The sequence below is a fragment of the Halosegnis sp. genome (assembly GCF_042216475.1).
In the GTDB taxonomy this organism is placed as follows: Archaea; Halobacteriota; Halobacteria; order Halobacteriales; family Haloarculaceae; genus Halosegnis.
On sequence record NZ_JBDGTV010000012.1, the window covers coordinates 1 to 54,338 of the forward strand.

At 66.6% G+C, this 54,338-nt stretch carries 59 protein-coding genes (1 of these 59 running past the window's edge); 31 read left to right on the forward strand and 28 right to left on the reverse strand.

Annotated elements, in window-relative coordinates; genetic code table 11:
• Positions 1-653 (forward strand): RNA-guided endonuclease InsQ/TnpB family protein (locus ABEJ63_RS07820; RefSeq protein ID WP_375795799.1); only part of this gene is annotated, 653 nt, incomplete at its 5' end.
• A gap of 19 nt (positions 654-672) precedes the next feature.
• Here the strand turns inward: ABEJ63_RS07820 and ABEJ63_RS07825 are convergent.
• The 5 genes from ABEJ63_RS07825 to ABEJ63_RS07845 all read right to left on the reverse strand — a co-directional run bounded on the left by ABEJ63_RS07825 (position 673) and on the right by ABEJ63_RS07845 (position 4,994).
• Complete coding sequence (locus ABEJ63_RS07825; protein WP_375795800.1) at positions 673-1,827, reverse strand: acyl-CoA dehydrogenase family protein; 1,155 nt, start codon at positions 1,825-1,827, stop codon at positions 673-675.
• Positions 1,828-1,888: 61 nt separating this feature from the next.
• On the reverse strand, positions 1,889-3,544 hold the full coding sequence (locus ABEJ63_RS07830) for a long-chain fatty acid--CoA ligase (protein ID WP_375795801.1): 1,656 nt from the start codon (positions 3,542-3,544) through the stop codon (positions 1,889-1,891).
• 71 nt (positions 3,545-3,615) lie between these two features.
• Positions 3,616-4,275, reverse strand: a complete 660-nt coding sequence (locus ABEJ63_RS07835; protein WP_375795802.1) for an O-methyltransferase — start codon at positions 4,273-4,275, stop codon at positions 3,616-3,618.
• Positions 4,276-4,464: 189 nt separating this feature from the next.
• Positions 4,465-4,743 carry a UPF0058 family protein gene (locus ABEJ63_RS07840; protein WP_375795803.1) on the reverse strand — a complete coding sequence of 93 codons (279 nt, stop codon included), beginning with the start codon at positions 4,741-4,743 and terminating at the stop codon, positions 4,465-4,467.
• A gap of 38 nt (positions 4,744-4,781) precedes the next feature.
• Entirely contained in the window at positions 4,782-4,994 is a 213-nt protein-coding gene (locus ABEJ63_RS07845; RefSeq protein ID WP_375795804.1) for a cell surface protein, read from the reverse strand.
• A 168-nt stretch (positions 4,995-5,162) separates the two neighbouring features.
• Here ABEJ63_RS07845 and ABEJ63_RS07850 point away from each other — a divergent pair, with 168 nt between their 5' ends.
• The 3 genes from ABEJ63_RS07850 to menD are packed head-to-tail and all read left to right on the forward strand — an operon-like array spanning position 5,163 to position 8,905.
• On the forward strand, positions 5,163-5,753 hold the full coding sequence (locus ABEJ63_RS07850) for a sulfite oxidase-like oxidoreductase (protein WP_375795805.1): 591 nt from the start codon (positions 5,163-5,165) through the stop codon (positions 5,751-5,753).
• Positions 5,754-5,807: 54 nt separating this feature from the next.
• Positions 5,808-7,133, forward strand: a complete 1,326-nt coding sequence (locus ABEJ63_RS07855; protein ID WP_375795806.1) for an isochorismate synthase MenF — start codon at positions 5,808-5,810, stop codon at positions 7,131-7,133.
• Positions 7,130-8,905, forward strand: a complete 1,776-nt coding sequence (gene menD, locus ABEJ63_RS07860) for a 2-succinyl-5-enolpyruvyl-6-hydroxy-3-cyclohexene-1-carboxylic-acid synthase (protein ID WP_375795807.1) — start codon at positions 7,130-7,132, stop codon at positions 8,903-8,905. Before ABEJ63_RS07855 ends, menD begins: the two co-directional genes overlap by 4 nt.
• Here menD and ABEJ63_RS07865 read toward each other — a convergent pair.
• Positions 8,895-9,698 (reverse strand): J domain-containing protein, encoded by an 804-nt coding sequence (locus ABEJ63_RS07865; protein WP_375795808.1) that lies wholly within the window; start codon positions 9,696-9,698, stop codon positions 8,895-8,897. The genes menD and ABEJ63_RS07865 overlap by 11 nt on opposite strands.
• A gap of 80 nt (positions 9,699-9,778) precedes the next feature.
• Between ABEJ63_RS07865 and ABEJ63_RS07870 the strand changes: the two genes are divergently transcribed.
• From ABEJ63_RS07870 to ABEJ63_RS07880, 3 genes are all read left to right on the forward strand, one after another.
• Entirely contained in the window at positions 9,779-10,684 is a 906-nt protein-coding gene (locus tag ABEJ63_RS07870) for a 1,4-dihydroxy-2-naphthoyl-CoA synthase (protein WP_375795809.1), read from the forward strand.
• A gap of 239 nt (positions 10,685-10,923) precedes the next feature.
• A complete protein-coding gene (locus ABEJ63_RS07875) occupies positions 10,924-11,865 on the forward strand; it encodes a permease (RefSeq protein WP_375795810.1) in 942 nt (313 codons plus the stop codon).
• A gap of 50 nt (positions 11,866-11,915) precedes the next feature.
• Positions 11,916-12,929, forward strand: a complete 1,014-nt coding sequence (locus tag ABEJ63_RS07880) for a hypothetical protein (RefSeq protein WP_375795811.1) — start codon at positions 11,916-11,918, stop codon at positions 12,927-12,929.
• 1 nt (position 12,930) lies between these two features.
• Here the strand turns inward: ABEJ63_RS07880 and ABEJ63_RS07885 are convergent, their stop codons facing one another.
• Positions 12,931-13,152 (reverse strand): hypothetical protein, encoded by a 222-nt coding sequence (locus tag ABEJ63_RS07885; RefSeq protein ID WP_375795812.1) that lies wholly within the window; start codon positions 13,150-13,152, stop codon positions 12,931-12,933.
• 90 nt (positions 13,153-13,242) lie between these two features.
• Between ABEJ63_RS07885 and ABEJ63_RS07890 the strand changes: the two genes are divergently transcribed.
• Positions 13,243-13,908 carry an METTL5 family protein gene (locus ABEJ63_RS07890; protein WP_375795813.1) on the forward strand — a complete coding sequence of 222 codons (666 nt, stop codon included), beginning with the start codon at positions 13,243-13,245 and terminating at the stop codon, positions 13,906-13,908.
• Here the strand turns inward: ABEJ63_RS07890 and ABEJ63_RS07895 are convergent.
• From ABEJ63_RS07895 to ABEJ63_RS07905, 3 genes are all read right to left on the reverse strand, one after another.
• Positions 13,905-15,527, reverse strand: coding sequence for a rhomboid family intramembrane serine protease (locus ABEJ63_RS07895; RefSeq protein ID WP_375795814.1), 1,623 nt, complete (start codon positions 15,525-15,527; stop codon positions 13,905-13,907). The two genes, ABEJ63_RS07890 and ABEJ63_RS07895, sit on opposite strands and share 4 nt — an antisense overlap.
• A 31-nt stretch (positions 15,528-15,558) precedes the next feature.
• Positions 15,559-16,566, reverse strand: coding sequence for an alcohol dehydrogenase catalytic domain-containing protein (locus tag ABEJ63_RS07900; protein ID WP_375795815.1), 1,008 nt, complete (start codon positions 16,564-16,566; stop codon positions 15,559-15,561).
• A gap of 217 nt (positions 16,567-16,783) precedes the next feature.
• Positions 16,784-17,863 (reverse strand): phosphotransferase family protein, encoded by a 1,080-nt coding sequence (locus tag ABEJ63_RS07905; RefSeq protein ID WP_375795816.1) that lies wholly within the window; start codon positions 17,861-17,863, stop codon positions 16,784-16,786.
• Positions 17,864-17,987: 124 nt separating this feature from the next.
• Here ABEJ63_RS07905 and ABEJ63_RS07910 point away from each other — a divergent pair, with 124 nt between their 5' ends.
• From ABEJ63_RS07910 to ABEJ63_RS07935, 6 genes are all read left to right on the forward strand, one after another.
• Positions 17,988-19,199: an acyl-CoA dehydrogenase family protein gene (locus ABEJ63_RS07910; protein ID WP_375795817.1), complete on the forward strand. Its 1,212-nt coding sequence runs from the start codon at positions 17,988-17,990 to the stop codon at positions 19,197-19,199.
• Between the two features lie 209 nt (positions 19,200-19,408).
• Positions 19,409-20,347 (forward strand): 1,4-dihydroxy-2-naphthoate polyprenyltransferase, encoded by a 939-nt coding sequence (locus ABEJ63_RS07915; RefSeq protein ID WP_375795818.1) that lies wholly within the window; start codon positions 19,409-19,411, stop codon positions 20,345-20,347.
• Positions 20,344-21,354: a mandelate racemase/muconate lactonizing enzyme family protein gene (locus ABEJ63_RS07920; RefSeq protein WP_375795819.1), complete on the forward strand. Its 1,011-nt coding sequence runs from the start codon at positions 20,344-20,346 to the stop codon at positions 21,352-21,354. The genes ABEJ63_RS07915 and ABEJ63_RS07920 overlap by 4 nt, the downstream gene beginning before the upstream one ends.
• Positions 21,347-22,822 carry a class I adenylate-forming enzyme family protein gene (locus ABEJ63_RS07925; protein ID WP_375795820.1) on the forward strand — a complete coding sequence of 492 codons (1,476 nt, stop codon included), beginning with the start codon at positions 21,347-21,349 and terminating at the stop codon, positions 22,820-22,822. The genes ABEJ63_RS07920 and ABEJ63_RS07925 overlap by 8 nt, the downstream gene beginning before the upstream one ends.
• Before the next feature lie 35 nt (positions 22,823-22,857).
• Positions 22,858-23,634 (forward strand): NRDE family protein, encoded by a 777-nt coding sequence (locus ABEJ63_RS07930; RefSeq protein WP_375795821.1) that lies wholly within the window; start codon positions 22,858-22,860, stop codon positions 23,632-23,634.
• 38 nt (positions 23,635-23,672) lie between these two features.
• A complete protein-coding gene (locus ABEJ63_RS07935) occupies positions 23,673-24,011 on the forward strand; it encodes a helix-turn-helix transcriptional regulator (protein WP_375795822.1) in 339 nt (112 codons plus the stop codon).
• On the opposite strand, the gene ABEJ63_RS07940 is transcribed toward ABEJ63_RS07935, so the two are convergent.
• Genes ABEJ63_RS07940 through ABEJ63_RS07950 form a run of 3 tightly spaced genes read right to left on the reverse strand, consistent with a single transcriptional unit; the run spans position 24,012 to position 26,883 of the window.
• Positions 24,012-24,458: a MaoC/PaaZ C-terminal domain-containing protein gene (locus ABEJ63_RS07940; protein WP_375795823.1), complete on the reverse strand. Its 447-nt coding sequence runs from the start codon at positions 24,456-24,458 to the stop codon at positions 24,012-24,014.
• On the reverse strand, positions 24,455-24,934 hold the full coding sequence (locus ABEJ63_RS07945) for a PaaI family thioesterase (RefSeq protein WP_375795824.1): 480 nt from the start codon (positions 24,932-24,934) through the stop codon (positions 24,455-24,457). The genes ABEJ63_RS07940 and ABEJ63_RS07945 overlap by 4 nt, the downstream gene beginning before the upstream one ends.
• Entirely contained in the window at positions 24,931-26,883 is a 1,953-nt protein-coding gene (locus tag ABEJ63_RS07950; protein WP_375795825.1) for a 3-hydroxyacyl-CoA dehydrogenase/enoyl-CoA hydratase family protein, read from the reverse strand. Before ABEJ63_RS07950 ends, ABEJ63_RS07945 begins: the two co-directional genes overlap by 4 nt.
• A gap of 171 nt (positions 26,884-27,054) precedes the next feature.
• Here ABEJ63_RS07950 and ABEJ63_RS07955 point away from each other — a divergent pair, with 171 nt between their 5' ends.
• Positions 27,055-27,339 (forward strand): DNA-directed RNA polymerase subunit L, encoded by a 285-nt coding sequence (locus ABEJ63_RS07955; RefSeq protein WP_375795826.1) that lies wholly within the window; start codon positions 27,055-27,057, stop codon positions 27,337-27,339.
• Between the two features lie 56 nt (positions 27,340-27,395).
• Here ABEJ63_RS07955 and hisF read toward each other — a convergent pair whose 3' ends face one another.
• Positions 27,396-28,211, reverse strand: coding sequence for an imidazole glycerol phosphate synthase subunit HisF (gene hisF / locus ABEJ63_RS07960; protein WP_375795827.1), 816 nt, complete (start codon positions 28,209-28,211; stop codon positions 27,396-27,398).
• Positions 28,212-28,299: 88 nt separating this feature from the next.
• Between hisF and ABEJ63_RS07965 the strand changes: the two genes are divergently transcribed.
• A complete protein-coding gene (locus ABEJ63_RS07965; protein WP_375795828.1) occupies positions 28,300-28,464 on the forward strand; it encodes a hypothetical protein in 165 nt (54 codons plus the stop codon).
• An 82-nt stretch (positions 28,465-28,546) separates the two neighbouring features.
• Positions 28,547-29,506: an ornithine cyclodeaminase family protein gene (locus ABEJ63_RS07970; protein WP_375795829.1), complete on the forward strand. Its 960-nt coding sequence runs from the start codon at positions 28,547-28,549 to the stop codon at positions 29,504-29,506.
• On the opposite strand, the gene purL is transcribed toward ABEJ63_RS07970, so the two are convergent.
• Positions 29,507-31,633: a phosphoribosylformylglycinamidine synthase subunit PurL gene (purL, locus tag ABEJ63_RS07975; RefSeq protein ID WP_375795830.1), complete on the reverse strand. Its 2,127-nt coding sequence runs from the start codon at positions 31,631-31,633 to the stop codon at positions 29,507-29,509.
• A 122-nt stretch (positions 31,634-31,755) separates the two neighbouring features.
• Here purL and ABEJ63_RS07980 point away from each other — a divergent pair, with 122 nt between their 5' ends.
• The gene (locus ABEJ63_RS07980; protein WP_375795831.1) at positions 31,756-32,439 is read left to right on the forward strand and encodes a PHP domain-containing protein; all 684 of its coding nucleotides are present in this window, start codon (positions 31,756-31,758) and stop codon (positions 32,437-32,439) included.
• Here ABEJ63_RS07980 and ABEJ63_RS07985 read toward each other — a convergent pair.
• The 3 genes from ABEJ63_RS07985 to ABEJ63_RS07995 all read right to left on the reverse strand — a co-directional run bounded on the left by ABEJ63_RS07985 (position 32,436) and on the right by ABEJ63_RS07995 (position 34,339).
• Entirely contained in the window at positions 32,436-32,909 is a 474-nt protein-coding gene (locus tag ABEJ63_RS07985; protein ID WP_375795832.1) for an NUDIX hydrolase, read from the reverse strand. The two genes, ABEJ63_RS07980 and ABEJ63_RS07985, sit on opposite strands and share 4 nt — an antisense overlap.
• 164 nt (positions 32,910-33,073) lie before the next feature.
• Positions 33,074-33,325, reverse strand: coding sequence for a hypothetical protein (locus ABEJ63_RS07990; protein ID WP_375795833.1), 252 nt, complete (start codon positions 33,323-33,325; stop codon positions 33,074-33,076).
• A 39-nt stretch (positions 33,326-33,364) separates the two neighbouring features.
• Positions 33,365-34,339: a transcription initiation factor IIB family protein gene (locus ABEJ63_RS07995; protein WP_375795834.1), complete on the reverse strand. Its 975-nt coding sequence runs from the start codon at positions 34,337-34,339 to the stop codon at positions 33,365-33,367.
• Positions 34,340-34,489: 150 nt separating this feature from the next.
• Between ABEJ63_RS07995 and gatC the strand changes: the two genes are divergently transcribed.
• From gatC to ABEJ63_RS08010, 3 genes are all read left to right on the forward strand, one after another.
• Positions 34,490-34,756, forward strand: a complete 267-nt coding sequence (gene gatC, locus ABEJ63_RS08000; RefSeq protein ID WP_375795835.1) for an Asp-tRNA(Asn)/Glu-tRNA(Gln) amidotransferase subunit GatC — start codon at positions 34,490-34,492, stop codon at positions 34,754-34,756.
• The gene (gene gatA / locus ABEJ63_RS08005; RefSeq protein ID WP_375795836.1) at positions 34,756-36,030 is read left to right on the forward strand and encodes an Asp-tRNA(Asn)/Glu-tRNA(Gln) amidotransferase subunit GatA; all 1,275 of its coding nucleotides are present in this window, start codon (positions 34,756-34,758) and stop codon (positions 36,028-36,030) included. The genes gatC and gatA overlap by 1 nt, the downstream gene beginning before the upstream one ends.
• A gap of 86 nt (positions 36,031-36,116) precedes the next feature.
• Positions 36,117-37,598, forward strand: a complete 1,482-nt coding sequence (locus ABEJ63_RS08010; protein WP_375795837.1) for an FAD-binding domain-containing protein — start codon at positions 36,117-36,119, stop codon at positions 37,596-37,598.
• Here the strand turns inward: ABEJ63_RS08010 and ABEJ63_RS08015 are convergent, their stop codons facing one another.
• The 5 genes from ABEJ63_RS08015 to ABEJ63_RS08035 all read right to left on the reverse strand — a co-directional run bounded on the left by ABEJ63_RS08015 (position 37,599) and on the right by ABEJ63_RS08035 (position 41,843).
• Positions 37,599-38,114 carry a winged helix-turn-helix domain-containing protein gene (locus ABEJ63_RS08015; protein WP_375795838.1) on the reverse strand — a complete coding sequence of 172 codons (516 nt, stop codon included), beginning with the start codon at positions 38,112-38,114 and terminating at the stop codon, positions 37,599-37,601.
• A gap of 37 nt (positions 38,115-38,151) precedes the next feature.
• Positions 38,152-38,988, reverse strand: coding sequence for an alpha/beta fold hydrolase (locus ABEJ63_RS08020; protein ID WP_375795944.1), 837 nt, complete (start codon positions 38,986-38,988; stop codon positions 38,152-38,154).
• A gap of 5 nt (positions 38,989-38,993) precedes the next feature.
• Complete coding sequence (locus tag ABEJ63_RS08025) at positions 38,994-40,133, reverse strand: acyl-CoA dehydrogenase family protein (protein ID WP_375795839.1); 1,140 nt, start codon at positions 40,131-40,133, stop codon at positions 38,994-38,996.
• Between the two features lie 96 nt (positions 40,134-40,229).
• Entirely contained in the window at positions 40,230-41,021 is a 792-nt protein-coding gene (locus tag ABEJ63_RS08030) for an enoyl-CoA hydratase/isomerase family protein (protein WP_375795840.1), read from the reverse strand.
• A 60-nt stretch (positions 41,022-41,081) separates the two neighbouring features.
• Positions 41,082-41,843 (reverse strand): SDR family NAD(P)-dependent oxidoreductase, encoded by a 762-nt coding sequence (locus ABEJ63_RS08035; RefSeq protein ID WP_375795841.1) that lies wholly within the window; start codon positions 41,841-41,843, stop codon positions 41,082-41,084.
• Positions 41,844-41,931: 88 nt separating this feature from the next.
• Between ABEJ63_RS08035 and ABEJ63_RS08040 the strand changes: the two genes are divergently transcribed.
• The 4 genes from ABEJ63_RS08040 (at position 41,932) to ABEJ63_RS08055 (ending at position 45,208) form a co-directional block, all read left to right on the forward strand.
• Positions 41,932-43,329 (forward strand): cryptochrome/photolyase family protein, encoded by a 1,398-nt coding sequence (locus ABEJ63_RS08040; RefSeq protein WP_375795842.1) that lies wholly within the window; start codon positions 41,932-41,934, stop codon positions 43,327-43,329.
• A gap of 100 nt (positions 43,330-43,429) precedes the next feature.
• A complete protein-coding gene (gene sod, locus ABEJ63_RS08045; RefSeq protein ID WP_375795843.1) occupies positions 43,430-44,041 on the forward strand; it encodes a superoxide dismutase in 612 nt (203 codons plus the stop codon).
• Between the two features lie 82 nt (positions 44,042-44,123).
• A complete protein-coding gene (locus ABEJ63_RS08050) occupies positions 44,124-44,396 on the forward strand; it encodes a DUF5827 family protein (protein WP_375795844.1) in 273 nt (90 codons plus the stop codon).
• Positions 44,393-45,208, forward strand: coding sequence for an ATPase (locus ABEJ63_RS08055; protein ID WP_375795845.1), 816 nt, complete (start codon positions 44,393-44,395; stop codon positions 45,206-45,208). Before ABEJ63_RS08050 ends, ABEJ63_RS08055 begins: the two co-directional genes overlap by 4 nt.
• Here ABEJ63_RS08055 and ABEJ63_RS08060 read toward each other — a convergent pair.
• Positions 45,202-45,792, reverse strand: a complete 591-nt coding sequence (locus ABEJ63_RS08060; RefSeq protein WP_375795846.1) for an MBL fold metallo-hydrolase — start codon at positions 45,790-45,792, stop codon at positions 45,202-45,204. The genes ABEJ63_RS08055 and ABEJ63_RS08060 overlap by 7 nt on opposite strands.
• A gap of 90 nt (positions 45,793-45,882) precedes the next feature.
• Here ABEJ63_RS08060 and ABEJ63_RS08065 point away from each other — a divergent pair, with 90 nt between their 5' ends.
• Positions 45,883-46,887 (forward strand): presenilin family intramembrane aspartyl protease PSH, encoded by a 1,005-nt coding sequence (locus ABEJ63_RS08065; RefSeq protein ID WP_375795847.1) that lies wholly within the window; start codon positions 45,883-45,885, stop codon positions 46,885-46,887.
• Between the two features lie 138 nt (positions 46,888-47,025).
• Here the strand turns inward: ABEJ63_RS08065 and ABEJ63_RS08070 are convergent, their stop codons facing one another.
• Positions 47,026-48,018, reverse strand: a complete 993-nt coding sequence (locus ABEJ63_RS08070) for an ornithine cyclodeaminase family protein (protein ID WP_375795848.1) — start codon at positions 48,016-48,018, stop codon at positions 47,026-47,028.
• 123 nt (positions 48,019-48,141) lie between these two features.
• Here ABEJ63_RS08070 and ABEJ63_RS08075 point away from each other — a divergent pair, with 123 nt between their 5' ends.
• A complete protein-coding gene (locus ABEJ63_RS08075) occupies positions 48,142-49,353 on the forward strand; it encodes an MFS transporter (RefSeq protein ID WP_375795849.1) in 1,212 nt (403 codons plus the stop codon).
• Here ABEJ63_RS08075 and ABEJ63_RS08080 read toward each other — a convergent pair.
• Both ABEJ63_RS08080 and ABEJ63_RS08085 read right to left on the reverse strand, forming a co-directional pair.
• Entirely contained in the window at positions 49,343-49,747 is a 405-nt protein-coding gene (locus ABEJ63_RS08080) for a DUF3054 domain-containing protein (RefSeq protein WP_375795850.1), read from the reverse strand. The two genes, ABEJ63_RS08075 and ABEJ63_RS08080, sit on opposite strands and share 11 nt — an antisense overlap.
• Before the next feature lie 24 nt (positions 49,748-49,771).
• Positions 49,772-50,371, reverse strand: a complete 600-nt coding sequence (locus ABEJ63_RS08085; RefSeq protein WP_375795851.1) for a class I SAM-dependent methyltransferase — start codon at positions 50,369-50,371, stop codon at positions 49,772-49,774.
• A 56-nt stretch (positions 50,372-50,427) separates the two neighbouring features.
• Here ABEJ63_RS08085 and ABEJ63_RS08090 point away from each other — a divergent pair, with 56 nt between their 5' ends.
• The 4 genes from ABEJ63_RS08090 to ABEJ63_RS08105 all read left to right on the forward strand — a co-directional run bounded on the left by ABEJ63_RS08090 (position 50,428) and on the right by ABEJ63_RS08105 (position 53,283).
• Entirely contained in the window at positions 50,428-50,970 is a 543-nt protein-coding gene (locus tag ABEJ63_RS08090; protein WP_375795852.1) for a GNAT family N-acetyltransferase, read from the forward strand.
• Between the two features lie 118 nt (positions 50,971-51,088).
• On the forward strand, positions 51,089-51,979 hold the full coding sequence (locus ABEJ63_RS08095; RefSeq protein WP_375795853.1) for a hypothetical protein: 891 nt from the start codon (positions 51,089-51,091) through the stop codon (positions 51,977-51,979).
• A gap of 43 nt (positions 51,980-52,022) precedes the next feature.
• Positions 52,023-53,006: a flap endonuclease-1 gene (fen, locus tag ABEJ63_RS08100; RefSeq protein WP_375795854.1), complete on the forward strand. Its 984-nt coding sequence runs from the start codon at positions 52,023-52,025 to the stop codon at positions 53,004-53,006.
• Between the two features lie 46 nt (positions 53,007-53,052).
• Entirely contained in the window at positions 53,053-53,283 is a 231-nt protein-coding gene (locus ABEJ63_RS08105) for a BolA/IbaG family iron-sulfur metabolism protein (RefSeq protein WP_375795855.1), read from the forward strand.
• A gap of 1 nt (position 53,284) precedes the next feature.
• On the opposite strand, the gene ABEJ63_RS08110 is transcribed toward ABEJ63_RS08105, so the two are convergent.
• Positions 53,285-54,338: the 3' portion of an ABC transporter ATP-binding protein gene (locus ABEJ63_RS08110; protein ID WP_375795856.1), read on the reverse strand. The gene runs 95 nt beyond the window's last position; only the last 1,054 of its 1,149 coding nucleotides appear in the window; its start codon lies off the right edge, out of view; the stop codon is at positions 53,285-53,287.

Genomic DNA, 54,338 nt, shown 5'->3' on the forward strand with positions numbered 1-54,338 from the left:
GGATTCTCAAGTACGCCCACGACACCGACGGCACGGCGGTCGGGTCGCTCGACCTTTCAGACGAACGCGACCGCTTGGAGCGCGAGCAACGGAAGCTCTCGCGCAAACAGCACGGGTCGAACAACTACGAGAAGCAACGGCGTCGAGTCGCGGAGTGTCACGCCGACCTCCGACGGAAGCGCCGTGACTTCTTGCACAAGCTCTCGGCGTACTACGCTCGGGAGTACGACTTCGTGGCGGTCGAAGAGTTGAACGTGAAGAGAATGCTGGAGTCGCCGTCGAACAGCCGCAACACGGCGTCTGCTGCGTGGCGAACGTTCCGCTCGTTGCTCAAATACAACTGCGAGCGTGAGGGGACACACTTCGTGGCGGTCAACCCAAGAGGGACAACGAGAAAGTGCGCCTCTTGTGGTGTGGAGACGGACAAACCGCTGTGGGTCCGTGAGCACTCCTGTCCCGCCTGCGGGTTCGAGGCGGACAGAGACGCGAACGCGGCGTGGAACATCCGTTCTCGCGGTCTCGAAGATGTAGGAGTGGGACACTCCGAACAAACGCCTGTGGAGACTGCGCTCCCTGTGGATACACCCGTATCTGCAAAGCGCGTCGTAGAAGCAGGAAGCCCTCCCCTCACGGAGCGAACCGCGCAACGGTGAGCGAGTAGGGTAGGGTAGTTCACTTGGGAGCCTGTTTGTAGATGAGGTTGCGCTGTATCTCGTTTGCTCCCTCGTAGACAACGGGGATACGCACGTCCCGGTAGACCCGCGAGATGCGGTTTTCGACGAGGACGGATCGACCGCCGTGGAGTTGCATCCCGCGCTCGGCGCAGTTGTTGGCCACCTCCGTCGACTTCACCTTCGCCATCGACGCCCAGAAGCCGCCGTGGTCATCCGTCTGCACCTTTTCGGCGGCTCGCCAGTTGAGCGCCCGGGCTGCCTCAAACTCCATGCGCATGTCCGCGAGGATATGCTGGACCGCCTGGAACTCGTTTATTTGCCGGCCGAAGGCGTTGCGACCGTGAACGAACTCCCAGGCCTCCTCGATTGCGGCGGCCGCGAGCCCGAGCCCGTGCCCGCCGACCACGATTCGGCCGTTGTTGAAGAAGTCCGCCAGCATGTAGAAGCCAGCTCCCTCGTTGCCGACGAGATTCTTTTCGGGAATCCGAGCGTTATCGAGCACGATGTGGGCCTGTTTCGAGGCACGCATCCCCATCTTCTCAGGAATGTGTTCGGCCTCGTAGCCGTCTGTGTCCGTCGGGACGATGAACATCGAGAAGTTGCCATAGCGGTTGTTGGCGTCATCGCCCGTCTTGGCGTACAGCGTCACCCAGTCGGCCTCTACCCCGTTCCCGACCCAGTACTTCTCGCCGTTCAACACCCACTCGTCGCCGTCCTTCTCCGCGCGGGTCTCCATCCCCGCAAGGTCACTCCCCGTCTCCGGCTCCGACACCGCAAGCCCTGTGATCTGTTCGTTCTCTGCGACGGGCCGGAGATACTGCTCGGCCTGTTGCTCGGTCCCGTACTTCTCGATCATTTCGGCCCCAAAGCTCGCCAGCTGGAGCGTCAGCGCGATGCCGGCATCGGCGCGGTAGAATTCCTCTGCGACAGCCAGTACCTGCTGGAGGTCCAGCCCGCGACCGCCGTACTCCTCGCCGATGTCCTGTGCGATGAGCCCGGCGTCCATGCCAGCCTCGAGTACCTCCCACGGGTACTCACCCGAGCGATAGTACTCCTCGGCGTTCGGGGCGATGTGTTCCTCGGCGAACGCCCGTGCCTCGGCTTTCACCTCACGGGCATGCTCCGGGACGATAGACTCGTCGAGCAGTTCCATGTCTATCGTAGGGACCGCCCGGCCAAATACCCCGGGAAACGGCGGGTGGGTTGGCGGGCGTTTAGTCGTCGCTCTCTGGAGCGGCTTCCTCCGGTGCCGACCCCTCGTGGAGTTCCACGCTGCCGGTGTACTGCTCGCGGAGGTCCTTCTTCGAGAACTTCCCAGTCGCGGTCTTGGGCACCTCCTCGATGTACTCGACGGCATCCGGGAGCCACCATTTGGGGTACTCCTCGTCGAGCAGCTCAAGTATCTCGTCGTCGAGGCCCTCGCGGTCGGCCCCCTCCGTCGGCACGACAAACGCAACTGGCCGTTCCTGCCACTTCTCGTGGGGGACGCCGATGACGGTCGCCTCCGAGACGTCTTCGTGGGCCATGATCGCGTTCTCCAGCTCGACCGAGGAGATCCACTCCCCGCCGGACTTGATGACGTCCTTCGCGCGGTCGACGATCTTGATGTAGCCGTCCGGGTCGACGCTCACCACGTCACCCGTCTTGAGCCAGCCGTCCTCGAAGTCCTCTTCGTTGGCCTCTGGGCGCTTGAAGTACTCCTTCGTCACCGACGGCCCCCGGACGTACAGCTCGCCGAATTCCTCGCCGTCCCATGCGATGCGGTTACCGTCTTCGTCGATCACCTTGAATTCGAGGCCGGGCACCATGATGCCCTGCTTGCTCCGCTTGTCGAGCTGGGTCTGGTAGTCCTCGTCCTCGAGGTCGCTCTTGAGGTGGGCGACACTCCCGATGGGAGACATCTCCGTCATGCCCCACGCGTGGAGCACCTCGACGCCGCGGTCGTCGAACCAGCGGATCATTGACTCTGGCGCGGCGCTGCCGCCGACAATCACCTGGTCGAGCGTCGAAAGGTCGACCTCGTTGTCCTCACAGTACTCCATCAGCCCCAGCCAGACGGTGGGGACGCCCGCCGTGATGGTGACGCCCTCCTCCTCGATGAGTCTCGCGAGGTCGTCGGCGTCCGGCGACGGGCCGGGGAACACCTGCTTGGCGCCGCCCGCGGTCGCCGTGAACGGCATCCCCCACGCGTTGACGTGGAACATCGGAACGACGGGCATCACCACATCGTCGTCCTCCATCGGGATGCCCTGCGGCGACTGGGACATCATCGTGTGACTCCAGAGCATCGACTGGGTGTACTCGACACCCTTCGGCTTCCCCGTCGTCCCCGAGGTGTAACACATCCCCGCGGGCTGCTCACTCGGCAGCTCCGGCCAGTCATAGTCGGTATCGTGCCCGGCAACGAACTCCTCGTAGACGGGGCCGTCGATGGCCTCGACTGGCGAGTCGTCCATCACGATGAGGTCGACCCCCTCGAACTCCTCGGCCCCCTCTGCAGCGCCCGCGATTTTCTCGGCCAGCGACGGGTCGACGAAGATGACCTCGTCGTTGGCATCGTCAACGATGTAGCGGATGTGCTCGTCGGGCAACAGCGGGTTGATGGTGTGGAGTTGTGCGCCCATCGACGGCGCGGCGAAGTACACCTCGAAGTGGCGGTCGGTGTTCCAGCAGAACGTGCCGACGCGGTCGCCCTGCTCGATACCGTGCTCATCGAGCGCGTTCGCCAACTGGGCCGTGCGCTCCTCGTACTCCGCGTACGTCTGTCGTGACATCCCGTCATGGTTGCGCGAGACGACCTCGGTGTCCGGGTAGAGTTTGCTCGCGCGCCACAGGAATGGTCGGAGCGTCTGCGTATGTCCTCCAGGCATCTCGTCTTACATCTCTGCGCCGTCGCTAATGATTCTTGCTTTGGATTCCTCGGCCGCTCGCCTGGACCCGTCTACCGCCGCCGAGCGACTGCAACCCCCTCCCCAAGCGGCAAGAGCGCCGTCTCGAAGGCCGGGGCCTCCCGCAGCGTCACCAGCAGTTCGGCCACCCCTCGGCTGGCGGCGTCGGCGGCGTCGCCCGCGCCTTCGACATGTGCGAGGATAGCCTCGAAGTCGAGTGTGCCGGCGGTAACCGCGTTATCGACGAGCACGACCCCGCCCGGAGCGACCTTCTCACGGACGGCTGCAAACGCCTCCGGGTACCGCTCTTTTTCGTTGTCGATGAGTACGACATCGAACGGGCCGTCGTACTGTTCGACCGTCTCGAGGGCGTCGCCGTGCTCGAACCGGCAGCGGTCGGCGTAGCCACCCCGGCGCAGGTACTCACGTGCGTCCGCCAGTTCGTCAGCGTCCACCTCCGTCAGAACGAGTTCGCCGTCTGGCGGGAACGCGTCGGCCAGCCAGTAGGCGGAGTAGCCAAAGCCGGAGCCGAACTCGAAGCCACGCCGGGCGTCGACCCCTCGCGCGAGCAGCCGAAGCCAGCCGCCCACCGCCGGGCCAACCGTCGGGAACCCCGATGCCGCTGTGCGGGCGTCCATCTCCTCGATGATTGCGTCCGTCTCGGTTAGCGCGCGTGCCAGCCGACCCACCTCTTCGGGGTCGATGTCGTGCATGCGAGAACCTCCGCCGGGACCCTAATCAGTGCTGTCGTGTCCGCGGCCCGAACGCAGAATCACGGGGCGACCCACCCGCACCGAGGGAGCGTTTAGGCCTCCGTACAACCCCCCTCGGCAGGAGTACATACATCCGTCCCGCCGGGTCTCGCCAGCGACCTACAGGCTCGCCGAGGAAAAGTTGGGCCGCTACAGCTTGTTTTCGGCGTCCTCGGCAAGCTCCTGCATCCGCTTGCCGATGCGGCCGGCGTCGGAGAACTCGTCGTCGGACATCACTTCCGCGAGCGCATTGCCGAGGACGAAGACGGCATGTTTGTGCTCGCTTTTCGACATGTGGACATCATCGGGGGTGACCTCGAGTTCGTCATAAGGGTCGAAGACGCTGCCGTCGACGTCCTCCATCCCACGGAACGTGTTCATAATCTCCACCATGTAGCCGTGGAGCTCCAAGAGTTCGTCCTTGTGCATGTCCGTGGTACCGTTGAGACGCGAATAAGCCTTGCGCGCTAGAACACGTACTCGTCGTCGTGGCCCATCATCCCGTCTTCCTCGAACTCCGGTTCCTCGTCGTCCATCGGGCCGGATGTCTTGTACGCCCGGATTCCGGCCGACAACACGTCTTCGAGCGCCTCCTCGCGGTCGTCGAATTCCCCGCGCTCTACGAGCTGGGCGATCTGCATCTCCAGGTGCTCGGGCACGGTGATGTTGACCCTGGCCATCTCGCGTGAAGATTCGACGGTGGGGTATTTAAGACTAGTGGGGAATTTTGGCCACGGCAAACTGTCGCTTTCGAACAGCGTAGTTTTGTTTCCGTACGGCTGGTTTACGTTGTTAGGACGGCAACTGCGGAACGGTACGCTAACGGGCCGTCAGCCCGAACATCGGGTATGTACGACGCCACGTCTCTCCACGAAGAGTTCGGCGGCGACCGCCTCCCGCCTGGCCAGCGCCGAACCGAGGAGTTTCCCGTGCTCTCGAAAGGCGCGACACCGTCGGTCGACCGCGAGGCGTGGACCTTCGAGGTCTGGGGCGCTGTCGACGAGTCGCTGTCGCTGTCGTTCGAGGCATTCACTGACCTTCCCTCCGAGACTCAGCGACAGGACTTCCACTGCGTCACTGGCTGGTCGCGGTTCGACAACGAGTTCACTGGCGTCACGTTCCCCACGGTGATGGAGGCGGCCGGCGTCCGCGATGAGGCAGTGCACGTCATGTTCCACGCCGCCGACGGCTATACGACGAACCTGCCGCTTGCGGACTGTGCCCGCCGCGAGGTACTGTTCGCTTGGGCACTCGATGGCGACCCGCTTCCCGCAGACCACGGCGGCCCTGTCCGGGTCGTTACCCCGCACCGGTACGCCTACAAGGGCGCCAAGTGGGTTACCGGTGTCGAGTTCCTCACCGAGCCGGAGCGGGGATACTGGGAGCGGCGCGGCTACTCGAACACGGCGAACCCGTGGGAAGAAGAGCGGTACGCGTAGGCCCGCCCGCCGGGAACGGGAATCATAAAACGGTGGGTCCCCAACTCCCCAGCGATGGAACCGCTCGGCGAGGAGACCGGCGTCGTGTCGCGGGCGACGCGGCTCCCGTCTCCGTCCGTCCGTGCGGCCCTTTCGGCCGCGGAGTCGCCACGCACCTTCTGGAGCGCGCCCGACGAACCGACCGTCGTCGGATCGGGTGCCGCCGCGGTGGTGACGGCGACTGGCACCGACCGGTTCACCGCTGTCCGCGAGGCCGGCGAGTCGCTGTTCGACCACGGCAACGTTCACGCCGGCACGGAAGCCGCCCGCCCGCGACTGTTCGGTGGCTTTGCCTTCCACGACGACCATGCCGGCGAGTCCCCGTGGAACGGCTTTCCCGGCGCCCAGTTTCTGCTCCCGCGTCGGCAGGTCACCTACACTGCCGACGGGGCGTGGCTCACAGTGAACGCCGTTGGCCCCGATGCTACCCCCCGGACCGTCGAGCGGCGCCTAGAAGAGAGCGTCGACCGGCTGTCGTCGCTGTCGGAACCGGCACCCGCCGACCCGACGGCCGTACTCGAACGCACCCGCACGACGAGCCGTGAGGAGTGGCGCGAGTCGGTGACAGACGCGACCGACCGCATCGCGGCCGGCGAACTCCGGAAGGTGGTGCTCGCGCAGGCGCTGCGCGCCCGCCTCGACCGGCCTATTGCTGTTCACGACGTACTCGCGCGGCTATCGGATACTTACCCCGACTGCTACCGCTTCCTTGTCGAGCCGGCCGGCGACGGAGCGACTCCCTCGTTCTTCGGGGCGACACCGGAACGGCTGGTCGGCCTGCGTGGCCGCACCGTCTCGACGGGCGCGCTCGCGGGGACGACCGGCCGGGGCGACACCCCCGCGGAAGACGAGTGGCTCGCGCGCGAATTGATGGCCGATGAGAAGAATGTCCACGAACACGAAATCGTCGCCGAGACCATCCGCGACCAGTTGGAGCCGTACGCGGCGGCCGTTTCGACGGGCGAGCGGACGGTGCGCCGGCTCGCGACCGTCCAACACCTGGAGACACCGATCACGGCTGAACTCGCCGACGAGGAACACGTCCTATCGTTAGTCGAGGCGCTCCACCCCACACCGGCGGTGGGCGGCCTGCCGCCGGAGCGCGCGCTTGAGACCATCCGCGAGACGGAGCCGTTCGACCGTGGGTGGTACGCTGCGCCTGTCGGCTGGTTCGACGCCGCAGGCTACGGCTCCTTTGCCGTCGCGCTTCGGTCAGCCGTCGCCGCCGGCGAGACGGCGACGCTGTTTGCCGGCGTCGGCATTGTCGCGGATTCCGACCCCGACGCGGAGTGGGACGAGGTACAACTCAAGTACCGCCCGATGCTCGACGAACTCGAATGAGTGTCCCGAACGTCAACACGCTGTGGGGTCGTGCAATCGTCGACGAACTCGCCGCTGCAGGCGTCGACGCGGCCGTCCTCTCGCCGGGGTCGCGGTCAACACCACTCACCGTGGCCTTCGCCGACCACTCCGATATAGAGACGTTCACACACCTCGATGAGCGGTCGGCGGCGTTTTTCGCGCTGGGCCGAGCGAAACAGACAGGCCACCCGACGCCGCTCGTCTGCACATCTGGCACCGCCGTCGCCAACTATCATCCCGCTGTTGTCGAGGCTGACCAGGCACGGGTCCCGATGCTGCTGCTGACGGCCGACCGACCACCCGAACTCACGGATAGCGGCGCCAACCAGACAATCGACCAGCACGACATCTACGGCGACGCGACCCGACACAGCCGGACGCTTCCCGAACCGGAGGCGGCCGACCGGAAGGTGCGCTCGCTCCGCACGGCCGTCGCCCGAGCCGTTGCGACGACGACAGCGACCCACCCCGGGCCGGTCCACCTGAACGTGCCATTCCGGAAGCCACTGGAGCCGACCGTCGAGACCGACGAGGTGCCCGACGGGTGGCTCGAGGCGCACCCGCTGGCGGCGGAGGGCCGCGACGGCCCCTTCGTGCGCACGACCAGCGGGCGGCCGACGCTGTCAGCGGCCGACCGCGCGGCCATTATCGAGGCCGTCGAGGCGGCTGACCGCGGACTTATTGTCTGTGGACCGGCCGACCGGCCAACGCCAGACCGCGACGCCCTGCTCGGATTGGCGACGGCAACGGGATTTCCGGTGCTGGCGGACCCGCTGTCCGGCGTCCGGTTCGGCGAACACGTCGAATCGGCGACGGTGCTGGGCGGCTACGACGCGTGGGCACCAGCGTTGCGCGACACGCTGCCGACGCCCGATGTCGTGTTGCGGTTCGGCGCGTCGCCGACCTCGAAGCCGACCCGGAAGGCGCTGGCGGCGGCCACACTCGACGCACCCGACGAGCCTCCTCGACAGTTCCTTATCGATCCGGCGGGCGGGTGGCGGGAGGCAGAGTTCACCGCGACAGACCTCATCGTCGCCGACCCGACGGCGTTCGCGAGCGCGCTCGCAGGCCGGGTCACCGGCGCAGACAGCGCCTATGCTGACCAACTCGCGAACGTCGAGGCTGACTACTGGGGACTCGTCGCCGACGAAGAGCGGTTCTTCGAGGGAGGACTGCTCCATGAGACAACCGCGCTGGCGCCGGATCCGTCGACGCTGTTCGTCTCCAACTCGATGCCGGTTCGCGACCTCGACCGGTTTGGCGCCCCCCGGGCAGCCGACCTGACGGTGCTTGGCAACCGCGGCGCCTCCGGTATCGATGGCATCACGTCGACAGCGCTGGGCGCCGACAGCGCGACCGACGACCCACTGGTCTGTGTTACCGGCGACGTAGCGTACTTTCACGATACGAACGGCCTGCTAGCGGTGGACCGGTTCGACCTCAACGCGACGATCGTCCTCGTCAACAACGACGGCGGCGGTATCTTCCATCTCCTCCCCATCGAAGCCCACGACACGTTTGAGGGGTACTTCCGGACACCCCATGGGCTGGATTTTGCCCCATCAGCCGACCTCCACGGGCTCGAGTTCGCCCGCGTCGGGAGCCGTGAAGGGTTCCGCGAGGCGTTCACCGCGAGCGTCGAGAGCGAGGGAACACAGGTTATCGAGGTGACCTTCGATGCTGCCGAGAGCCATGCAATCCGGGAGCGCCTCCAAGAGCGGGTCAGCGAGGAGCTGGCGGTCAGGTCCTGAGGGCGAACAGGTTCGCGACCGAGACAGCGAAGGGGACCCAGCAGAACGCCCAGGCGAACACGCCGACGATTGAGAGCAGTCCGACGCCTGTCCCCCACAGGACGACCGGCGCCCCGACGGTCAGGATGCCGAAGACGACGACGGCTACCTCCGGGATGGTGAGCGTCACCACCGCCAGCGCGAGCGCGCCCACCCCGGCAGCGGCTCGGAGTCCGCCTCCGAGTGGGGCAAGAAACGCCGCCCCCAGCAGGAGTGGATAACAGACGATCGAGGCGGCCGCCAGTCCCGTCCGCTGTGCGGTGAACGACAGCCCCGACGCCGAGGCCGTTGAGACGCGGTACCCGCCAGTCGCCTGGCGCCCTGGTTGGCCTGCCGTCGCTCCGCCCTCTGCAGAGGCTGCGGCGGCGCTTGCTCGCATGTCGGCCCGGCGTCTGGCTCGCCGTCGCGCCCGGCGACGCGCTCGTTCGCGGGCCGTCGGCCCGTCCGGACTCGCAGCTGTCTCTCCACGTTCGGCCGTCTGGGCTGCGTGCGTCTGCGCGCTCTGGCCGTCTCCTGACGTATCCAGATTGGCACCGACGTATCGTTCGTGGCCGAGTCGGTCGTACCGGGCGCGCTCGTCGGGATCACAGAGCACGTCCCGTGCGCGGCGAACCGCTCGAAATCGGGCCGCAGCATCGGGATGGTCGGAGACGTCAGGGTGTACCTCCTTGACCCGCTCGCGGTAGGCCGCCTGCACCCCCGCGGCGTCGGCGTCCTCGTCGACCCCAAGGACGTCATAGTACGTCCACCCCATGCGCGGCGTGTTGCACTCCGAGCTTAAGACTCCTCGGCCGGGACCGGCCGGTTTTTGCGCCAGCCGGCCGGACCCAGGGTATGGTCTCCGAACTCTTCGACCCTGACGCGTGGGAGCCGGTCGAGGATGTCGATGTCCACGACCTCACCTACCACCGAGCGACCGACGTCGGCGCTGTACGGATTGCCTTCGACCGCCCCGAGGTGCGCAACGCGTTTCGCCCGGAGACGGTCGATGAGCTGTCGCGTACCCTCGAGCACGCCAAGCGACAGACGGACGTGGGCTGTGTGTTGCTCACCGGCAACGGCCCCTCGCCGAAAGACGGCGGCTGGGCGTTCTGTTCAGGCGGTGACCAGCGCGTCCGCGGTGACGCCGGCTACGAGTACAATGACGGCACCGGAGCAGATGGCGGCGATAGCGGCGGCCAATCGGCCCCGCGGCTGCATATTCTCGAGGTTCAGCGGCAGATTCGCCACATCCCCAAGCCCGTCGTCGCTGTCGTCCCCGGCTGGGCCGTCGGCGGCGGCCACTCGCTGCACGTGGTCTGTGATATGACGCTCGCCAGCGAGGAGCACGCGAAATTCCTCCAGACCGACCCCGACGTCGCGAGCTTCGACGCCGGCTTTGGCTCCGCGTACCTCGCCCACCAGGTCGGCCACAAGAGGGCCCGCGAGGTGTTCTTCCTCGGGAAGACCTACGACGCCGCCGAGGCCGCTGAGATGGGGATGGTCAATGAGACGGTCCCTCACGACCAACTCGAGGAACGCGCGTTGGAGTGGGCCGAGGAGATGCTCGGGAAGTCCCCGACGGCGATGCGCATGCTGAAGTACGCGTTCAATCTCGACACCGACGGGCTCGTGGGCCAGCAACTGTTCGCTGGCGAGGCCACGCGGCTCGGCTACATGACCGACGAAGCGAAAGAGGGCCGAGACGCGTTCACAGAGGGTCGCGAGCCGGACTTCTCGGAGTACCCCTGGCACTACTGACGCCACATCATCGATTCTGTCTGCCTGGCCACCGCCGGCCTGCATCACTGGGTGGGCGTCGAGACAGCTCCTTCTGGCACGCGGCTCTCACCACCGTGCCGTGACTGCCGTCGCAAACGCCCGATCCGCCGAGGCGACCCCCACTGTCGGCACGGTTAGGCCGCCTGTCCGTCACCGCCTGTCAGCCGGTTGTCCGACATGGCCCAACCGCTAATAGCCCCCGGCGGCAACGAGCGCTTATGCCAGACCTTGACGCACGCGCAGACGCGCTCTACCGGCGCTACCTCGGGGAGCCAGAGCGTGACCTCGATGTCTATCTGGGGTTCGCGCTGTTCATCGGAGGGTTCGCGCTCGGCATCCTCGGGCTCCTGCTGTTCGGCGTCGAGCGGGTCGTCGCCGGTGACGGCCCGCTGTGGGCGCTCCGCGAACTCGCCTTCGTCGTCGGAGCGCTCGGCCTCCCGACGCTGCTGCTTGGCGTGACGGTCCTCCTGCCGGTGGACCGACGCGCATCGTACGCGGCCGGCGTTGGCGTCGCCGTCACGCTCGCGGCCGCGGCGTTCTTCGTGACGGTCTATCCGAGTCAGTGGAACGTGACGACGGGCCAGGACTTCTCGCTGCAGGGCGTGCTCGTCTATGCTGTCGGGCTGGTGACTGTCATCGCGGCCACCGGCGCGGCGCTGGTCTCGTACCATGTCGAACGAAGCCGGCCCGCGGTCGATGCGTCGGCGGCGGCCGGTCCCGCAGGAACATCCGGCGACGACGCGACTCCGACGGCTGCTGAGGATGCGGCCGTCGACGAAGAGGCGATTGCCGAGCAGGCCAGACAGGACTACGAGGAGGCGATGGAAGGCGCCGACATCTCCTGGGGCGGCGTCGAGAAGACGGACGTGAGCCGGCGACTGTCGGTCGACACTGGCGAGGTCGACGACATCGACACGTCCGGCTTCGACGAGACCGAGGCGACCCGGACCACATCGTCGGGGACGAACGTTGACGCCGCCGTGGAAGGGCTGAACGCGATGCGGGGTGCTGAGCCGAAGGCCGAGCGAAGCGAGGGAACCACGGACGACCAGGCAGCCGCGCTCGCCGAACTGCGCGAACAGCAGGCCCACGAGGAACAGCAGCGCAAACAGGAGTCGGGTGTCGTCGACAAGCTGAAAGAGCGGCTGGGGATGGAGTGACGACGCGGGGCTGCGGGAGGATTTAATAGCCGCGCCGCCGCCGGTCCGGTATGGCACGCGGCATCGACATCGGCACGATGAATATCGTCTCGGCCCGTCAGGAAGGGTCCGACACGGTGTTCGTACAGCAGCGGAACTCCTTCGTGGAAATAGACTACTCTGACATGGCCGAGCAGATGCTGTCCCGCTCGGATGTCCTCCACATTCGGAAGGGCGACCAGGTATACGTCGTCGGCGACGACGCCCTCAACTTTGCCAATATTTTCAACCAGGAGACGCGCCGGCCGATGAAGCAGGGGATTCTCTCCTCAGAGGAGCAGTCGGCCATCCCGATGATCAAACTCATAATCGAGCAGGTGCTCGGCGAGCCGGACCCCGCCGGCGAACGGGTCTACTACTCGACGCCAGCCGACCCCATCGACTCGGACCTGTCGACGCTGTATCATCAGAAGACGCTCGAATCGTTCCTCGGCGACATGGGCTACGACCCCGAGCCGATTAACGAGGGGATGGCTGTCATCTACTCGGAGCTGGCCGACTCGAACTTCACGGGGCTCGGTATCTCCTTCGGGGCCGGGATGACGAACGTGTGTCTATCGTACTACGCCGTGCCCGTGATGACGTTCTCGGTTGCCCGCGGTGGCGACTGGATTGACAGCCAGACGGCCACCGCGACTGGTGAGACGGTCGACAAGGTCACCTCAATCAAAGAGGAAGACTTCCGGCTCGACTTCACGACGGATGCCGGCGGTGTCGAGGGGGCGTTGTCCATCTACTACGACAACCTGCTCGACTACGTCATCACGAAAATCAGCGAGGAGGTCAACGAAGAGGACGTCGAGGAGGGCCTCGACGTGCCCGTCGTGGTTACCGGTGGGACGGCCTCGCCGGCTGGCTTCGAGGAACTGTTTGAGGAGCGGTTCGAGCAGGCGGATATCCCGTTCAGTATCTCCAGCGTCTCCAAAGTGGACGACCCGCTGTACTCTGTCGCGCGTGGCGCACTCGTCGCAGCCCGCTCGGAGGAGGGCCGCGAGGCCGAATCAGGGGCGGAGGCCAGCGAGTAGCCTACTCGTCGACGCGCACAATCGCTGGCTCGGGATCGTCCGTCTCCTCGCGCGTTCGCTCGCGCTCGAATCGCCGGAGCGCCTCTGCCCACGTCTCTCCTTCGCGGCGCTCGACGTGGTGGTCGACTTCGATACCCGCGTAGCCGCAGGCCTCACAACCGAGCGCCTGCCGGCCATCGAGGGCGTACGCAACCAGCGGTGTCCCGCACCGCGGACAGTCCATACAGATGGTTCCCGGCCTCGGTGCTTAACATTCCCGCCAGTATCGTATGTCTGACGTGCATCCGAAAAGGTATTTGTATTCGCCCCAAGTATGAAGGTGCATGAGCAGGGGAGTGACCGGACCGGGGGTGGTCGCGTGACCTCCCGGCGTCGGTTAGCGAGCGAACTCGGCGTCGTCGCCGGCTTTGACGACCCCCGTGCGCCGCTAGAGCAGTACCACACACCGCCGGACCTGGCGGCTCACATCGTTCACACTGCCGACCTCAACGGCGACATCGAGGACGCGACTATCGTCGACCTCGGGTGCGGGACAGGAATGCTGGCGCTGGGGGCCGCGCTGCGCGGCCCGGAGCGGGTCGTCGGGGTTGAGCTTGATCCTGCGCCGCTGGCGACCGCCGGCGCAAACGAGCGGCGGGTGGCCGCCCGCGCCGATGTCGAATGGGTGCGTGGCGACGCCACACGGGCGCCCCTGTGTGTCGAGGACGCTACCGTCCTGATGAATCCGCCGTTCGGCGCCCAGGATGGGAACGAACACGCCGACCGCGGGTTCCTCGCGACTGCTGCCGACATCGCTGCCGTCTCTTATTCTGTCCACAATGCGGGCAGCCGGGAGTTCGTCGAGTCGTTCGTCGCGGACGCTGGCGGCGAGGTGACCCATGCGTTCGCCGCCGAATTCGACCTTCCGAGACAGTTCGACCATCATGACGACCAGACCCGGCGCATCGACGCCGAGGTGTTCCGGGTCGTCTGGAGCTAGCGATACGTTTCACGAGCGGCAACCCGCACCCGGGTGCCGTTCCGCGCGACAAACAGCGAACCATCCCGGTTCACCACCGACAGTCCGCCGGCAGAGACACTCGTATTCCGTGCGGGGATAGGGACCCGGGCGAGTCGGGTCCCGTTGCGGGAGACAGCGACGGTGAATTCGCCCGCAACAACCCCCAGCGTGACGTTCCGCTCGGCCACGGTCGGCTCGGCACGGGCCGACGCCGAGGTGTACGCCAGCGTCGCTGTGTCGTTATGACGGAGTCGGACCGCGTAGACAGAGCGGTTGCCGACGACGCTCCAGCCGGTCCGGTTGGCGACGACTGTGTCCCGCCAGCCAGGACCGCCGAGGTGGACACGTTGCTTGCCGGCGAACGCCAGCCGGCCCTTCGACACGACGGTCCACCACACCTGTCGGTCGGCGCTGGCGACGACGACGCCGCTCGTAGTCACGTTCGAGGCGTTGTAGAACGGGAGGTCGTAGGCAGCGACGTACTGATTTTCCACATCTTCGGCATAGAAGACAGTGTAGTCGCGCACCTCGACGGTTCCCTGGTCGGGTGCAGCATCACCGACAATGAGCAGGTTGTACGGCACCGCGACGACAGCCAGCGCCAGCAGCACACAGGCAAGCAAGCCGACGGCCGCCTCCCGCCGCGAGAGGTCGATGCGGGCAATCAGTGCACGCGGGGACGCCCCGGCGGCTGCCGACACGAGCGCCGCCAGCAGCAACACCAGACCCAACCCTGCTGCCCGGTAGAGCACGAAGCTATCGCCACCCTCGAAGAGATAGACCGCCCACAGTCCCTGCGAGACGGCGTAGGCGGCGACGCCGAGCCAGACGCGGGCAGGCGACGGAAGCTCGTCACGCGCACGGAACAGGACGATGCCGAGCAGAAAGCCCGCGAGCACGCCCAACGCATGGCCCTGAATCGCGATGTCGGCCCACCACGGGGTCGAATACCCGACCGACCCCGACGCCTCGATGACCGGTGTTCGCAGCGATCGGTAGACGAGGCCGACGAGGTCTCCAGCCGCGAGCAGCACCACCGCGGTAACTGGATAGCGGACGACGGCCACGCCCGCGAGCGCGAATACGACGCCCGAGAACCCGACGACAGGCCCGAGTGCGAACGCGCCCGTGAGGACGGCGAGCACGACGGCCGCCGCCGGCACCGCGAACAGGCGCACGAACGGGTTCGTTCGCGCGGCGGTGAACGATTGTTCGCCCTGGGCCGTCGGGAAGTGACTCCAGGCGTACTCCGCCAGCGAGCCGAAGACGAGCGTCCCGAGCACGTTCCCTGTCAGGTGGGCCGGTCCGGAATGGGCCAGCCCCGCCGTGAGCATACCCAGCGGGTAAAAGTACGACCACGCGCGAAACGGAATGACGACCGGCGCGTACCAGCGGTCGACTCCCCCCTGGACGAAGAGGTAGAAGCCGACGACCAGCCCGACTGTCAGGAGTGTCCCCCACGGAACGCCCAGCAGGAGTCGGCGCCGGAGCCGTCGCCCCCAGCCGCCAGCCGGCCGCGCGAGCACGACGAGCGTCGCCACCGAGATAGCTGCCCCCACGAGCAAGAGAAGCCGCGACAGTGCCGCGACTGTGTCCATACACCCCCCTGTAGGGCGGTCCCGTAAACGGTTACGGGGTAATGACGAGCTTCCCGAATGCGTCCCGCGTCTCCATATCGGCGAACGCTGTGCCGGTCTCTGCAAGCGGATATGTACGGTCGACGATCGGGTCGAAGGTCCCCGCAGCAGCGAGTTCGACGAGCCGCTCCAGCTCCGGCTGGGTGCCCATCGTGCTCCCGAGGATCTCCTGTTGCGAGAGGAAGAACGGCGCCGACAGCTGGTCGAGCGACTCGCCGGCCGTCCGTCCGCAGACCACCTGCCGGCCGCCGGTCCGGAGTACGCGCCCGCAGACGTTCGTGAACTCTCCCGAGAGGTGGTTGAGGGCGGCGTCGGCACTTGATTCGCCCGCCGCAGCCACGAGCTGTTCGGGCTCACGGCCCACCACTACTTCGTCGGCGAACTCGCCGAGTCGGTCGGCCTTCGACTCCGAGGTTGTCGTCCCGACGCTCGTGGCCCCCAGCACGTCCGCGAGCTGGACGCCGGCCAGCCCGACGCCACCTGTCGCACCCGGAATGAATACCCGGTCACCGGCCGTTATGTCCGCCTTTTGGAGCATGTGCCAGGCGGTGAGATACGCCGTCGGCAGCGCTGTCGCTTCCGCGAACGAGAGGCTGTCCGGAATCGGAATCAGCCGGTCGGCGGTCACGGCTGCCTGCTCTGCGAAGCCGCCGTGGTACAGCGAGAACGACTCACAGTGGTTCTCTGGGCCCTCCCGACACCGGTCACAGGTCCCACAGGTCTGGTTCGCACACAGCAGTATCCGGTCGCCTTCGCTGACTCGAGCGTCCGCGGGAGCCTCGCGCACGACGCCTGCGGGGTCCAGCCCAGACACAAAGGGCAGTTCATCTCCCTCGATCATCGCAGAGTGGCCCTGCAGAATCCAGAGGTCGTGGCGGTTCAGCGAGCACGCCTTGACATCGATGACTGCCTCGCCGGGACCAGCCGTGGGATTGTCCTGTTCGAGTAGCTCGACACCGTCCGGCGGTCCGATGAGTTCGCTAAAGGCTGCAACGCGCATGCGTGATGCTCTGCAAGCCGCGTAGAAAAGGTTCCCCTCCCGGCAGCACCGGTGTGCGTGTGCCTCGACACCTCCGACAAAGTGCGCCGGGGCTCACAGCACAACGACATGCCCGGCATCGACGCGGGGAGAAGGAGACGCGACGGACGTGCGGCCCGCGTCACGCATTCCAGCCAGATTTAGCCAACCAGCAAAGGCGACCGTTGCCAGAGTGGGCTTACAGCGGCTCCTCGCCGTCGATGATGCGGAGCGCACGCTCGGCGAGCGCTGGGACGCCTTTGCGCATCTTTGGATACATCGGATCGTCGCTGTTCCCCTCGAGATAGCGCCGGAAGAACATCTCACCGAGGGCCGCCAGCTTGTATACCGCCAGCGTCCGGTAGAACCGATCGTTGTCGTAGGAGAACCCCGTTAACTCCTCGTAACGGGCGACCAGTTCTCGCCGGGTCGGGTACCCCTCGCGGGTCATGAACGTCGACGAGAGCGTGTCGGTGGCCGAGGGCGGAGCGGGGTCTTTCTCGTCCCACCAGTAGGAGAGCATCCACCCGAGGTCCGTGAACGGGTCGCCGAGCGTCGACATCTCCCAGTCCATCACGGCGACGATTTCAGGCTCGTCGCCGGGGCCGTACATCACGTTGTCGAGCTTGTAGTCGCCGTGGACGAGCGTCGCCGGCGGGTCCTCGGGAACGTTCGTCTGGAGCCACTCCATCACCTCGTACAGCTCCGACACCTCCCGCTCGTCAGCGGTCACCTCCATCGCCCATGTTATCTGTTCCGACCAGCGCTCGACTTGCCGTTCGGTGAAGCCGGGCGGATAGCCGAAGTCGCCGTGCTCCAGTCCGACGGCCTCGTAGTCGACGGCGTGGATACGCGCGAGGTTCTCGGCGAGTTCGTAGCCGACGCGTTCGCGCCGCTCGGGCGTGGCGAACCGCTCGGGTTCGTCGTCGCGGAGCACGTCTCCGTCCTCGCGCACCATCACGTAGAAGTCCGAGCCGAGTACGTCGTGGTCGTCACAGGCGAGTATCGTCTCCGGCACGCGCACGTCCGTCCCCTGGAGCGCGTCGACGACGCGATACTCACGGAGCACGTCGTGGGCCTTCTCGGCTGTTTCGCCCGGCGGCGGCCGCCGAATCACCAGCTCCTCGTCGCCCCACGTGACGAACAGTGTCTCGTTGGAGTGGCCCTCCTGGTGATGCCGGACCTCGTACTCGTCTGCAGACCCGAGTTCGGCCGCGAGATACTCCGCCAGCCGCTCCTTGTCGACGATGCGACGGAAGTAGCTCTCGTCGCCCGTCATGCTGCGACCCCTAACATTGTTAGCCGTGCTTACCACTCGGGGTACGAATAGTTGGGGGTTCGCGCGTGCAATCGGCGCACCACCCGGTCGATTGTTTTACAATGGTGTGCGCGAACGGATGGGTATGGAGTACCACGACTCGGAGCAGGCGAAAGAGTTGGCGGCGGAGGCACGCGAGTTCATGGACGAACGGGTTATCCCGACCGAGCGGGAGTATCTCGGCAACGGACCGGTTCCGGAGTCGGTCATCGAGGATTTGCGCGATGAGGCCCGCGAGCGCGGCATCTACTGCCCGCAGATCGACGAGGAGCACGGCGGTGGCGGCTACGACTTCGACGACGTGCTTCCGCTGTTCGAGGAGGCCGGCCGGTCCCTGCTGGGCGCGACGGCAATGCGGGTCGACGCCCCCGACGAAGGGAACATGCACACGATCGAGCTGGTGGGGACGGACTGGCAGAAAGAAGAGTACCTCGAGCCGCTGGTCGCTGGCGATATCTCCTCTGGCTTCTCGATGACGGAGCCCCGGGCTGGCGCCGGCTCCGACCCCAAGATGATGAAGACCCGCGCCGAGAAGGACGGCGACGAGTGGGTCATCAACGGCCACAAGTGGTGGACGACGCAGGGTGACGAGGCGGACTTCCTCATCGTGATGGCTCGGACGGATACTGATGCCCACCCGTACAACGGGACGTCGCTGTTCCTCGTCGACGCCGATACGCCGGGCGTCGAGGTAGTCGAGCCGACGCCACACTTCGGGCCCTCGGTCGTCCACAGCAGCCACGCCGAAATCCAATACAATGACGTCCGCATCCCGGAGGAGAATCTGCTGGGCGAACTCAACGAAGGGTTCACCCATGCGCAGGAGCGGCTCTCCCCGGCTCGGCTCACCCACTGCATGCGCTACACCGGGATGGCGACCCGTGCGCTCAACGTCGCCAAAGCCTACATGTGCGACCGCGAGGCGTTCGACTCCCAGCTGTCAGAAAAGCAGTCCCAGCGGTTCGACATCGCTGAGATGGAGACGAAGCTCCACGCCGTCCGGACGATGGTGCGTCATGCCGCCCGCGAGATTGCCTCCGACCGCGAGGCGCGCATCCCCGTCTCCATGAGCAAGGTGTTCGCCGCCAACACCACTCAAGAGGCCGTCGACCTCGCCGTCCAGTGTACCGGCGGCTCCGGTATCTCGAAGAAGCTGCCGCTGGCGGACTTCATGGAGTCGGTACGGGCGTTCCGTATCGTCGACGGAGCCGACGAGGTCCACAAGCGCGTTATCGCGCGCCACGCCTTCGAGAACGCGGAGAACCCCGACGAACTAGAGAACCTGCCCACGTTCTGAGCGGCGTCGCTACACTGCTCCGCTTTTACAAGACTCACCACTCACCTGTATCGTCTCACGAGGCCCGTGGGCGAGTGCGGCCGCCACGGCCGACTCCAGCCGCCATCGCGCCCGGCAATCGACCGCGTAACTGACCCATCGTGCCCTGGATACGGGGTATCCGTTCGCCAACCACAGCCGCTTAGTCGCTCCCTCACCAATATCGTCCAATGAGCGAGCAGCAGCCCGTCTCACGGCGCCGCGCCTGGCTGATGGCCGCGCGGCCACAGACGCTCCCCGCCGGCGCCGCCCCGGTCGTCGTCGGGACAGGGCTGGCCGTTGGCACGGACGTGTTCGCGCCGCTGCCGGCGCTCGCCGCGCTCATCGGCGCACTGCTCCTGCAAGTCGGCACCAATTTCGCCAACGATTACTACGACGCTATCCGCGGCGCAGATACCCCCGACCGCGAGGGGTTCACGCGGGTCACCGCGGGCGGACTCATCGAACCCGCCCGTGTCAAGCGGGCGATGTACGCGACGTTCGGGCTCGCGATACTGCTGGGGACATATCTCGTCTGGGTCGGCGGGCCAGCTATCCTCGTGATCGGACTTTCGTCGGTTGCGGCCGGCATCGCCTACACTGGGGGACCGGCGCCGTACGGCTACCGGGGACTGGGTGATCTATTCGTGTTCATTTTCTTTGGACTGGTCGCCGTCACAGGTACCTACTACGTACAGGCTGTTGCGGGGGTCGCAGGGATCCCACCGCTGCCTGCCCCCCTCGCCTTCGTCCCGCCGGCGGCCGTCGTCGCGGCGCTGCCCGCTGCTGGCCTCTCGACGTGTATCCTCGTCGTGAACAACGTGCGCGACCGCGAGACGGACGCTGCCGCCGGCAAGCGAACGCTGGCGGTCCTCCTTGGCTACACAGGCTCGCGGATCGAGTTCCTCCTCCTGCTTGGGATGGCGTATGTAGTACCGCTTGTGTTCGCGGCGACGGGTTACGGAGTGGCCGTACTCCTTCCGCTGGTGACGCTGCCGCTCGCGGCGTCACTCGCGCGCACAGTATTGACAGAAACGTCCGGCGCGGCGCTGAACCCCGCCCTCGAGACGGCCGGTCGCCTGCTGTTCGCCCACAGTGTTCTCTTCGCGGCGGGGCTGGCGGTCGTATGAACATCGAGCCGTTCACACTGCCGCTCGCCACGCCGCTCGCGACAGCTGCCGGCGACATCGACGAGCGGCGTGGCTTCCTCGTCACCGTCCAGGCGCCGGCTTCCGGCCTCGGAGAGGCTTGTCCCCTGGCGGGCTGGACCGAGTCGCTGTCGGCGTGTCGCCGCGCACTTGAGGAGTTGCCGGACGCGCCCGATCCTGACGGCCTCGACTCGTTGCCGCCGGCTGCCCGCCACGGCGTCGTCCTCGCGCTGCTTGACGCCGCTGCGAGTGAAGCTGGCCGGCCACTGTATCAACACCTTGGCCGCGACGAGCGGGTAGCGTCCGTGCCGGTCAACGCAACCGTCGGCGATGGAGCCCCCGCAAAGACCGCCGAGCAGGTGGGGGTGGCCGTCGCCGACGGGTTCGAGACAGTGAAACTGAAGATCGGTGCCCGGTCGCTTCGGGCCGATCTCGAGCGGGTACGGACGGTTCGCGACCGACATCCCGATGTCCGGCTACGGCTCGACGCCAATGGCGCCTGGGATCGCGAGACAGCCACGGAGGCATTCGATGCGCTCGCGAGCCTCGACGTGGCATACGTCGAACAGCCGCTTGCGGCCGAGGACCTCGCGGGCCACGCAACGCTGCGCGACGGGCCCGTGGGCGTTGCAATCGACGAGGGCCTCTACGAGCACGACCTCGAGACGGTGCTGACGACAGGCGCGGCCGATGCCGTCGTCCTGAAGCCGATGGCGATGGGCGGACCCGATGTCGCGCTCGAAGCAGCGGTACTCGCCCGGGACGCTGGCGTCGACCCAGTGGTGACGACGACAGTCGATGGTCCTCTCGCCCGGGCGGCAGCCGTCCACGTGGCGGCTGCACTCCCAGACGTGGCGCCCTGTGGGCTCGCGACCGGTGACCGGGTGGCCGGTACTCGACACGACCCGGCACCGGTCGTCGAGGGGCGCGCCCGGGTCCCACAGCAAGAAGGAAATGCCCCGGCGACCTCACCGGCGGACTATGCGTGACTGGCTGGCTCTCCGCGCGCAGGCAACGCCGACCCGGCCGGCACTGATCGACGCCCGTTCGGGCGAGACGACCGACTACGGCCGGCTTGACGAGCGCGTCGAGAAACTCGCGGGCCGGCTGGCCGCGCTGGGTGTCGGCGTCGATGATCACCTCGGGGTTCTTGCGCGCACTCGGCCGGCGTTCGTCGACCTCGTCCACGCGGCTGCCCGCGTCGGCGCCGTCCTCGTGCCGGTGAACGCTCGGCTTACCGAGCGCGAGGTGGAGCAGGCACTCGCACGGGCGGACGTGGACCGGCTGGTCTGCGAGGCGGAGACAGAGGCTGTTGCGACGGCCGCGACAGACGGGGTCGTCTCGCTCGATCCCCCGACCGCGGGCGCCCGTGATCTGGCCCAAGTCGACCCCGAACCGTTCGAGCTCTGCTCGTGGGCTCCCGAGCAAACACAGCTCCTGCTTTCCACCTCGGGGACGACCGGCGACCCGAAGCTGGTTCGGCTGACGATGCGAAACCTCGCGGCCAGTGCTGCGGCCTCGTCGTGGCGGCTCGGCGTTCTCCCCGACGACCGCTGGTACTGCCCGCTCCCGATGTACCACATGGGCGGGCTCGCGCCCGTCTACCGGTCGGTGCTGTACGGGACAGCCGTCGTGCTCGCGGCGCCGGGAAGCTTCGACCCGGAGCAAGCACTCGCGGAGATGGCTACTCACGACGCCACCTGCACGTCAGTCGTGCCGACGATGCTGCGTGATCTACTGGCGGTCGACACGGGGACGCTCGCGGACCTCCGGTTCGTGCTCACAGGCGGTGCGGCGACCCCTGAGCGGCTCGTCGAGCAAGCCCGCGCGGCAGATGTCCCGGTCTGCCCCAGCTACGGGATGACGGAGACGGCCTCGCAGGTTGCGACCGCCCGGCCGGCAGACGCCGACGTGGCCCCCGGTAGCGTCGGCCATCCGCTCGTGTTTACCGAGGTGACCGTCGTCGACGACACAGGAGCTGAACTCCCGGCCGGTGAGACGGGCGAGATCCGCGTCGACGGCGCAACGGTGACGCCGGGCTACTACGATGACCCCGAAGCGACGGAGGCTGCCTTCGGCTCCGGCGGATTCCACACCGGCGACGCCGGCTATCGCGACGAGCAGGGCCGGCTATGGGTGCTCAATCGCCTGGACGACCGCATCGTCACCGGCGGTGAAAACGTCGACCCCGGCGAGGTAGCCACAGTGCTCCGCGAGTATCCCGACGTGACCGACGCGTTCGTCGTTGGGCTTCCCGACGACCGGTACGGCCAGCGAGTCGCGGCGGCCGTCACCGGCGTTGATGCGGACGAGATGGAGCAACTCGAGGCGTTCGCCCGCGACCGGCTCGCCGGCTTCAAGTGTCCCCGGTCGTGGCGAGCCGTCGACGCGCTGCCGCGAACAGCTTCGGGCACTGTCGACCGAGCGGCGGTTCGCGCGCTGTTCGAAGACGGGTAGCCACCGTTTTGTTGGCGGGCCCGCTACCGCTGCCTGTGTGCACGCTCACCTTCGCGTGGCGCCGGTTCGACGACCACCTCGCGGTCGCGGCCAACCGCGACGAGTCGTACGACCGGCCGGCCTCCCCGCCGGCTGTCCGCGGCGAGGAGCCGCTGGTCGTCGCGCCACGCGACGAAGAAGCCGGCGGGACGTGGCTCGGCTACAATGACGCCGGCGTGTTCGCAGCCGTAACGAACCGGTGGACCCGCGACGTCCCGGTGGGTGACCGGTCGCGTGGCCTGCTTGTCCGTGAGACGCTCAACCACCCCACCGCCGATGCGGCCCTCGCGTTCGTGCGCGAGGAACTGTCTCGACGCCGCTACGAGCCGTTCCAGCTCGTCCTGGCCGACAGCGAGCGGGCGCTCGTCATCGAGCACGACGGCACGCTGGCGGTGAGCGAGCTCGCGCCGGGCGTGTACGTTGTCGGCAACACGGGCTGGTGTGGCGAGCGATCCGGTCCGACAGACGCGGCCGACCCACAGCGCACGGAGACGTTCTTCATCCCCGGCGATGGTGACGACCGAGGCCGCCGGCAGGCGCGCAACGACCGGCGGCTGCTCGACGCACTGACGGCCGTTGAGGCTGCCAGCGCCGCCGATTGGCTGGAGACAGCAGGCGAGTTGCTGGGCGACCACGAGTACGGCGTTTGTGTCCACGGCGATGGGTTCGGAACGCGGTCGGCCTCGCTCGTGCGGCTTGGCGACGAGCACGCCTGGCAGTTCGCCGACGGCCATCCTTGCGAGACGCCGTTCGAGCCGGTCGACGCGCGGTAGACGGCAGGATTTAACCGCGTAACCCGCCCAGTTCACATATGGCCGAGGAACTCACCGACGAGGAAGCCCGCGGGCTCGACCTCATCACCCGTGAGGGCGGTATCCACCAGAGCGACTTCTGGAAAGAGATGGACATCGACTCTCGGAAAGGGAGCCGTATTATCGAGTCGCTGGAAGAGAAGGGGTACGTCGAGCGCGAGGAAACCGTCTACGAGGGTCACAACACCTATCTCATCGAGCCGGTTGTGAACGCCGAAGATCTCGACTTCTCCCTGCTGATGGCCGGCGACATGCTGTCGCCGTTTGTCGGCGACGAAGAAGTGAACGCTAACGCCGACCGGTTCAGTCAGTGGATAATGCAGCTGGCCTACGAGTAGTCACTCCAGCAGCGACACCGTCTCACAGGAGATGACGACGGTGCCGTCCGGCTTCACGACATCGAGCCCGTACCGGACAGTCCCAGTTCCCGCGGAGTCGGGCTTGCGCTGTTTCTCGAGCACCTCTGTCTCGACGCTGATCCGGTCGCCGATGAACGCCGGCGCACGAAATCGGAGTTCGTCGATGCCGTAGAACGCGACCACTGCATCCCGCTCTTCTGGCGACCGGTTCTGCCACAACAGCCCTGTCGCCATCGACAGGACGAGCATCCCATGGGCGATGCGCTCCCCGAACGACGAGTCGGCCATTCGGACGTCGTCCGTGTGGATGTGGTTGAAGTCGCCAGAGACGCCGGCGAAATTCACCACATCGGCTTCGGTGATCGTGCGCCCGCCTGTCTCGTCGGTCGTCCCTATCTCCACCGACTCGAAGTACGAGTCGCTCATGGGCGTCCCTCCACGCCCGACTCCCCTGTCGGATGGCGGTCGCCGGCTGCCTCGCGGAACAGCCGGTAGGTGGTGCCGCCCGTCGCGACCACCTTCCGTTCGCCTTCGTGCACACTGGTCACTTCACACTCCGTGACGCCCATGCTCTGCCCCGCACGCACCACCTCGGCCTCCACACGGATGTCGTCTGTCGCCGGCCGAACGTACCGGGTGTTGAGGTCCGTCGTCGTGAGGTTGGCCTCCGTCGGCGAGTCGAACGTCGTCCGGAGGGCGAACCCCGAGGCCGTGTCGATGACCGTCGCTGTGATGCCGCCGTGGACGGTCCCAGAGGCGATGTTGGCGAACTTCTCGTCGAACGGCACGTCGAACACAACGCGACCGCGCTCGAACGAGACAGGGGTGATGTCGAGCCACGCCAGCAGGTCGTGCCGCTCGAGTTCGGCGCTCAGCCGCTCGTAGGCGGCGTCTGTGCTCATCGCCCCTCGAACTCCGGCTCGCGATCCTCCATGAACGCGGCCGCACCTTCCTGCATGTCTTCGGTGCCGAGCAGGTGGCCGAACGCCTGTGCCTCCAGCTCGAGGCCGGCGTCGATGTCCTGATCGCGCCCGCGGTTCATCACCCGTTTGGCCTTCCGGAGGGCGACCGGCGGCCCGGTGAGCAGGTCATCGAGGAACTCCTCGACAGTGGCCTCGAACTCATCAGCGGGGACGGCCCGGTTGATGAGGCCCCAGTCTTCGGCGGTCTCGGCGTCGATACGGTTCCCCCGGAACACGAGTTCCTTCGCACGGGCGTCTGAGAGCATCCGGATCGTCCGCTGTGTGCCCCCACCGCCCGGTATCAGCCCGAGATCGATTTCCGGGAAGCCGAATTCCGAGTTCTCCGTGGCGATCCGAAGGTCACACGCGAGTGCGAGTTCGTGACCACCGCCGAGACAGAAGCCGTCGATCTTCGCCAGCGTCGGCCGCGGGTACTCCGCGACCGCCTGGAAGAACTCCGTCGGCTCATTCTCGTGGGGCTCGATGCCGGAGAAGCCGGTGATGTCTGCGCCCGCCGAGAACGCCCGGTCACCGGTCCCCTCGAAGGTGACCGCTCGCACATCGTCCGTGTCGACGGTGTCGAGCAGGTGAACCACCTCGTCCATCAGATCCTGGTTGAGCGCATTCAGCCGCTCCGGCCGGTCGAGCGTGACCGCGAGCAGCCCGTCCTCGGAGAGGTCGTACTCGATGGTCGAGTAGTGGCGCTCACCGGAGTCGCCGTACTCGTAGAAGCCACGACCGGCGTCCTCGCCGGTGTGGCCCGCCTCGACCAGGTCACGGAGGTGGTCGGAGGGTTCGTACCGCTCGTGGCCGTACTCGTCGTACAGCGATTCCAGCTTCTCTAACACGACGTCGAGCCCAATCTTGTCTGCACGGCGACAGGGGCCCTCGGGGAAGCCGGCGCCGAGCTTCATGCCCGTGTCGATGGCGTCGGCGGTGGCGACGTCGTCACCGATGAGCTTCGCCGCCTCGTTGATGATGCGTGCCTCGATGCGGAGCGTGTCGACATCTTCGCCCTGGCCAGCCTCGTAGGTCGGCCCGTCGCCGTCCTCGTAGTCGTAATAGCCCTTGCCGGTCTTCTGGCCCAGCTCTTCGGCCTCGACTTTCTCTTCGACGATTGGCGGCACGTCCTTGCCGGCCTCTTTGCGCACGTGATAGCCGATATCGATGCCGGTGAGGTCGCCCAGCTCGAACGGCCCCATCGGGTAGCCGCGCCGGTGGACCATCGCGGCGTCGACCTCCTCGATTGTGGCGACGCCCTCGGAGACCATCCAGCCGGCCTCGTCGCCGAATGGGCCGAGTACGCTGTTGACGACGAAGCCGTTGATATCTTTCTGCACGTAGATTGGCGTCTTGTCGATGGCGTTGACGAACTCGTAGGCTGCCTCGGCCGTCTCGTCGCTGGTCTGCTCGCCGTAGATGACCTCGACTAGGTCCATCTTCACCGGCGGATTGAAGAAATGCATCCCGACGACCTGGTCGGGACGGTCGGTCGCGGTTGCGATTTCGGTGATAGACAGCGAGGAGGTATTCGAGGCGAGAATCGCGTGGTCGGGCGTAAACGCGTCGAGATCCGAGAAAATGTCCTTCTTGATATCCATCTTCTCGGGCGCCGCCTCGATGACGAGATCGGCATCGTCGACGGCCGTCTCGAGATCAACCTCGGTCTCGATGCGGTCGAGGATGGCCTCGGGAGACTCGTCGAGCCGGTCTTTCTCGGCGAGCTTCTCGAGTGACCACTCGATCGACTCGTACCCGTCGTCCACGAGTTCCTGCTCGATGTCGCGCATCGTCACGTCGTAGCCGGCCAGTGCGACGACTTCGGTGATTCCGTGGCCCATGTTCCCCGCGCCGAGTACGGCGACCCGGGAGATGTCATCGACGTTCATACGGGCGCACCTGGCGCCGGACGCGTCTTAACTCCACCGCCAGCGGTTTAGCGATGTTAGCCTGGATGCGGACCTGGGCTACCGGCGTAAATACCCGGGCCCGCTCGCACAGCCGTCGTAGCCTGCGAGGGGTTCGTAAGCTACTTGCGCGGGCGTCTCCGTCCCGTATACATGGACCTGCGGGTCATCGAGAACGAGGAGACGGAACTCGCCATCGAGATCGCTGGCGAGGACCACACGTTCATGAATGTACTCAAAAGTGCGCTGCTGGAGACGGAGGGGGTCACCGCCGCCACCTACGACATGAACCCCGAACAGTCGGGAGGCCAGACGGATCCCATCCTGACAGTGAAGACGGAGGAAGGAACCGCCCCGCTTGACGCGCTAGAGGCCGCTGCCGCCGAGGTGCGCGCGAAGTCGACCGCGTTCCGTGACGCCTTCGAGGCGGCCGCCTGACGCGTGTGATATCCGCTCACCCCTGAAGAGGTGGGCGTTCGCTCGCTCCGTATCACCTACAGCCTGACGGGGACGCCCCGCTCATCGAGATACCGCTTTACCTCGCCGATGCCGAACTCGTTGAAGTGGAAAATCGAAGCCGCGAGCCCCGCGTCCGCGCCCGCCTCTGTGAACACCTCGTACATGTCCTCGGGGCCGCCACAGCCTGAGGAGGCGATAACCGGCGTCGAGACGCTCTCGCAGACAGCCCTGGTGAGCGGGATGTCGTACCCCTCTTTTGTCCCGTCGGCGTCGATACTGTTCACGAACAGCTCGCCTGCACCCCGCTGCTCGGCCTCGCGTGCCCACTCGATGACATCGAGGTCGGTCCCTTCGCGGCCGCCCTTGACCGTACACTCGAACCAGCAGGACTCTCCGTCTACCTCGACGTAGTGTTCGCCCGCCTCATCGAACCGGCGGCGGGCATCCACCGAGATGACGATACACTGCGAGCCGAACGCGCGGGCGCCCTCATTCACGAGTTCCGGCCGGGCGATTGCCCCCGAGTTGATTGACACCTTGTCCGCCCCCGCCCGGAGTGTCTCCTTGATGTCCTCCCGGGTGCGGATGCCGCCCCCCACCGTCAGCGGGATGAACACCTCGTCGGCCACCGCAGAGACCGTCTCAAGCATCGTCTCGCGACCCTCCGCACTGGCGGTGATATCGAGAAAGACGAACTCGTCTGCGCCCGCATCGTTGTACTTCTTCGCCATCTCCACGGGGTCGCCGGTGTACTCGAGATCTTCGAAATTCACCCCCGTGAAGACGGCCGCCTCGCCGTCTTCGTCGATGTCGACGTCGATACACGGAATGATGCGTTTCGTGAGTGTCATTCGATGCCCCGAGGTAGCCAGCGGCCCCGTTTGACGGTTTCGACGCCCGAACCGCAACGGCGAAGTGGGCCGGCCCGAACGCTCGGACATGACCGCAGATCACGACGACCACGAGCATCACCCACACGATGACACCGCCGAGCGCACCACGGCCCCGCAGTCCGACTACACCGGCCGCGAGGTCGCCATCGGCGCGGCCGTCGCGCTGGTCGGCCTGCTCGTCGTCTTCGCCGTCCCCCTGCTGCTCGCGTGACAGCCTCCCCGGGGTAAAGAACGGGACGTTCTCATCGCACTTCCGCAATCAGGTTCATCACCCCTCAGGGCGTCGTCGGCGTATGCTCGTCTGTTCCGACGCCGACGTGAGCGACCTCCTTGACCTGTCGGAGCTTCTGCCGGTGATCGCCGATGCCTTCGAGCGGCAGGGCCGCGGCGCGGTGGAGCGACCCGACCGCCCCCACTTCCCCGTCGGGGCCGGGCTCGACGGCGACGACCCACTTGGCACCGCCCTCACGATGCCCGCGTATCTCCACGGCGACGAGACGTACGCGACGAAGCTCGCCAGCGTCCACCCGGACAACCCACCCGAGCGACCCAGCGTCCATGCGCAAATCCTGTTGACCGACGCCCGGACGGGCGACCCAACGGCGCTGCTCGCGGGCGACCGCATCACCAACGCCCGGACCGGCTGCATCGGCGGTCTTGCCGTCGAGCGACTGGCTGAGCCACCGGTTGAGGTGGGTGTCATCGGGGCCGGTGCTCAAGCGCGCTGGCAGACGCGCGCCATCGACGCGGCCGTCGAAGTCGATACCGTCCGCATATACTCCCCCAGTGACTCCCGACACGTCTGCGCCCGTGACCTGCAGACCCGCGGAATCCCAGCTCGGTCCGTGAACGCCCCCGGCGAAGCCGTAGCGGAAGCGGACGTCGTCGTTACGGCGACGACGGCGACCGAGCCGACGTTCCCGCCCGGGGCGCTCACCGACGGGACACTCGTCGTCGCCGTCGGCGCTTACACGGCCGAGACACAGGAACTGCCACCGGCCGTCGTCGAGCGTGCAGCCCGCCCGTACGCCGACGTTCCCGACGAGGCCGCCGAAACAGGTGACCTTCTTGGAACCGACCACGTCGAACTGACTCCCTTCTCGACGGCGGTCGCCGGCGGCGAGCCCCGTGTCGGCCCTGAGGAGATAGTGCTCGTGAAGAGCGTCGGCACGGCAGTGCTGGACGCCGCAACCGGCCGACACGTGCTCGCGGCAGCCCGCGAGGCGGAGGCCGGTGAATCCGTGGAGTTGTAGCTACGACAGTTCCCGGTCGATCACGGCACGCAGGTCGGCAATCTCGTTGGCATCGTAAGCGAGGGTCGTCTCGTCAATCGAGACGGTGAGTTCACCCGAACCATCGGAGGTGCCGAGATCGACCACCGGCGCGACATCGCCGACGGCCGCCCGGACTGCCTCGGGATCGGTCGTCTCAACGACAACCCGGCCCGGCCGCTCAGCGAAGAGCCGTTCTGCCGGGCGCCCCTCACCGTCGAGCGTCACCGACGCGCCGACACTGTCAGTCACCATCTCGGCGAGCGTCGCTGCGAGGCCACCGTGACTCACGTCGTGGACGGCGGTCGTCGTTCCCTGACCAGCGACCGTCGCTACCGCCTCAACGACCGACAGTGGGTCGTCGGGAAGCGTCGGGAACGCATCGGTTCCGCCGTGACTGGCGAGATACTGACTGCCGCCCAGCGCCGCCGACGGGTCGCCGATAAAGAGGAGTCGGCCGCCGCCGTCGAGCGCAGTCCCGGGCGCGTCGTATGTCTCGCTGGTTCCGACGACGGCCAGTGTCGGCGTCGGCGCGACCGGGCCAGCCGCCGAGTCGTTGTACAGCGAGACGTTGCCGCCAACGACCGGTGTGGCCAGCGAGCGACACATGTCGGCCAGCCCATCGACGACGGCCGCAAACCCGCCGTATACGTCGGGCTTCTCGGGGTTGCCGCCGTTGAGACAGTCGACGGCCGCGAGCGGCGTCGCGCCAACAGCCGCGAGGTTTGTCGCGTTCTCCAGCGCGACCGCGCGGGCACCATCGTAGGGTGCAGCGTCCGTCCAGTTCGGATCCGCGCCTGCCGAGATCGCTACGCCTGTCTCTGCCTCGCGGACCGCCAACAGGGCGGCATCGTCGCCTGGCCGCTTCGCCGTCCGGTTGCCCACCTCGTGGTCGTACTGCCGGTAGACCCACCGTTTCGAGGCGGTATTTGGGTGGCCAACGACCGTCTCGAAGGCTGTCGCAAGGTCGGGCGTCGGGGTCGGGAGATTGCGGGACTGGGGTGTCGGTTCGGCCCGATCGAGATTGTTCATCGGTGCGCCGTCCGCCAGGAACTCCGCGGGTGCGTCCACGACCGTCTCTCCGTCGAAGGTGCAGACGTAGTTCCCGTCCGTCACCTCGCCGATGACCGACGACCCCAAGTCGAACCGGTCTGCAATCTCGCGGACGGCCGGGACATCCTCTGGCCGCACCTCGTAGCACATCCGCTCCTGTGACTCTGCAAGCAGGATCTCCAGCGCATTCATGTTCGGCTCTCGCTGGTGGACCTGCTCGAGGGTGATACGGGCGCCGAGCCCACCCTTCGCGACCAGTTCCGAGGAGGCGCCACCTAATCCCGCTGCGCCCAAATCGCGGGCTGCACGGATCAGGTCCTCATCGACGAGTCGTTCGTTTGCCTCGATGAGTAGCTTCTCGGCGTACGGGTCGCCCACCTGCACCGCCGGCCGGTCCTCCGTCTCGGCGTCCTCCGCGAGGTCCTCGCTGGCGAAGGAGGCGCCGCCGAGCCCGTCGCGACCAGTTGCGTTGCCCACGAGGACGAGTTTGTTCCCCGGTGTCGTCGCCTCGGCAGTGACGAGCCGGTCGGCGTCCGTCAGCCCGATGCAGGCGACGTTGACGAGCGGATTGCCCTCGTAGCCGTCGTGAAAGGCGACGCTGCCGGTGACCGTGGGGACGCCGATACAGTTCCCGTAGTGGCTGATGCCCTCGACGACACCCTCGAAGAGGTAGCGAGAGTGTTCGCGGTCGAAGTCGCCGAAATACAGCGAATCGGCCAGTGCAATCGGGTACGCGCCCATCGACATCGTATCGCGGACGATGCCGCCGACGCCGGTCGCTGCGCCGTCGAACGGGTCGACGTAGGATGGATGATTGTGGCTTTCGACGCCCAGTGTGAGGTAAGTCGCGTCATCGAGCGCGACGACGGCTGCGTCGTCGCCCGGCCCGACGACGACATCGTCGCTCTCGGAGGTGAACGCCGACAGCAGCGGGCGCGAGGAGCGGTACGCGCAGTGTTCACTCCAGAGGTTCTCGAACAGTGCCTCCTCCGCATCGGTGGGCTGACGACCGAGCTCCTCGGCGACGAGTTCGCGGTCTGACGGCGCGAGCGGCATTCGTGCTGGTGTCCATCGGCACCGGAGAAAACGCTTGCCATGTCCACGACCGTGCCCACACGACGGGGGGCGCTGCCTTCGGTGACCGGCGGGCTTTTTATGGCGCCGCCCCACTCTTCGCTGTGCTCCGGGCCGAGCTCCACTGTCACTCATCGCTGTCATACGATGGACGCGACCCGGTCGACATGCTGCTCGCGCAGGCAGAGGCTGTGGGGCTCGACGCGCTGGCAGTCACAGACCACGACGAAATCGACGCCAGCCTTGCAGCCGCCGAGCGCGCCTCCGACTACGGCCTCGTTGGCATTCCCGGGATGGAGGTGACCAGCGAGGCGGGGCACGTCCTCGCGCTCGGCGTTGAGGAACTCGTCCCGGCGGGACTTCCGTTCGGAGAGACACTCGACCGTATCCGCGCACAGGGCGGAATCGCCGTTGTCCCTCACCCGTTCCAGCGGTCGCGCCACGGCGTCGCCCCGCACGTCTCCGAGGCGGAACTGGCCGGCGCCGACGCTATCGAGGTGTACAATTCGCGGCTGTTTACTGGCCGCTCTAACCGGACGGCAGAACGGTTTGCCGCTGCCCGTAACCTCCCGATGACGGCCGGCTCGGACGCCCATATCGCGGAGATGGTCGGCCAGGCTGTCACGGAGATTGGCGCGACCGACCGGACAGCCGGGGCCATCCTTGAGGCGATACGCGAGGGTCGTACCTCGGTCGTCGGCAAGCGGACGCCGTGGCGCATCTCGCTGCGGCAGTTCGGCGGCGGCGTGACCCGGCGAGTGGCCCGGGCGCTACGCGCAGCGCTTTAGCGTTCGACCGTCTCGATGGCTGTCAGCCCGACCTCGACCACGTCTGCCGGCAGTTCGTCCGCCCGGGCGCGCAGGGCATCCGCGTCGAACCACTCCCATGCTGCCGGGGGGGCCTCGTCATCGCCTGCGGGGGCCACCTCGCGGCTCTCAGCTCGGCCGTAGAAGACGAAGTCGACGTGCTGGTGGCCGACCTCGTCGCCGTAGACGTTGATGTCTTCCAGCAGGAACTGCTGTGGCTGCGGGAGTGACCGGGCCGTCTCGCTCTCGAGATCGTCTGTTGGCGCGATGAGTTCTGGCTCGAGACCTGTCTCCTCGTAACACTCCCGGAGAGCGGCCTCGTGGGGGAGTTCGTCACGGTCGATGTGGCCGCCGGGAGGGAGCCACATCTCCAGGCGGTCGTGTTCGTGCAGCAGGGTCGCGCCGTCGGCGACGACGTATATCGTCGCGACGAAGTGGCGGGTCGTCTCCACACCGACCCCTCGGGGCCGGCCCACTTGACATCCTTCCTACCCTGATGGGCGAAGGTTTCCACTACAGGAACGGAACCAACACGCTTCGGGTATCCAATTGACGACGGCGATGCAGGTTCGTCCTTGAGCGCGGGGTGTTCTCGCCCGCACTCAGATACGCCCGGTCACTGCAGGTCAGGCAGCGAGACCACGCCCTCGCGGAGTGCGACGTACACCCGTTCGGCGTTGTCGAGGTCGTCCCAGTCGTCGGGTCGGGCAGACTCGGGGACGGACTCGACTTTCTCCAGCAAATCCGCCCGGATGTAGTGGTCGAACCCGCAGCCTTCCTCACAGGTCCGGACCACGCTCGGGACGCGGTACTCCCGCACGACGGCGTTACCACACTCGGGACAGACGTACTCGTAGCTCCGGACCACAGGTGGTCTACGGCCGTCGCACAGAAAACGTCGCTGTCCTCAGGTGGTGATACCGTCCTCGGCTTCCAGCAGTTCGTGGTAGCGGTTGCGGATGGTGACCTCCGAGATGTTGGCCACCTCGCTCACGTCCGACTGGGTTACCTTCTCGTTCGTCAGGAGCGACGCGGCGTAGACTGCCGCCGCCGCGAGGCCGACCGGCGACTTCCCAGAGTGGATGCCCTGCTCTTTCGCGCTCTTGAGCAGCTGGCGTGCCCGACGCTCGGCCTCGTCCGAGAGATCGAGGTCGGATGCGAACCGGGGGACGTAGCTTTCGGGGTCGGCGGGTGCGACCTCCAGGCCGAGTTCCCGAACGACATACCGGTACGTCCGCGCGATTTCGTCTTTCTCGACGCGAGAGACCTGCGTAATCTCGTCGAGCGAGCGCGGCGTGCCGGCCTGCCGGGCGGCCGCGTACAGGCTCGCCGTCGCTACCCCCTCGATGGAGCGACCCGGCAGGAGGTTCTCATTGAGCGCCCGCCGGTAGATGACGCTGGACGTCTCGCGGACATTGTCCGGGAGGCCGAGCGCGGAGGCCATCCGGTCGATCTCGCCGAGGGCCTGCTTGAGATTGCGCTCCTTGGAGTCACGGGTGCGGAACCGCTCGTTCCACGTCCGCAGCCGCTGCATCTTCTGCCGCTGGCGGTTGGACAGAGACTTGCCGTAGGCGTCTTTGTCCTGCCAGCCGATATTCGTCGACAGCCCCTTGTCGTGCATCATCTGGGTGGTGGGAGCGCCGACGCGGGATTTCTCGTCTTTCTCGGCAGAGTCGAACGCGCGCCACTCCGGCCCGCGGTCGATTTCGTCTTCCTCGATGACGAGCCCACAGTCCTCACAGACCGTTTCGCCGTGTTCCGTGTCCGTCGCGAGCGACCCACTACATTCGGGACACTCGAGTTCTTCGCCCTGCTGGCGCTCCTCGTCTCGTTCCTCCTCGTCTCGGGTCCGCTGGAAGCGTCTCACGTTCGTATCTGACATGTTGGGGTTCCGGGGGACGGCGACGGTGGTAAAACCGACCAATACATCCAATAATAGGAGACCGAGCAACTTAAATTCACGGGCGTATCAGTCCTTTGCCCCCTCTTGCGGCTTCGAAACCCTTAGCCCGCTTGCCGCGGACCGGTCGGTATGGTCAACCACGAGGAGGTCGAACGCATCGCGTCGTTGGCGCGCGTCGACCTCGACGAGACAGAAGTTGAACGGTTCGCCGAGCAGTTCGACGATATCCTCTCGTACTTTGAGGCGCTCGACGAGGTACCCGAGGTTGAGGCCGAGACGGACCTCGACAACGTGTTCCGTCCTGACGAGGTGCGCGAGGGGCTCACCCAGGAAGAGGCGCTCGCGAACGCCCCTGAAACGGAGGACGGCTACTTCAAAGGCCCAAAGGTGTCGTAATGAGTTCGGATTTAAACGCGTTCATCACCCGCGAAGAGATTCCCTCGACTGAAGAGGGTCCCCTGTCCGGCCAGACGGTCGCCATCAAGGACAACATCTCCACGGAGGGGGTTGCTACAACCTGCGGCTCAGAGATGCTCGCCGACTACGTCCCGCCCTACGACGCGACAGTGGTCGAGCGGCTGAAGACTGCCGGCGCGACCATCGTCGGCAAGACGAACATGGACGAGTTCGGGATGGGGACGACCACGGAGACATCAGCATTCGGCCCGACAGACAACCCGGCTGCGCCAGACCGGGTGCCGGGGGGCTCCTCGGGCGGGTCGGCGGCGGCGGTCGCAGCCGGCGAGGCGGACCTCGCGCTCGGATCTGATACCGGCGGTTCTGTGCGCTGTCCTGCCGCGTTCTGTGGTGTCGTCGGCATCAAACCAACTTACGGGCTGGTCTCGCGGTACGGGCTTGTTGCATACGCCAACTCGCTTGAGCAGATCGGCCCGCTTGCCCCGACCGTCGAAGAGGCGGCCGAGCTACTGGAGGTCATCGCCGGGCCCGACGAACGAGACGCCACAACCCGTGCCCCCGACGAGACGACCTACGCTGACGCCGCGGACGGCGATGTCGACGGCCTCACGATCGGTATCCCATCCCAACTGGTCGAGGGAGCCGATGATGCCGTGGTGGACCAGTTCGAAGCCGCACTGGCGACACTACGGGCGCAGGGCGCCGAGACGGTCGAAGTGTCGCTCCCCTCCGTCGAGACGGCTGTCCAGGCGTACTACGTTATCGCGATGGGTGAGGCGTCTTCGAACCTGGCGCGGTTCGACGGCGTCCGCTACGGACAGTCTGGCGGGCACGAGGGGGACTGGAACGAGACGTTCGCGGCTGCTCGCGACGCCGGCTTCGGCGAGGAGGTGAAGCGGCGCATCCTGCTCGGCACCTACGCGCTGTCGGCGGGCTACCACGACAAGTACTACGAAAAGGCGCAAGACGCCCGCGCGTGGATTCGCCGCGACTTCGCCGAGGCGTTCGAGCGGGCCGATGTCCTCGCCTCGCCAACGATGCCCGTCACCCCATTCCGGCTGGGCGAGAGTCTGGACGATCCGCTGAAGATGTATCTTGCAGACGCGAACACGACACCGGTGAATCTCGCTAACCTCCCCGCACTGTCGGTACCAGCAGGCGACACCGAGGAGGGGCCCGTCGGCCTCCAGCTCGTCGGCGAGGCGTTCGACGAGCGGACGCTCGTCCGCGCGGCCAGTGCCGTCGAGGACTGACACATAGCGAGCGAACGCCAACCCCTGAAGGGGTGGGAGACGGTCAACCGCGCTGGGCTTTTTGACCGAGCGCCCGTACGATACCCGTGGACGTGCTCGTCTGGCACCGGTCCGATTTGCGGACTGTCGATAACGCCGCGCTTGCAGCGGCCGCGGACGACGGCGACCCCGTGCCGGTGTTCTGCTTCGACCCGCACTTTTACGATGACGGTGCCGCCTGTGACGCGCGACTCCGCTTCCTCCACGAGTCGCTGGCGGATCTCCGTGCACAGTATCGCGCCCTGGGGTCGGACCTGACGCTCCTTTGTGGCGATCCGCAGGAGCGACTGGCGACACTGCTTGAGACGCACGACGCCCTCTACGTCAACCGGGACGTAACGGCCCGCTACGGGCGGGCTCGCGACGAGACCGTGTTCCAGTGGCCCGAGGTAACGGCATTCGGCGACGACGGAATCGTCCGTGAGGGTGACACGCGAGACGGCTGGCGCGAGCAGGCGACCGCGTGGATGGAGACGCCACCCCGACCGGAACCAAGTGACCTCCCCGGAAACCCGCTGGCCGACGACACCACAATCGCCGAGATAGAAGAGCGATATGACACGACCCCGACGAAGACAGCCGTCCCGTCGGGGGGTCGTTCGGCAGCACTCGAGCGGCTCGACGCCTTTCTCGACCAGATTGCTGACTACCCGACATCGGTCGCGCCGCCAGCGGCCGCCGAGGAGGGCTGCTCGCGGCTCTCCGCGTATCTGAAATTCGGCTGTCTCTCCGTCCGCGAGGTGTACAGTCGGTTGCAGGCAGCTCCCGCCTGTCGCGGCCGCGAGATGTACGAATCGCGGCTGTTCTGGAATCGCCACTACAAGCAGAAGCTCGCCGACTGGCCCGGCTGGACTGACGACGCAGTCAATCCCGTTTTCCGCGGGCTCTACCGGGCCGACCACGACCCGGACCTGCTCGCTGCATGGCAGGCGGGCCAGACTGGGTTCCCGATGGTCGACGCCGCGATGCGCGCGCTCGTCGAGACGGGATTCATCAACTTCCGGATGCGCGCGATGTGCGCAAGCATCCTCACGTACGTCCTTCGCGAGCCGTGGCAGTACGGCGCGGATTTCTTCTATCATCACCTCATCGACGCTGACCCGGGCATCAACCACACGCAGTGGCAGTCACAGGCCGGGGTCGTCGGCGTCCACCCCGTCCGAGTGTACGACCCTGCGAAGCAGGCCCGCGAGTACGATTCTGACGGCACATTCATCCGCGAGTACGTGCCCGAACTTGCCGCCCTCCCGGACGCGCACCTCCCCCGACCGGAGAAAGCACCGCTTGCCGTCCTTGAGGAGGCAGATATCACGCTTGGGGACACGTATCCCCGCCCGGTTGTCGACTACGAGCGGCGGGCAAGCGAGGCCCGGGAGCGGTTCGCCCGCCTGCACGACCGGGCCCACGAGGCGATAGCGGTGCCCGACGTATGGCAACGCGCGTCTCTCTCGCAGGACCGCCGCGAGTCGCTGCAACAACCCGATAGGTCGGCCGGGCAGGCACACCTCGACGACTTCGTCGACGAGTAGCTACGCGTCGTCGTGGAGCGTCGCCAGTATCTCCGGGTCCGTCCGGAACTTCAGCACGTTGTGCACGACGCTGTTGCGAATGTTGTCGATGACGTCGCCGTGGTTTTTGTAACACTCGTGAATCCAGCGGGACTCGGCCGACCGGGTGGGAAACATCATCACCGATTTCCACTGGTACTCGCCGTCAGAGAGGAAGTAAAACAGCGTGTTGGGCGACTCGCGGATGTACTCCATCGCGTCCCGCCAGCCGGACTCGAAGTTCTCCGTATTGAACTTGAACTCGAACAGTCCGAAGACAAAGTACTCCTCGTTGGGGATGACCGCCTCGCGGAAGACGCCGTGTTCGCGCATCCCCCGGATTGACTCGCTGACGGTGACGTGGCTCACCTCGATGCCGTGCTTCTCCTCAAGGATGCGTGCGAGGTCACGCGAGGACAGCTGTGGGTCACGCGACAGTTCCCGCAACACGAGTACGTCGCGCTCTTTGAATTCCCAGTCGGGGGCGTCGTCGTCCATGCGCGGTTCTCACCCCGGCATTATGTGTTGGTTTCGGTTAGCCGGCGAGGAACGACTGCAGTTCCTCGCGGTAGCCTTCGCCGCGGTCCTCGGGCACCCAGTGGAACGCCTCGTTGAGCCGGATCACCTCGCCGCCCACGTCCTCGGCCAGCTGCTCGCCGTATTGAATCGGCTGCATCTGGTCATCCTCTGCCCACAGACACAGGAGGTCGGCGGTGATGTCGTCGTAGGGAATCTCCATCGTGTGGTTGGTGTTCGTCGAGACGGCCGCCCGCGCGAGCGCGACCTTCCCGCCGTCCCGCTCCAGCCATGGATACTTCATTCCCGCGACGAACTCGGGGTCGGCCTCGCCGTAGGCCCCGTCTGCGAACGCGAAGTCGAGCTGGCCGTCTAGCTCCTCGTCGGAGAGCTGGGCCGTCTTCGGTAGCCCCGTCTCGACGATGAAATCTACCGGCCAGGAGTCGTAACAGACGACGTTCGAGCAGACCAGCTGATCAACCCGTTCGGGCTGGTGGGCAGCGAACCGCAGCGCGACGCCGCCGCCGATATCGTGCGCGACGAGTGAACAGGTCTCGATATCGAGTGCCGACAGCAGACCGGCAAGTGCCTGCTCTTGGGCCCGAATCGACCGGTCGAACCCTTCACCGTTCTCGCTGTTGCCGTACCCGACGAGATCCGGAACAACGACCCGGTACTCGTCGGTGAATGCAGGCGCCACCCGACGCCAGAGGTAGCCCCACGTCGGTACGCCGTGGAGGAACACGAGTGGATCCGCGTCTGTCGGGCCGGCCTCGTAGTAGGCCATCTCGACGTCGTGACCGTCCACGTCGACCGTCACCGACGACTGGGCGTCGGTCCACGCCGCGTGGTCTATCGGGCTCACAGCAGGCGGTCGGAAATGATGTTCTTCTGGATTTCCGAGGTTCCCTCGTAGATCTTGGTGATGCGGGCATCCCGGAAGAACCGCTCGACCGGGTGGTCGGTGACGTAGCCCGCACCGCCGTGGACCTGGATGGCGTCGTCCGCAACATCGACAGACATCTCGGAGGCGAACAGCTTCGCCATCGAGGCCAGCTTCACCGCTTCGTCGTCCTTACTTTCGGCAACGTGGCTGGCGGCTCGGTAGGTGAGCGACCGCGCGGCCTCGACCTGCGTCGCCATGTCGGCGACCTTGTGGCTCACTGCTTGGAACTCGCTGATCTTCTGGCCGAACTGCTCGCGCTCGCCGGCGTATTCGCGGGCAGCGTCGAGGGCACCCTGTGCGGCGCCGACTGCCTGGGCTGCGACGCTCGTCCGGCCGGCCGCGAAGAACTCCATCAGCTGGTAGAATCCCTTGTCTACCTCGCCGATGACGTTCTCTTCAGGGACGCGGACGCCGTTGAGCTGAATCTCCGCCAGGTCAGACGCCCGGATTCCGAGTTTGTTGTCGATTTTCGTCGGGACGAACCCATCACGGTCGGCGGGGACGAGGAAGGCGGTGATGCCGCGGTGGCCCTCACCGGGGCTGGTCTTTGCCATCAGCACACCCACGTCCGCGACAGTGCCGTTCGTGATCCAGGTCTTGTTGCCGTCGATAACCCACTCGTCGCCGTCCTTCTCGGCGGTCGTCTCCATCCCGGCGACATTCGAGCCGTGAGCCGGTTCGGAGATGGCCGAGAAGGAGGCCGACTCGCCGGCCGTGATGCGCGGCAGCCACTCCTCTTTCATCCACTCGTCGCCGTACTCCAGAATCATCGACGAACCGAAGCCGGCCGAGCCGATGGCACTCCCGATGCCGGGGTCAGCACGCCACAGCTCTTCGGTAACGATGGATCGCGAGATGGGGTCCATCCCCGCGCCGCCGTACTCTTCGGGGATGGAGGGAGCGACGAAGTCGTACTCTGCGGCTTTCTTGCGGAGCTCGAGCGGATACTCCTTGTTCTCGTCGTGCTCTTTCGCGACCGGCCGAATCTCCTCTTCGCCGAACTCTCGCACCGCACGGCGGACCGCGTCGTGGGCCCCGTCGGTCTTGAACGTCATAGGGGAACGTCGGATTACGATGTAAAATAGTTTCCGGCGAGCTGCGAACGTCGTTAGCCGGTTTCCGGTGGTATCGGCATCGAGGCCCGGGTTGGGTTACTCGCCGGTGAACTCTGGGTCCCGACTCTCCATGAACGCCGTCGCGCCCTCCTCGTGGTCGTGCGTCTCGAAGACGGCCGCCTGTGCGGCTGCCTCGTCATCCTGTGCCTGCTTCAGGTCCGAGGAGAATCCCTGCTCGATGAGCCGCTTCGAGGTCGCCAGGGCGACCGACGGCCCCGATGCGATGCTCTCGACGAAGGCGTCCGCCTCCGTCTCGAACTCCTCGTAGACGTGGTTGAACAGGCCCAGTTCCTCGGCCCGTGCCGGCTCCACGAGCTCGCCTGTGTAGACGAGCTCCTTGGCGACGCTTTCGCCGACGATGCGCGGCAGGAGGTACGAGGTGCCCGAGTCGACCGCCAGTCCAACCTGCCGGAACCCGAACGAGATGCGCGCCCGCTCGCTGGCGAGGACGATGTCACACGCGACCGCGAGGTTGGCGCCGGCGCCGAACGCCACGCCGTCTACCTTCGCCACCGTCGGCCGGTGGAACTCGTAGACCCGGCGGATAGCCCGCGAGGTGACCTGCTGGATGTTGCGCACCGCCTCGTGTAGTGGGACATCGCCTGCCAGCCGCTCGGTCATCGCGGTGACGTCACCGCCGGCACAGAAGGTGCCTTCCTGGCCCGTCACGACGAGACAGCGTACGTCGTCGCGACCCTCCAGCGAATCGACGGCGTCGATGATGGCCTCGGACATCTCGCGGGCCAGTGCGTTGCGGCTGTCCGGGCGGTTCAGAGTCAGAGTGGCGATTCCGTCTTCGACGTCGACGATGACTGGTTCGTCGCTCATATCCGGGTCTGCGGGCCAGCCGTTGTAAAGCTATCCCGACCGACGGTTAACGTTGTTCGACTACCGGGCCGTCCAGCCGCCGTCGGCCGTGAGCGTCGCGCCGGTGACGTAGCTGGCAGCATCGCTCGCCAGGAAGACGACGGGGCCGGCGACCTCTTCGGGGTCGGCAAACCGATCCAGCGGCGTCCGCTCACGGATCGATGCTGCGAGTTCCTCATTTTCGGTCAACCCCTCTGTGAGGTCCGTCGCGACGTACCCCGGGGCGACGCAATTCACGCGGACGTCTGGTGCCCAGTCAAGCGCCATCGACTTCGTCAGGCCGACGAGCCCGTGTTTCGAGGCGACGTAGGGGTGCTGGCGCGGCAGCCCAACCAACCCACCGACGGAGGCGACGTTGACGAGACTCCCGCCCCGGTCGTGAAGGTCCTCGGCAGCGACCCGCGCGCAGGCGAACGCGCCCGCAAGGTTCACATCCGTCACGAAGTCGAAGTCGTCGCTGTCGACAGCCTCCGGTGGCCCCAGCGCGGCATCGGGGTTGACGCCCGCGTTGTTCACCACGATGTCGAGCGGCCCGAGCGCCTGCCGGACCTCCGCGAAGGCCGCTCGGACGTCGTCCTCGTCGCTCACGTCACAGGTCGTCACCGTGGAGGCAGCGCCGCGCTCGCGCACCTCGTCAGCGACGGCGGCTACGTCATCGCGTGAGCGGGCCAGCGGTGCGACGTCCGCGCCGGCCGCCGCCAGTCCGTGGGCTATCGCTCGGCCGATGCCGCGAGAGCCGCCAGTCACCACCGCCGTCCGTCCACTGAGGTCGAACGCATCCATATCTGGTCGAACGGGTCGCGGGTGTTAGAGATGTTGGTGTCCCCGCCGGAGGGAGTAGATATACGACGACGGCGGCCCATTGTCCAGTATGAACATACACTGGCACCGGAGCGACCTCCGGGCCACGGACAATGTGGGTCTCGCGGCGGCCGACGACCCGGTGTTGCCGGTCTTCATTTTCGACGAAACGGTGCTCGCACACGGGTCGCCACCTCGTGTCGCCTTCATGCTTGAGGCGCTGGCGGCACTCAGAGAGCAGTACCGCGAGCGGGGCGGTGACCTTCACGTCGCCCACGGTGACCCAGCCCGCGTACTGGCCGACCTGGCGACCACCCACGATGTCGCGACGGTCCACTACAATATCGACCACTCGGGGTTGGCCCGCGAGCGGGACCGCGCCGTCACCGCGACCCTTGAGGATGCGGGCGTAGATGTCCGGAGCCATGAGGACGCGCTCCACCACGAACCCGGCTCTATCACCACGAATGCCGGCGATCCATACTCTGTCTACACATACTTCTGGAAAAAGTGGCGCGACCGGGAGAAAGAGACGCCCCACGCGCCGCCGGAGACGGTTGTCGACGCGCCAGGCGAACCGCTGCCGACGCTCAAGGAATTGGGCTTCGAGGAGCCGAAGGCCGACCTGCCGGCCGCCTCCCATCAGGCGGCAGAGGAGCGACTGGAGACGTTCGTCGACGGGCCGATTTACGAGTACGATGAGACACGTGACGACCCTGCCGTAGACGCCACCTCACGGCTCTCGCCGCACCTTCGGTGGGGAACTATTGGCCCTCGGGAAGTGTACGCTGCGACCGAGCAGGCCGCTGCTGACGCGCCCGATGAGACGGCGGCCGAGTCCGTCGAGGCGTTCCAGGGCGAACTCGCTTGGCGGGAGTTCTACGCTCACGTCCTCCATTTCAACCCAGAGGTGGTGACGGAGAACTACAAGACGTACGAGGAAGGCATCGACTGGCACGACGACCCCACGGAGATCGAGGCGTGGAAGCGTGGCGAGACGGGCTATCCCATCGTCGACGCGGGGATGCGCCAACTGCGGGCGGAAGCGTGGATGCACAATCGCGTGCGGATGATCGTCGCCTCGTTTCTCACGAAAGACCTGTTGGCAGACTGGCGGCACGGCTACGCTCACTTCCGCGATCACCTGGTCGACCACAACACCGCCAGCGATAACGGCGGCTGGCAGTGGGCCGCCTCCACCGGGACCGATGCCCAGCCGTACTTCCGGATTTTCAATCCGATGACACAGGGCGAGCGCTACGACCCAAACGCAAAGTACATCCGCGAGTATGTCCCCGAGCTTCGCGGCGTCAACCCAGAGACGATTCATTCGTGGCACGAACTCGATGACACAGCACGGACATCCGCGGCACCCGACTATCCGGCCCCGATTGTCGACCACAGTGAGCGGCGTGAGCAGGCGCTGGCAATGTTCAAGCGCGCCCGTGGTGAGGACCCTGACGAGTAGTCCTATCGGCATTTGTACATAAATCGAGTACCGGAAGTGCGGGTATACTCCTCAATCCTTTTAACCGACGCACGTGTTCGTTCGCACGGAGGTTAGACCCATGAGTGAACGTTCACACCCCGAGCTCGACCCGCTTCCGTACGACTACGACGCCCTCGAACCGTCAATCAGCGAGCAGGTGTTGACGTGGCACCACGACACCCATCATCAGGGGTACGTGAACGGCCTCGACAGCGCCGAGGAGACGCTCGCCGAGAACCGTGATGCCGGCGAGTTTGGCTCGTCGGCCGCGGCGATGCGCAACGTCACCCACAACGGCTGTGGCCACTATCTCCACACGCTGTTCTGGGAGAACATGTCGCCGAACGGCGGCGGTGAGCCGTCGGGCGCACTGGCCGAGCGCATCGAGGAAGACTTCGGCTCCTACGAGGGCTGGAAAGGCGAGTTCGAGGCGGCCGCGTCCGCTGCGGGTGGCTGGGCGCTGCTCGTCTACGACCCCGTCGCGAAACAGCTCCGGAACGTCCCCGTCGACAAGCACGACCAAGGCGCGCTGTGGGGGAGCCACCCCATCCTCGCGCTGGACGTGTGGGAACACTCCTACTACTACGATTACGGCCCGGATCGCGGCTCGTTCATCGACGCATTCTTCGACGTCGTGAACTGGGAGAAGGCCGAAGAGGAGTTCGAGACGGTCACGGAGCTGTTCGAGTAACGGTCCGTCTTCTCCGTTTTTCACCGCGGGTAGCCGCGGGCTCGCCCGGTGCGTTTAGGGGCTGGTCGCTGCAAGCGCGGACATGCCACGATCAAAAGCCGCCTTCGACGATCTGCGTCCGTTCGAGTTTCGCGAGCCACCCGAGGTGCTCGAGGCCGACCAGATGTACACTGTCTACGAGATTGCCCGACTGCTACAGGGTGTCGACCCTGACGAGGACCTCGATGCCGAGACAGAGGCGATTCTGCTCGACTGGGCGGTGCCGTGGATGCTTGACCATGCAGAGCAGTTCTGCTTCGCGGAACCCGACCGCGATGACGAACCAGGCTTCTACGGACTGCGGGACGACCGATGAGGCTGCTCGTCGCCGGTAGCGACCGTGTCGACGCCGGCAAAACGACCTTCTCTGCGGGGCTCTGTCGCGAGCGGTCGGCCCGGGGCTACAAGCCCCGGGCAGGCAACGACTACTGGTTCGACCACGATGACTACCGCCGGGCCGTCGCAGACGGCCGCCTCTATGGGAAGGATGCGAAGCGCCTTGCAGCCGCCTCGCCCGGGGAGGTAGCCCCCGAAGAGATCAATCCGGTCCACCGGCTGTGGCTCCCGACCCCCGGCCGCGGCGCTGGCCTGCTTGGCCGTGATGGCCGCCAGTTCGTCTGTGACCGCGTGTGGACCGGCGACGACACGGAGTTCGTCCGCAACGACACCGTTGAGGTGCCGGCGTCCGTCAGCGAGTCGCTGCCGCTCGCGGACGCCCATGCGGTCGAATCACTGCCGGCGTTCAACGACCTGATGGCACAGCTTCACGCTCCAGCCACCGAGCGGGTTATCGCTGAGGCGACCGCCCGCGACCGGGCCGTCATCGAGTCGTATGCCGACATCGCCCGTCCGCATCCCGATATCGTCGCGGATGCCGTCGCCGTCGTGGAGCCGCGCCGCTGCCGTGTGTTCGATGGCGACCGCTACCTGAAGGCTTGCGAGGTCGCCTCTGGAAGCGCCCGGGAGGGCCGCCTCGAGGAGCGGGTCGACAACGTGCTCGAACTTGTGGAGCCGGCCGCGACGGTCGAACTGCCGGCGCTTTCACAGGCGGAACAGGAAGACCCCGATGCCATCGCGACGGCGTACGCCCCTGCATACGAGCGGCTGACGACTGTGGCTGCTCAGTAGGTGCGAGCAGCCCGGAGCGCCAGTTCGACGTGCTCGCGGGCGTCTCGGTGCACGCTCGGGCCGTGGCCGGCGTGGAGCTCTTGCAGCCGCTCGTCTGTCGACGCCAGCAGCCGTTCGATGCTGTCGATGAGCCGTGCGCGGTCGCCCTCTTCCAGGTCGGTCCGGCCGAAGCCGCCGTCCGCAAACACGAGATCACCTGCGAACACGACGGCCCCGTCTCCGCGAATCAGACAGACGTGATCGTCTTTGTGGCCAGGGGTGTGGAGTACCCGGTAGTCGTGGCCGCCGAGTCGGGTATCTTCCTCATCCGCGAGGGCGTGGTCGACGAGCGGATGGTCGGGGTTGTACCCCCAGACATCGACATCGAACGCCTCAACGACGGCGTCGACGTTGCCGATGTGATCCGCGTGGGTATGTGTGAGTACGACGGCATCGAGGCCGTCTATAGCTGCCTCGACGCGGGAGACGACATCGAACTCGTTGCCAGGATCGACGAGAACGGTCCGCGCGTCCGGGTCGTCGCCGGCGACGAGGAAAGCGTTGCTCGTGAACCCGCCGACATCCGCGGCGAGGTTGCGTATCACGTCCGCCGGTGGGGGCCGGGTTCACTTTACTTCGCCGTCCGCGCGGCCGGCGAGCGCAACCGCCTTACCACGTGACCGCGACGTGGCCATATGAACCGGACCGCGCTTGCGGTCGGGGCTATCGTCGGCCTGTTCGTCCTCGTGCAGGTCAGCGCGCTCGCGCTGGTCGCGCCGTTCGACGCCGCCGGTTACCAGGCGGTCCCCGAAGGACAGACCGACGACCCGACTAACAGCCTCGTGTACATCGTCGGTATCCTCGTCGCGACGGCGGGGATGCTGGCCGCATTCAAACTGAACGTCGAAGGGCTCGTCCGTGCGCTGGTGGCGTTCAGCGCGACCGTCATCAGCTACTACGTGTTCTCCGTCGTCCTGCCGGTCGTCACCGTCGCGGGTATCTCCGTCCTGGCGGCCGGTGCCGCCCTTGGCCTGGCGGCGGCGCTGCTCATTCACCCGGAGTGGTACGTCATCGACGCCGCAGGCGTCGTGATGGGTGGCGGCGCCGCCGGGCTGTTCGGTATTTCGTTCGGCCTGTTGCCCGCGGTGGTGCTGCTGGTCGTACTCGCCGTCTACGATGCCGTCTCCGTCTACGGCACCGAGCACATGCTCGACCTCGCCTCCGGCGTCATGGATCTCAAAGTGCCGGTCCTGCTGGTCGTACCGCTGTCACTGTCGTACTCGTTCCTTGACGACGACGGCCAGGAACGCGACGAGATGACCGGTACTGACGCCCCAGAAGCGACCGATGGCGACGACGCCACGACGGACGCTACTGCGGGCGATTCGACGGAGGCCGCCACCGACCGCGACGCCTTCTTCATCGGCCTCGGTGACGCGGTGATGCCGACGGTCCTCGTGGCGAGTGCCGCCCACTTCCTGTCGTTGCCGGCTGCCGTCGCCGGCGTACCACTTCCGGCACTGACGGCCGCCGCGGGGACGTTGGTCGGCCTGCTCGTCCTGATGCGGTTCGTGGTCCGCGGGCGGGCTCACGCCGGCCTTCCACTGCTGAATGGCGGTGCCATCGGCGGATACATCATCGGTGCAGCTATCGCCGGCGTCCCGCTGGTCGAGGCGCTCGGCCTCGCACCGTACCTCTGACCTCTCGGTTGTCGAACAGAACTGCGCTTCAGGCTAGATTTTTGCCCAGCGGGGGCTCCGAACCTGACGTGGGGGGCTCCCCCACAATCCCCATGCGTGGGCCGCGCCGACCCCTTGCCCCGGGGTCGGCGCTGGTCGCTATCGGAGTGCCTCACTTGCCGGTGCGAACTCGATTGTACTGCCGAGCCCCTCGGCCCGCGCCCGCTCGTAGAGCATATATCCCGCGGCGACCGTTTCGACACCCGTACCGCCGGAGTCAAACATGGTGATCTCCTCGCGATTTTCGCGACCGGGTGCCTCGCCGGCGACCACCTCGCCCAGTTCCGCGTGGACGTGGTCGTCATCGATTGCTCCTTCCTCGCGGGCCTGCAGAAACTCCCCCGAGTCAGAGAAGGCACGCGCACGCAAGTCGGGGACGTACTTGGCCCGCGCGACGGTGTCGGCGTCGAGTTCGCGGGCCGAGGGGTCATACTGGCCCATTGCCGTGACGTGAGTGCCCGGTTCGAGGACGTCGCCGTCGAACACCGGCTCTGTCGCGTTCGTCGCTGTCACCACGATATCGGCCCCTTCAACGGCGGCGTCCGAGGAGGCGACGGCACCGACGGCCGCCTCCAGCTCCTCGTTCATCTCGGCGGCGAACGACTCGCGGTTGGCCTTCGTCGTGGAGTAGACGTTCACTGTGGTAAGGTCACGAACGGCTGCGAGCGCGCGCAACTGACCACGCGCCTGCGTGCCCGACCCAATGATGGCAGCCGTTTCGGCGTCCGGGCGAGCGAGCGCGTCGGCTGCGACGCCGCCGGCTGCGCCCGTCTTGTACGGGTTCATCGCCGCGCCGTCCAGCAGCGCCAGCGGCTCGCCGCTTTCGGCGTCGAACAGCGGCAGAAAGAAGTGGGCATCAGCCGCACCGAAGCCGGCTGCGTACGTGTACCCACCCATCGCGCCGGTCTCGGGTAACACCGCGAGATAACTCGTCAGGAATCCCGGCGGGTCACCGTTGACGAGCTTCTGGCGCGGTTCGGCAGGTGCACCGCCGCCCACCTCGCGGTACCCTTCTCGGACCGCCTCGACGTACTCGGGCATGTCCGCGAGTCCGCGTGTCTGCTCGCTCGTGAGAAACAGCGTCTCAGCCATATCGGCGATTCCGTGGCCGGCATAATGGCTCTGGTGGCTCGCGGTCGAACCGACGGACCCAAGCCCCGAGCTGACACATCCGGGGTCGTGAACCGAAACGGTCGTGCCATTACGGGGCTTGTGATGCTCGCGCACGGCCTCGTCCACACCTACGAGTTGACGCTCCCTATCCTCGCCGTCGGGAGTGTCTGGGGGGCGACGTTTCCGGCGACGACGCTACCTGGACTCGGCACTGTCGAGACGACGCTGTTCGTACTGGGCGTGGTTGTCAGCGGCGGCTACGCTCTGTTCGGGCTGGGGGCACTCCCAGGCGGCCTGCTGGCGGATGCGTACGGCTCGCGGCCACTCATCGTCGCCTCACTGGTCGGGATGGGCGGCTCGTTTGTCCTGCTGGCGTTCGCCCCATCGTTGCCGGTCGTCGCCGCCTGCCTGCTCATCTGGGGAATCTCGGCATCTGTCTACCATCCAGCGGGGCTCTCGCTCATCTCGAAGGGCGTCCAGCAGCGGGGTACTGCCTTCGCCTACCACGGAATCGCGGGGAACATCGGCATCGGCGTCGGTCCGCTGGTGGCCGCCTTGCTGCTGTTCTTCCTCGGCGACTGGCGGCTCGCCGTCGGCCTACTCGGGGTGCCCGCACTGCTGGCTGCCGCCGTCGCCGCCCGCGTCGACATCGACGAGACGGCGGCCGCAACAGACGACAATGCGCGCGCCAGTGGCGATGTCGGCTCGCTCGCCGAGTTTTTCACGAGCTCTCGCCGGCTGCTGCTCGGCCCGTTCGTGCTCGTGTTCGTCGTCGTGATCTGTTCAGGGCTCTACTACCGCGGTTTTCTGACGTTTCTCCCGGAGCTGCTGGGCCGGTTCGACTCGCTGTCGCCCATCGCGCTCGCGGGTCGGACTATCGAGCCGAGCCGGTACGTGTACGTTGGCCTTCTCACGGCGGGTGTCGCCGGCCAGTATCTGGGTGGCCGGCTCACGGATGCGATCCCTGCCGAGCGGGGGCTGGCGGCCGGCTACACCGTGCTCGGTGTCCTCGCACTCGGCTACCTCCCTGTCGCACGCACGGGATTGGGGCCGCTGCTCGTCGTCTCGGCAGTGATGGGCGTCGCGCTGTTCGCCGTCCAGCCGTTCTACCAGGCGACGGTCGCCGAGTACTCGCCCGCTGGGACCCGTGGGCTCTCGTACGGCTATACGTATCTCGGTGTCTTCGGCGTCGGCGCGCTCGGGGGTGCCGTCGCCGGTGGTCTGCTCACGGTTGCAGGGCCGGCGACGCTATTTGGTGTGCTGGCAGCCATCGCAGCGCTCGCAGCCGGCCTCAGTATGTATCTCATCCGATGAACGCTCGGCTCGCAAGCACACGCCATGTGACCAGTAACGTCCCGCCGACGACCAATGACACGACGACGAACGCTGGGGCGGTCCCCCCAGGAACGAACGGCGTCGCCCGGAGTGTCTGTGCCACAGCCGTCGCGCCGACCCAGGCGAGGGCCGCGCGGCCGGCCACAGTCCGTGTACCCGTGAGCTCGCTGGCGGTAAAGACGCCCACGAACGCGCCCACGACCAGCCAGCCGAGGATGAACGGCGCCGCGATTTCCGGAACGCGGACGTACAGCGGCCCGGCCTCTGGGTGGCGGAGCGCGCCCAGCGACACGAACAGCCCGATACACAGCAGGTCGCCGACCAGCGTCGCTCCCGTCGCCCAGTCGCGGTCGAATCGCGGGCGGAGATGCATACCAGCTGTGGGGGGCCCGTCGGCTTAGTCGCGCCGTTTTCGCCCGACGACGGTGTACGCGAAGCCCGTCTCCGGACGGAACGAGACCAGTCCCACCGCCCGGATGGCCTCCAGCAGTGCTGTTGACGTGTAGAACCGCGACCCGAAGCCGATGGCCCGCTCTGCGCCAGCGAGCAGTCGCCCCCGGAGCGTCGCAGGGTCGAACTCGCGAATCACGAGCACGCCCCCCGGCCGGAGCACCCGTGCCGCCTCGGCGAGCGTCGTCTCCGCGTCCGCGAAGTGGTGAAGCGCGTCGACCACCGTGACGGCATCGACCGTCTCGTCGCCAATGGGCAGCTGTTCCGCGAGACCCAGCAGCGCGGGAGCGCCGTTCGCGGTTGCCTCCCTGACCATCCCCGCCGCAGCATCGACCACGATGGCGAGCGTCCCGTCGGCACCCTCTCCCGCCGAGCGAGCTGCCCGGCCGGTGCCGCCGCCGACATCGAGCACCTGCTCGATATCCCGGTCGGCGAACGCAAACCCGCGCCCGAGCGTCGCCGCATCGGCTGGTGGCATCGCCAGGTCATAGAGCCGGGCGAACCGGTCGAACCGCCTGACATCCGGCGACGCGAGGTGTCCGTGCACGGCGGGTGGTCGTCGCCCGGGGATAATGGTTTGCGGCTGGCGGCTAACCATCCAGCATGGAGTTCGTCGTGGCGGGGTGGCATCCGGCTGCCGGGGGAGCGGCCCCACAGCTCCGGCTCGACTGGCGGCGGTTCAGCTACGCCGGCAAGTTCGTCATGACGAACACCGGCAAGGCGGTGCTCCGGGACGGCCCGCCCGGCGATGGCGAGTTTGACGAGGGCGTGCTGGCGGCCGTCGCATTCAACGAAGACCGAACAGAGCCGGCCGCAGCCTGGCTCCGCTACGTGACTGTCCGTGAGGACCGTCGCGGCGAGGGGCTGGGCCCGCAACTCTGTGCGGAGACTACAGAGCGGCTGCTGGCTCGCGGCTACGAGCGCATCCGTATCGCCGTCAACAATCCGTTCGCCTACGAGGCACTGTACAAAGCAGGGTTTGGCTACACCGGCTGGACGACCGGCGTCGCCGAACTGATTTTGGAACGGCCGGCCGACCGCGACCCGAGCCGCTACCGGGCGGGACTTGACCGGTTCCGTGACCGGAACCTCACCGACGCCGAGCGGCAGTTCCTCGCAGACCGGACCGAGCCACCCGACTGGTGAGCGCCGAGACGTGGAAGTTCAGCGTCTGAGAGAGGTCATGGCGGACCCCCCGAACTGAATAGCATCTCCCACAGCGCCAACAACTGTTATGGTGGGGCAGCGCGTGCCATAACTTACCATGATACTCAGCGTCCCCGCCACCATGGTGGGCGTGGCCGAGACCGGTGCGGGCCTCGTCAACACCCCCTGGGGACCGGTCACAGCGGCGATGCTGCTGAAGGCCGTCTTCGTGCTCACACTGTGGGCTGCTGGTGTGGTCGCCGCGTTTTCGTATATCGCGGCCGCGCGTGACGCCTGCGACGAAGAGCAGCACCGCATCGCCGCAGAACTGGCGGCCTTCGAACGGTTCGCCGGACGGGTCCGCGCGCTCACCCCCGAGACCCCCTCGCCGTCGACGACGCCGACTCCCGCCGGCGCCGTCGAACCCCCCGATAGGAGTCCTGTGACCAGCGGGACAGACGGCCTGGCGGCCGCCCGCGACGCCTACCGCGAGACGGTGATGGCCGTCGACCACTTCGAGGAGGACTACGACGAGACGCTTGCCGAGCACGCCCGCGCGGAACTGGGTCCTGACGCCGGCGGCGCGCTGGCAGAAGGGAGCGACCTCACGCCCGGCCTCCAGTCGGTGCTGGCAGAGCGGGCAGATGCAGCCGCGACCGAGCGCCGCGAGTTTCTCGGCCGGCTCGATGAGGAGGCGCGTGACCTGGCCGAGACAGAGCGGCGTCTGTCGGCACTGCTCGCGGAGTCGAGCGATCTCGTGACCGACCTCGAGCGACCGTTTGGCACCCTCGAGGCGCGCTGGCGGCGGCTCGACACCCTGGAACGCCACATCGGCGACGTGGTGGAAGAACGGACCGCGCGTGTCGCCGACGACGACGCCGCGGTCCCCTCGTATCTCTATGGGCAGTTCCCGGTGCCCGACCCCGTGCTGGCGGACGCCAGCGCCGCGCTCGGGGTCGTTCGCGAGCGCCGCGAGCAGGTCACCGACGCGCTCACCCGCGCCAACTGACCTGAGTAGCATCCTTCAAGCCGCCGGCGCCCGACTCGTCTGTATGGGCAACGCCGACCTCCGCTCACTGGCCGTCCTCTCGGACATCCCATTCGAGGAGTTAGCCGGGAGCGTCGTCGCCGTTGACGCGCACAACTGGCTCTATCGGTATCTGACGACGACGGTGAAGTTCACCCGCGACGACGCCTACACGACCGAGGAGGGTACGGAGGTGGCGAACCTTATCGGCGTCGTCCAGGGATTACCGAAATTCTTCGAACACGATATCACACCCGTCTTCGTCTTCGACGGTGGCGTTACCGATCTCAAGACAGCCGAGGTCGCGGAACGACGCGAGCAGCGCGAGCGCTACGAGGCGGAACTCGAGACGGCCAAAGCGGAAGATGCAGACGCCGAGCGGGTCGCCCGACTCCAGTCGCGCACCCAGCGACTTACCGACGTTATCCACGAGACGACCCGTGGGCTGCTCGCTCGACTGGATGTGCCCGTCGTCGAGGCGCCTGCTGAGGGAGAAGCACAGGCCGCCCACATGGCGAGACGCGAACAGGTCGACTACGTCGGCACCGAGGACTACGATGCGCTTCTGCTCGGGGCACCGTACACGCTTCGTGGACTCACCTCGAAGGGCGACCCCGAACTGATGGAGTTCCAGGCGACCTTGGAGGAACACGGACTCACGTGGGAGCAGTTGGTCGACGTGGGCATTCTGATGGGAACGGACTTCAACGACGGAATCGACGGTGTCGGCCCCAAGACGGCCGTCAAGCTGGTTCGCGAACACGGTGACCTCTGGGGGGCACTCGACGCGCAAGAGGCCCACATTGAGGGCGCCGATCTCATCCGCGAGCTGTTTCTCGACCCGGATGTCGACGAGGATATCTCACTCGAGTTGGACATCGAGCCGGATGTCGAGGCGGCCCGTGCGTACGTCACCGACGAGTGGGGGGTCGCCTCCGAAGAAGTGGACCGGGGGTTCGAGCGCATCGAGCAGTCGCTCGTCCAGACGGGCCTCGACCGGTGGACCTGAAAGCCGTCCCGCCGGGCTTTTCGTCGCTCGCCGCGTCGGGCGGGGTATGGAGCCAGCCGAGGTCGAACGACTCATCGAAGAGCGTGTCGAGGGGGCGACGGCGACGGTCCGGCGCGCCCGCGGCGAACACGACGACGACCACCTGCAGGCAGAGGTGACGGCGCCGGCCTTCGAGGGGCTGTCGCTCGTCGAGCAGCACGAACTCGTCTACGACGCGCTCGAAGAACACATGACGACCGACATCCACGCGCTGGAGCTGAAGACGCGAACGCCTTAGCTTAGAGGCGAGGCTCGATTGTGTCCGGATCCGCCAGGTCGCGGTTGTGGACCGCCTCGCCGGTCGTGCGGTCGAACAGGTGAATGGCTGCCTCGGGGAACCGCGCCGTGACGGGCTGGCCCGCCTCGATGCGGCTCATCCCGCCGACGGTGGCGACGAACGTCTCCGGCTCGTCGGCCCGCTCGTCGAACGCAAGGTACACGTTGTTCTCGTTGCCCATCGGTTCGACGACATCCACGACCGTCTCAAACACATCCTTGCCATCGGTCTCCGCCCCGAGCTCGATATCCTCCGGCCGGATACCGAGCGTGAGGTCGGTTCGATCACCGAGTTCAGCCCGGAGCGACTCGCTTAGCGGATACGAGAACCGGTCGGCGACAAGCCGGGTGCCCTGTCGTTCGACCTCGAAGAAGTTCATCGACGGCTCGCCGATGAAGCCGGCGACAAACCGGTTGGCCGGCTGATGGTAACACTCCAGTGGCGTTCCCACCTGCTGGAGTCGCCCATCGTTCAGGATGGCGACCCGGTCGCCCATCGTCATCGCCTCCGTCTGGTCGTGGGTCACGTAGACGGTGGTCGTGTCGAGTTCGTCTTGCAGCCGCTGGAGTTCTGTGCGCATCTCCGAGCGTAGCTTGGCGTCGAGGTTCGACAGCGGCTCATCCATCAGGAACACCTCGGGGTCCCGGACGATGGCCCGGCCAAGCGCGACCCGCTGGCGCTGGCCGCCCGACAGGTCTGATGGCTTCCGATCGAGCAGGTCGCCGATACCCATCGTCGCGGCGCTGGCCCCGACGGTGTCGGCGATGTCCTCGTCGGCCATGTCAGTCGATTCTTCGAGCCCGAAGCTCATGTTCTCGCGGACGGTCATGTGGGGGTACAGCGCGTACGACTGGAACACCATCGCGATATCCCGGTCGGCCGGAGAGACATCGTTGATGAGCCGGTCACCGAGCCGTATCTCCCCGCTTGTCACCGTCTCGAGGCCAGCAATCATCCGGAGTGTGGTCGATTTCCCACAGCCCGACGGGCCTACGAGGACGAGAAACTCGCCGTCT

Coding starts and splice junctions, on each gene's coding strand:
- ABEJ63_RS07825 (WP_375795800.1), bottom strand. CDS start 1,827: ATGGAACTGCTCGACGAGTCTATCGTCCCGGAGCATGCCCGTGAGGTG.
- ABEJ63_RS07830 (WP_375795801.1), bottom strand. CDS start 3,544: ATGCCTGGAGGACATACGCAGACGCTCCGACCATTCCTGTGGCGCGCG.
- ABEJ63_RS07835 (WP_375795802.1), bottom strand. CDS start 4,275: ATGCACGACATCGACCCCGAAGAGGTGGGTCGGCTGGCACGCGCGCTA.
- ABEJ63_RS07840 (WP_375795803.1), bottom strand. CDS start 4,743: ATGCACAAGGACGAACTCTTGGAGCTCCACGGCTACATGGTGGAGATT.
- ABEJ63_RS07845 (WP_375795804.1), bottom strand. CDS start 4,994: ATGGCCAGGGTCAACATCACCGTGCCCGAGCACCTGGAGATGCAGATC.
- ABEJ63_RS07850 (WP_375795805.1), top strand. CDS start 5,163: ATGTACGACGCCACGTCTCTCCACGAAGAGTTCGGCGGCGACCGCCTC.
- ABEJ63_RS07855 (WP_375795806.1), top strand. CDS start 5,808: ATGGAACCGCTCGGCGAGGAGACCGGCGTCGTGTCGCGGGCGACGCGG.
- menD (WP_375795807.1), top strand. CDS start 7,130: ATGAGTGTCCCGAACGTCAACACGCTGTGGGGTCGTGCAATCGTCGAC.
- ABEJ63_RS07865 (WP_375795808.1), bottom strand. CDS start 9,698: ATGGGGTGGACGTACTATGACGTCCTTGGGGTCGACGAGGACGCCGAC.
- ABEJ63_RS07870 (WP_375795809.1), top strand. CDS start 9,779: ATGGTCTCCGAACTCTTCGACCCTGACGCGTGGGAGCCGGTCGAGGAT.
- ABEJ63_RS07875 (WP_375795810.1), top strand. CDS start 10,924: ATGCCAGACCTTGACGCACGCGCAGACGCGCTCTACCGGCGCTACCTC.
- ABEJ63_RS07880 (WP_375795811.1), top strand. CDS start 11,916: ATGGCACGCGGCATCGACATCGGCACGATGAATATCGTCTCGGCCCGT.
- ABEJ63_RS07885 (WP_375795812.1), bottom strand. CDS start 13,152: ATGGACTGTCCGCGGTGCGGGACACCGCTGGTTGCGTACGCCCTCGAT.
- ABEJ63_RS07890 (WP_375795813.1), top strand. CDS start 13,243: ATGAAGGTGCATGAGCAGGGGAGTGACCGGACCGGGGGTGGTCGCGTG.
- ABEJ63_RS07895 (WP_375795814.1), bottom strand. CDS start 15,527: ATGGACACAGTCGCGGCACTGTCGCGGCTTCTCTTGCTCGTGGGGGCA.
- ABEJ63_RS07900 (WP_375795815.1), bottom strand. CDS start 16,566: ATGCGCGTTGCAGCCTTTAGCGAACTCATCGGACCGCCGGACGGTGTC.
- ABEJ63_RS07905 (WP_375795816.1), bottom strand. CDS start 17,863: ATGACGGGCGACGAGAGCTACTTCCGTCGCATCGTCGACAAGGAGCGG.
- ABEJ63_RS07910 (WP_375795817.1), top strand. CDS start 17,988: ATGGAGTACCACGACTCGGAGCAGGCGAAAGAGTTGGCGGCGGAGGCA.
- ABEJ63_RS07915 (WP_375795818.1), top strand. CDS start 19,409: ATGAGCGAGCAGCAGCCCGTCTCACGGCGCCGCGCCTGGCTGATGGCC.
- ABEJ63_RS07920 (WP_375795819.1), top strand. CDS start 20,344: ATGAACATCGAGCCGTTCACACTGCCGCTCGCCACGCCGCTCGCGACA.
- ABEJ63_RS07925 (WP_375795820.1), top strand. CDS start 21,347: ATGCGTGACTGGCTGGCTCTCCGCGCGCAGGCAACGCCGACCCGGCCG.
- ABEJ63_RS07935 (WP_375795822.1), top strand. CDS start 23,673: ATGGCCGAGGAACTCACCGACGAGGAAGCCCGCGGGCTCGACCTCATC.
- ABEJ63_RS07940 (WP_375795823.1), bottom strand. CDS start 24,458: ATGAGCGACTCGTACTTCGAGTCGGTGGAGATAGGGACGACCGACGAG.
- ABEJ63_RS07945 (WP_375795824.1), bottom strand. CDS start 24,934: ATGAGCACAGACGCCGCCTACGAGCGGCTGAGCGCCGAACTCGAGCGG.
- ABEJ63_RS07950 (WP_375795825.1), bottom strand. CDS start 26,883: ATGAACGTCGATGACATCTCCCGGGTCGCCGTACTCGGCGCGGGGAAC.
- ABEJ63_RS07955 (WP_375795826.1), top strand. CDS start 27,055: ATGGACCTGCGGGTCATCGAGAACGAGGAGACGGAACTCGCCATCGAG.
- hisF (WP_375795827.1), bottom strand. CDS start 28,211: ATGACACTCACGAAACGCATCATTCCGTGTATCGACGTCGACATCGAC.
- ABEJ63_RS07965 (WP_375795828.1), top strand. CDS start 28,300: ATGACCGCAGATCACGACGACCACGAGCATCACCCACACGATGACACC.
- ABEJ63_RS07970 (WP_375795829.1), top strand. CDS start 28,547: ATGCTCGTCTGTTCCGACGCCGACGTGAGCGACCTCCTTGACCTGTCG.
- purL (WP_375795830.1), bottom strand. CDS start 31,633: ATGCCGCTCGCGCCGTCAGACCGCGAACTCGTCGCCGAGGAGCTCGGT.
- ABEJ63_RS07995 (WP_375795834.1), bottom strand. CDS start 34,339: ATGTCAGATACGAACGTGAGACGCTTCCAGCGGACCCGAGACGAGGAG.
- gatC (WP_375795835.1), top strand. CDS start 34,490: ATGGTCAACCACGAGGAGGTCGAACGCATCGCGTCGTTGGCGCGCGTC.
- gatA (WP_375795836.1), top strand. CDS start 34,756: ATGAGTTCGGATTTAAACGCGTTCATCACCCGCGAAGAGATTCCCTCG.
- ABEJ63_RS08015 (WP_375795838.1), bottom strand. CDS start 38,114: ATGGACGACGACGCCCCCGACTGGGAATTCAAAGAGCGCGACGTACTC.
- ABEJ63_RS08025 (WP_375795839.1), bottom strand. CDS start 40,133: ATGACGTTCAAGACCGACGGGGCCCACGACGCGGTCCGCCGTGCGGTG.
- ABEJ63_RS08030 (WP_375795840.1), bottom strand. CDS start 41,021: ATGAGCGACGAACCAGTCATCGTCGACGTCGAAGACGGAATCGCCACT.
- ABEJ63_RS08035 (WP_375795841.1), bottom strand. CDS start 41,843: ATGGATGCGTTCGACCTCAGTGGACGGACGGCGGTGGTGACTGGCGGC.
- ABEJ63_RS08040 (WP_375795842.1), top strand. CDS start 41,932: ATGAACATACACTGGCACCGGAGCGACCTCCGGGCCACGGACAATGTG.
- sod (WP_375795843.1), top strand. CDS start 43,430: ATGAGTGAACGTTCACACCCCGAGCTCGACCCGCTTCCGTACGACTAC.
- ABEJ63_RS08050 (WP_375795844.1), top strand. CDS start 44,124: ATGCCACGATCAAAAGCCGCCTTCGACGATCTGCGTCCGTTCGAGTTT.
- ABEJ63_RS08055 (WP_375795845.1), top strand. CDS start 44,393: ATGAGGCTGCTCGTCGCCGGTAGCGACCGTGTCGACGCCGGCAAAACG.
- ABEJ63_RS08065 (WP_375795847.1), top strand. CDS start 45,883: ATGAACCGGACCGCGCTTGCGGTCGGGGCTATCGTCGGCCTGTTCGTC.
- ABEJ63_RS08070 (WP_375795848.1), bottom strand. CDS start 48,018: ATGGCTGAGACGCTGTTTCTCACGAGCGAGCAGACACGCGGACTCGCG.
- ABEJ63_RS08075 (WP_375795849.1), top strand. CDS start 48,142: ATGCTCGCGCACGGCCTCGTCCACACCTACGAGTTGACGCTCCCTATC.
- ABEJ63_RS08080 (WP_375795850.1), bottom strand. CDS start 49,747: ATGCATCTCCGCCCGCGATTCGACCGCGACTGGGCGACGGGAGCGACG.
- ABEJ63_RS08090 (WP_375795852.1), top strand. CDS start 50,428: ATGGAGTTCGTCGTGGCGGGGTGGCATCCGGCTGCCGGGGGAGCGGCC.
- ABEJ63_RS08095 (WP_375795853.1), top strand. CDS start 51,089: ATGATACTCAGCGTCCCCGCCACCATGGTGGGCGTGGCCGAGACCGGT.
- fen (WP_375795854.1), top strand. CDS start 52,023: ATGGGCAACGCCGACCTCCGCTCACTGGCCGTCCTCTCGGACATCCCA.
- ABEJ63_RS08105 (WP_375795855.1), top strand. CDS start 53,053: ATGGAGCCAGCCGAGGTCGAACGACTCATCGAAGAGCGTGTCGAGGGG.